Raw genomic sequence first — 56,620 nt, forward strand, 5'->3', positions numbered from 1 at the left:
GATCCTGATTACTGTAAACAAGCTGATTTAAATAATCCACAACGAGTTACCCGTGCATTGGAAGTCATTCGCACTACAGGAAAACCATTCAGTAGCTTTAGAACGGGAAAGAAGGTAGACAGACCTTTTCATGTCATTATGGTCGGTCTTGAAATGGAGCGAGAAAAACTGTATGAGCGCATTGATCTGAGGATGGATCAAATGATTGAAAATGGCCTATTTGAAGAAGCCCAAGCATTTCATAAGCATAAGCACTTGAATGCATTGCAAACAGTAGGCTACAAAGAAATCTTCGGTTACTTGGAAGGAGATTATGACAAGGAAGAAGCAATAAGATTGCTCAAAAGAAATTCACGCAGATATGCCAAGCGTCAGATGACTTGGTTTAAAAAGAATGAGCACGTCAAGTGGTTTAAACATGACGATCACAGTGGTGTACTGAAATACGTTTTGTCTGAAATAGAATCAAAAAGTCTTGAAGCCAAAAAGTGAGGCCACCATTTTATTTGATGGTGAAGCAATAAACCTATTATACTCACCCGAGGTGGTTTTTAAAGTCCGTAACAATTGCTTTTGTTGCTCATTCAATCGCTGAATTTGGGTGGATAATGATTTATCAGAAATTTGAGGAGCTGCTCTATTAATTTCATCAATCAACGTTTCTTCTTTATTGAAACTTTGAAATCTATCGGTTGAAGTCTTTCTAAGTTGGGTGGCTATATCCGCTAGTGGTGAAGCGTCATTGGCACTATCATAGCCTAAAATCAATTGTTTTCTTTCACGACTAACCTCCTCCATTTTATCAATGGTTTTGGTGATATTGGCTTTTCGAGGTTTTATTTGATTGTATATGTAAATCGAAAATAGGAGGATAAACCCTAATAATGCGACTATGATTGGCATGAAACCCATTGTTGTATGTTTTGTGTTTGACCTAATTTGTTCGAAGTAAATTTTTTTTGAGAACAAAAGCAAAGTTAACCCTTAATAGCACCTTATTACCCTATTGTTTTATGTCATTATAGGTTTTCTTATCATATTTGACCAATGACTGATTCTGTCAATAAAAAAGTATTGATCATTACCTACTATTGGCCGCCAAGCGCTGGAGGTGGGGTACAGCGTTGGCTCAAATTTTCTAAATACCTTCCAGAATATGGTTGGGAACCTGTGATTTTCACTCCTGAAAACCCTGATTTCGATTTGAAAGATGAGTCTTTAACTAAGGATGTCTCTCCACAAATTGAAGTCTTGAAATTCCCCATTTGGGAGCCTTATTCAATTTTTAAGAAGATTTCTGGTAGAAAAGAATTAAAGCAAGGGCAAGTATTAGAAGGAGGGAAGAAAGGACTACTTTCTAAGTTAGCCATATGGTTGAGGGGAAATGTTTTTATCCCCGATCCAAAGATCTTTTGGGCAAAACCTTCTGCCGATTACATTGCTACTATTTTAGAGAGTAACAATATACAAACCATTATTACTACTGGTCCGCCTCATTCGATGCATTTGATTGGGCTAAAACTCAAAATGAAGAATCCAGCCATCACTTGGGTGGCCGATTTTCGCGACCCTTGGTCGAAATGGGATATTCTTCAGAAATTCAATATGACGGCTTTGGTTTGGCGGAAACATAAGAATTTAGAGCAGCAGGTGATACGCGCAGCCGACTGTGTGTTGACTGTGAGTGAAAGTTGGAAGAAGGACTTTGAAGACCTAGGTGCCAGAAGAGCAAAAGTGATTACCAATGGTTTTGATGAAGAAGACTTTAAGGCTTCCGTTTCAGTTCCGAGCTCAGATAAATTTAGAATTAGTCATGTAGGCATGCTCAATGTTTTCAGAAATCCAGAATGGTTTTGGAAGGCATTGAATGAAATGGTTGCGGCAAACGAATTTGATAAGGATTTAGAGATTGAGTTTGTGGGGATTCTCAGCGATGATGTAATGGCTACATTTCGAGCTTATGCTGATCTCGTTCCACTTATTCAGAAGTATAATTATTTGCCTCATACAGAGGTGTTAGAGAAGTACAGGAAATCTTCTGTGCTGTTGTTACTTCAGAATAATTCCGAAAATGCCAAAGGCCATTTACCAGGGAAATTTTTTGAGTATTTAGGTGCCGATCGAAGGATCCTTTGTGTTGGAAATAAGGAAAGTGATTTGGCGGAAATTCTGAACAGAACAAAATCGGGAACAGTGTTTGAGCAGACAGATGCAGATCAGTTAAAAACCTTTTTGAGAGAAGCCTATCAAGATTGGAAGAATGGAAACTCAAATTCTAATGCTGAAGAGATAAGTGATTTTGGAAGACGAAGCCTTACCCAAAAGTTAAGCGAGCTACTGAATACTTTAGGTACTCGCTAAGTCTTCTTAAAACGATTCATAAAACCAAATACAAGGCTATTCACCTCTTCTGAAACCTTGAGCCCAATAGTGAGGCCTACAAGTAGAACAGTAATTACGGTGGAGCGGATAAGGATATCTACAAGCGTTAGTTCCATCTTGGGGACCCATTGATTTACCCAAAGTACCAAACCAATAATTGCTAGTAATTTGATGCTTCCTAGTGAAAACGGTTGAATTTTAAATTTCACCCAAACGAATAAAAACTTACTCAAGTTGAAAGTAAGCATGGCTAAAAACGAAGCTATGGCAGCCCCTTCAATTCCATACTTGGGAATCAATAATAAATTTAGCGTAATGGTAAGAATGGCCAAGATACCCACAGCAACTACATTGAATTTGTAGTGCTTCGACATCACGATGATTTCTCCATTGGTGCCGAAAATCATATCGCTTAGTTTTCCTAAGCCTATAAACAACACCACGTTAATGCCTTGAATGTAAATTTCTCCATTGGGAATAAATGAATAGAGGCTTTCAAGGTTTGCCCAAATACCAATAAGCAACAAGCTTCCGATAATCATTTGATTGATAGAGGTTTGCTTATAGAGTTTCTCTACAGCAGGCATGTCGTTCTTCTCGAAGGCTTGAGAAATAAGTGGGGCAGAAATTTGAGTGATAGAACGTTTAGGCATTTCAATCACCACCCCAATAAAGAAGGCAATGGTGTAAATTCCTGTCGCATCTAAGCCTAAAGCTCCGCTCACCATAATACTATCAATTTGTAGCACGATTTGCGTACCGCCTGCGCCAATCATCATATAAACCGCATAGGTCATGATTTGCTTCAGTAGCGCTGTATTGATGAATTTAAAGTTGGAGCTGAGTTGAAAAGCCTTAAGCTGACGTAGATAAAAAATAACGGTAATCACCATAAGCAGGTAGGCGCCAGATAACCATTGAATAAGCCCATTAAAAGTGATGATGTTTAAGGCATAAAGGGCAACAAGAACAGTTACGGAGAGCCTGAGTTGTATGTCTCGAATCAGTGTAGGTATAACAATTTTTAGTAGGCTACGGCAATAGGCCTCCAACAATTGAAATTGAATAAGTATAAAGCTAATGAGTAGGGTAATCCCGAAATACTCGATAAATAGCCCTGATTCTTTAGCGAAGTAAGCGGTTATTTCGGTTTTGAACAGAAAGGTAAATGCGGCAAATAGAACAAACCCCAAAACTCCTCCTAAAATAATAAAGCTGAGAAAGCCTTTTTGATCTTTTAGTTTTGGAAAGAATTTGACCAAAGCAGAGCCTAAACCGAATTGCCCAAAAGTAGCCATTAAAAACGCACTGCTCTGAATTAACCTGAACAGGCCAATCTGATCTGCCTCTAAAAAATAAGGGAAAAGCCAAAGTACATTGATATAGCCAATCAACACCCCAAGGTAAGCGATGATTGAAGAACGAATACTTTGTTTGATTACTATGCCCAAGAAGCTAGATTTAAGGTGAAAGTAATATATTTAACTTTTAATACTAAAGGCATGATGTTGATGCGAAACCTAGCTATTGCATTCTTGATTTTTCCACTACTGATTTTTCAGAATCATTCTGTTCATGCCCAAAACACTAATTTAAGAGATGGATTAATGTTAGATCTACACTTCAACAATAATATAACAGATGCTTCTGGTAATAACTTTAACAGCCAACCAAAAGGTACATTTTTTGGACTTGACCGGTTTGGCAATTGTGATTTCGCTTTAGGTTTTGATAATTATTTACAATTGGCAAATATAGAAAAAGAGAGCTTTGATAATTTGTTCGATTTTACGGTTTCAGTTTGGGTGAAGCATGAAGGAACTGGCTTTGGTACACTTTTGAGTGTAGCAAATAGTATTAGAGATAATGAATTTAACTTAAATATTAGCCAGAATGGTCTAATCACATCTAATATTCGAAATCTACCAAATATCCCCGGTATTGCTGTTGTTGGCACTGTAAATATTAGTGATGGTTTATGGCATCACGTTATCTTAACTAGAAATGGAACTACTGGTGAAGCAGCAATTTACATCGATGGGGTATTTGATATTAACAAGACCATGCCTTTGGGTAAGATAGAAGTGGGGCTGAACGGTTTTGTTTTAGGGAATGACCAAGATTGTTTGAGTGGTTGCTATGATTCCAATCAACAATTTTCAGGGCGTTTAGATGATTTGAGGGTGTATAATAGAGTAGTTAATGCTCAGGAGGTAACCGCACTTTTTAACTTGACTGATGGAGAGGTGAGCAATTCTGAGCGCGGCTCTTCAAAGGTATTGGGAACATGTGAAAGCTCATTAACAATTGAGATAGAGAGGAACTTTGATACTTTCAGTTGGAACAATGGAAGTCAAAACAGGTCGCTTGTTGTAAATTCTTCTGGTCAATATATTGTAAGCGGGTTCATTAAAGATTGTGAATACAAAGATACAGTGAATGTGAACTTTAATACATTACCACAAATGTTAGTGTCAATTCCTTCTACAAACCTTACATGTGATGAAGAAATAGAATTGCAAGCTACCGATGGGTTTGATGAATACAGATGGCAAGATGGTTCAACAGGAATCTCTTATAGAGTGACAGAACCAGGAGTCTATTTAGTTACAGGGAAAACGGTTTGTGGTGAATCTGTATCAAATGAAATAGAAATAACCAGAGAAGAAACAAACCCTTTAGAAATTCGCTCTAATAGTTTAGAAGTTGGCTGTCAACAAACATTGACTCTTAGTGCAACATATGGTTATACAAATTACATGTGGTCAACCGGAGATAATGCTCAAACAATTGAAATAAATAGCTCAGGTGAATACACGATAGAGGCTATTAATGAGTGCGGTGATAGAAAGGAGTATACAATAAAAATAGAGCCTAGAATAGCGGATGTAAGCTCTTTACCCAATGCATTTACGCCAAATGGAGATGGGGTGAATGAAGTTTTCGAAGTGAATGCGTCCTTTTTAGGAAGTAGGTTAGTTGTGTTTAATCGTTGGGGTAATCGGGTTTATATTAGTGAAAATTATCAAAATGAATGGGATGGTAAAGGCCTAATTGATGGGACTTATTATTATCAGTTTACCGGAGCATGTTTAGATCGAACTATAAGAAATTGGGTAAAAATATTACGCTAGAAAAGCCCCTTGTTTATCTGCTTCGACAATATAGTAACGCGGTGTAAACCTTCTTAATATTGGCCTGAATCCAAGCTTTCGCACAGGACTTACCCATTTTGCCCTATTAAGGATTTTCCACCCGGATTTCTCCACAAGCCAATCAAACTGCCAATCTTCAAATTCATGAAAATGCTGATCCCATTCGTCTGATTTATTGCGGTAGGCTTTTGCAAACCATAGGTTTAATGGTACTGATGCAAAAAGTTTAGGCGCTTTTACCTGAGTAAGAACTCCCATTGGGTTGATCAAATGTTCTAATACTTCAAACATGGTAACGGCATCATACCCCTCTTTTGCAATAATTTCGGGGTTTAGGTCGAAGTCCACGCCATAGGCATTATCTACTTGGTAACCATAGTCTGTCAAATATGCCGACATGTCATTTGGACTTCCCAAATCCAAGATTTTACTTCCTTTCGGAAGAGATGCTTTCATGAATTCAAGTGTTTGCTCGAATCTTCTGTACTTGGTAACCTGTTTGTTTTTATCAGTCATTGGATTCAAGTAATTGCTGGTATTCGTTAGTGAGTATTTCGCCTGTGGCTTCCCAGTTTTCGTTCTGATTTATGGTGGCTTCATAACCATTTTTGCCAAGCTGGTCATAAAGTACCTTATTCAAATATAGAGCTTCAACTTTATCCGCGAAATCTTTTGAGTTTCCACCTTCAAAAACCAACCCGCTATTGAGTTTTTCTACTACTCTTTTTAGGGGAGGAGCATCGCTTACCAAAACCGGTTTGCCTACCATCATGCCCTGATAAAGCTTATGGGGGATAGTGTTGTCGGTATGTCCATTTCTGTTGTGTGGAATCAAGTTTACGTCTGCAAAAGCCATGTATGAAAAGAATTTAGTAAAGGGCTGATAGCCATTGATTTTTACTTGATTCTCGATGCCATGTTTTTTAATCAAATCTTCTAACCAATTACGGGTGGCTGTTGAAAGTGTGCCCGTAAGTTCTAACCTGATTTTAGGGTGATGTTTTAGAAATCCCAAGCCTTCAATCGCTACATCCACCCCTCTGTGAGGACCGACACCTCCAGTGTAAGCAAGTATAAAGTGACCCTCGTTTTTTTTATAAATACCCTCAAACGACTCTTGATTTAAGAAGTCTTTTCCTTCGGAATTGGTGATTGTAATAATCTTGGAAAAAGGAATATCGTGAAGCTGATGAATTCTTTCTGCCATCTCTTCAACAACTACAATCACTTTGTCGGCCGACTGAGCCATTTTTTTTTCATATTTCAACCACTTATTAAAACCAAAGAATAAGTTGTTCTTAAAGCGAATAATTGGGTTCTTTTTCCACATAAACCACACCTTTAAAGCTTCTGGGTAGTTTTCATGAAAATCGAGAATGACCTTTAGTGATGGGTTTTTTTCTTTGAGTTGTAAGGCCGTTTTTGCCAAGGGCAAGTCGTGAACATGCAATGCATCAAAGCTCTCTTTTTGATTGAGCCAAAATAGTTTTTTATGAAATTTAGGTTGGAAGAAGCCAAAGGCAACCAAAAGGATGTCCCAAATGCCTCGCCAGAAAAAAGTTTGAGCAACAGGTATTCTGTGCACTTTTATGCCATTAACAGTTTCGAAATCTTGTTCGTTTTTTCGTTGTAAGCATATGAGGTGTATTTCAAAGCCTCCCTTGATAAGCGCACTTGCTTCTTTGGTTACTCGAATGTCATTCGGGTAAAATTCGTGTAGAAGCATGCAGATTTTTTTGCCCATAGCTTCAAATTTAGGATTGAATTTTTGATTATGCGGGATGAGGTCGTTTTTCACAAAACCATGTATTAAATGTTTTTGGTGATATTTTCAACCTTCAAGCTCCAGTAAACTGTTCCCAAAAACATCAATACCACCAAAATAGAGAAAATCCTCATCACGATTTTTCCTGTACTGTATATGGTAGGCTTAAATTCGAAAACTATTTCATGATTTCCGGCAGGAATTTCCAATGCACGAAGTACATAATTCGCACGAAGCATTTCTACGGGTTGACCATCAATGGTTACTTTAAACCCTTTTGGATAATAAATCTCCGAGAATACGGCAAAGCCATCTCCTGAATTCTGACTGTTGTACTTCCAGTAACCGGGGTGGTAGTCTATTAAATTAATCTGCCCTTCGCTGCTTGGGTCATCAATTTTTAAATTGAATTCGCTAGCATTGACAATGGCTTGCGTTTTTGTTTCAATATTTCCAATACCGTTAAAGGCTTCATCTGGGGAGTTGACTTTAATTAGATTATCAACAAACCAAGCGGCTCCATTCGCAGAATTATTGGTCAATGCTCCTTGGTCTGAATTGGGGTTAATAATCAAATAACGGGTGTTCAACATATTCAATACCTCGAAACCACGGAGGTTGCTGTCGCCATTCTTAATTCTTTCGGTCAATTCCTGCATTTCAGGAAAGATATTTTTGTCGATTAACTCTTGATATCTTCTCAAGCGCGCACCATGATAACCATTGATGGTATGGTGATGGTAAGCAGACTGGGCGCTGTAAAATGATGAAGTGAGGTTCAGTACACGGTCTCCTAAACTTTCGTTTTGTTTAATGTATCTGTCTGCATTGGTTTCGGTAAAAAACTGCGCTCTTGGCGACTTGGCAAAGTTGGCCTCTCCAATAAAACGTCCAGCAACGAGACTTACATCTAAAATTCCAAGCAAAATCATTAGTCCGAAAGCCATTGGTTTACCTAGTTTTTTGATGGAATACAAAAAATAAGTGCCTGCAAAAAGGGCGATAAAAACAAAAGCACGGAATGCGTCACTTCGAAATAAATCCTTGCGGTCTTCTTTCAGCGCGTTGGCGTACTCTACAGGTAACTGTCCATCGAAGGGTGAACCGAAACCTAGTACTCCAGGGATTATGGCCAATATCAAGGCTAAACCTCCAGTGGCGCCTAAGGCGATCCATAATTTCTTTTGTTGAGCCTTATTCAGTTTTTGATCTATCACCTTTTCTAAGCCCAACATGCCTAAGAAGATAATACCGAAAATGGGCATCATAATCGTGAAACTTACGGACCTGAATTTATTATAGCCTGGGAAGTAATCGAAAAGAAGGTAATTGAGGCTAGGAAGATTTCGACCATAACTCATGAGTATACCTAAAATGGAAACGGCTACTAACCAGATTACATAGCGCCTTTCAACAAAGAACATTCCCACCACACAAAGGAAAACCATGATTGCTCCTGCATAATAAGTAGTCGGAGATTCTTTGCCCCAATAGGTTCTAAGTTGTGGGAGCGTTTGTCTTACTTGAGCTTCATTAGCACCTGCTTTTCGCAAAACATCAGCGCTTTTAGAGTCGGTGCCTAGCTGATCATTTCCTCCTAAAGCATTTGGAATGAATAAGGTGAAAGGGTCGGCAAGGCCATTACTGTATTGAAAAGCGTAGGTTTTAGATAAGCCGTCTTCATTTAAGTCTTGGTCGGTTTGTTGGGTTAATTCAGACTGACCTCGGTTTGAATATTTTCCATACTCGTAGGTCGCGTAAAATTCACCAAAGAAAGTGCCCACGGCTAAAACGGCTGCCAATACGAGTAATCCCAAACGTTGAGCAAAAGGCTTTAACTCTCCTTGCTTTATGGCATGGATAAGTTGTAGTAAACCGTAAATGGCAACAATAAAGGCCAAATAGTAAGTGATTTGAAGGTGGTTTACCCGCATCTGCATGGCCAAAGCCAAGGCTGTAAGACTAAAACCCAACCATTTATTTCTTGTGAAGCAGAGGTGAATTCCGCCCATGACCAAAGGCATCAGTGAAACTGCTGAAATTCGAGCGTTGTGCCCAGCCGTTATGCCTATAATATTGTATGAAGAAAGAGCAAAAGTAACTGCGCCAATAATGGCTAAATAGGGCTTCACTTTAAAACAAAGCAACATGATATAGAAAGAAATCATTGAAACGAAGATGATTCTAACCGGGTGAGGCAGTCCAAAACTGATCACTGCATGCATGGTTTTGATCAACTCATTCCCCCATTTCACACTCACCATATAGGCGGGCATCCCGCTAAACATCGAATTGGTCCAAAGGCCTTCTTCGCTAGTTTCAGCCCTGTAATCTAAAATCTCCTTTGCGCCACCTTCCCATTGCAAAATATCGCCTTGGGTTAAACTTTTGCTTTCAAAAAAAATAGGTTTGAAAAGAATCAGCGTAAGTACTAGAAAAATGGCAATCGCTACAATATGAGGCAATATGTCTTTCTTAAAATCGACTTTGATCATGTTTGGGAATGTTATGAAGGCACCAATATCTTCATATCAAATGTATTTAAAAAGGTGAAATGTTTTTTTTGGGTTTTTCAATGCGAATTCATCCTTCGCGCTGACGATTATTTTTATATTTTTGCAGTCAATTACAATTGAGAATATGTTTGATAATTTAAGTGGCAAGCTGGATCAGGCGTTTAAAACGCTAAAGGGACAAGGAACAATAACTGAAATTAACGTTGCTTCTACGGTAAAGGAAATCAGAAGGGCTTTAATCTCCGCTGATGTTAACTTTAAGGTAGCCAAAGATGTAACGGATAGAATTAAGGAAGAAGCGCTTGGGCGTGACGTATTGATTTCTGTTAAACCGGGCCAACTTCTAGTTAAGATTGTAAGCGAAGAGCTTACCAAGATGATGGGGGGTGAAAAAGCCGACTTCAATGTAAAGGGCGACCCTGCTGTGATCTTGATTTCTGGACTTCAAGGTTCGGGTAAAACCACTTTCTCTGGTAAACTGGCCAATATGCTTAAAAAGCAAGGTCGTCAGGTATTACTAACCGCTTGTGATATTTACAGACCTGCTGCGATTGACCAATTGAAAGTGTTGGGAGAGCAAGTAGGAGTGGAGGTATATGCCGAGCCTGAAAATAAGAATGCCCTTCAAATTGCCAATAACGCGATCAAACACGCTAAGGCAACGGGTAAGAAAATTGTAATTGTGGATACTGCCGGACGTTTGGCGGTAGACGAACAAATGATGAATGAAATTGAGGAGCTTAAAAAAGCCCTTAATCCTACCGAAACCTTGTTTGTTGTCGATTCGATGACAGGACAGGATGCGGTAAATACAGCCAAAACCTTTAATGAGCGCCTCGATTTTGACGGTGTGGTTCTTACCAAGTTAGATGGTGATACCCGTGGTGGAGCTGCCCTTTCTATCAGAACTGTGGTGGAAAAACCGATCAAGTTTATGTCTACTGGAGAAAAGATGGATGCTATCGATCTTTTCTATCCTGACAGGATGGCCAGCAGAATTCTTGGTATGGGTGACGTGGTGTCTTTGGTTGAAAAGGCGCAAGAAAACTTTGACGAGGAAGAAACCCGTAAGCTGAACAAGAAGATTCGTCAGAATAAATTCGATTTTGAAGACTTCCTTTCACAGCTTGAGCAAATTAAGAAAATGGGTAACATCAAAGACCTTTTGGGTATGATTCCAGGTATGGGAAAAGCCATGAAAGGACTAGATATTGATGACGATTCATTCAAGCCTATTGAAGCCATTATCAAATCAATGACTAAGGCTGAAAGGGCCAATCCGGATTTAATTGACGGCAGTAGAAAGAAAAGAATTGCAAGCGGTAGTGGCAGAACTATTCAGGAAGTGAATAACCTAATGAAGCAGTTTGCGGACATGCGCAAAATGATGAAAACCATGAACAAGATGGGTGGAGGAAAAAGAGCCTTAGCCAACCTTGGAGGAATGAGAAGGTAATTTTATCTGATACGAATTACTACTTTAAGCCTGCTACTTTTGATTGGACTCCCATTCAATTAAAGCCTTTTGATATCTGAAATCGGTAGTCTGAAAAGTGAGCTTGTACTTGTAGCCGTTGGGATTGCTCATTGAAGAAAAGCGCGCTAAGTTTACACTAGTAGAGTCTGTATTAGGCTTTTCATTCAGTTCGTATTCAATATCTGCATCTTGTCGAATCCACTTTAACCTATACTGGTTTAAGTTTTCATTAATAGCATAGCCTTTCCGTGTTTTGGTTAGGGCCCTTTCTGTTTCAAGAATTTTTTTGTTTTGATAGTCGTTAATTAGGAGTTTGGCTCTACCATATTCGTTTAATAATTCATTGGTTTTATCAACCGTTAAGAAAGCTTGAATCTGTACTAACAAGCTGTCGATAAAAATGAGGTCAATATTATTGATGTAGTGAGATTCAACCAGGTAATCCATTTGATCTAAGCTATACACCGAAAAGTCTTTGGTGTAGAACTCTCCGTAATGCTTAAAAACCCGTTGATCAAGTTCTGAAATAGACATGCCTAATTCTAGTGAAGAAAAGGAAAACTTATATTTTGGGACTGAACTGTTTACTGAAGTAATTGGCACTCGAGGGACTTGTTCTACTTCCTCTACTTTTTTCTGAGGCACCTCCTTTTTAGGAGCACTACAACCTATTGCAAATAAAAGGATTGTAATCAACAGGAATGGTTGAACTATTTTCTTCAATACAGAACTAATTTTTACGTTAATGTAGAAGAAATTAATGAGTAAGCAAAATTTGGGATGTACATGTTACTATTTATAGGAATTCGTTACTTTCAGAAAAGAAAGCTTATGATAGGGATGCTCGAAGGAAGGAATCTCCCCACGGAAGAGTTGATAGTTTAAAAAGGGTTGGAGGCCTAGATGATGAAAACAGTAAATAGAGTATCATATGTTATTATAATTGCAGTAGTCGTACAAGGAATCTTTTTTCCCATCGATGATTACATATTTGGTATAGCAAGGATCATTTTACTGGTAGGTTCGATAGCCTTGACATTCTACACTGAGAGACTAATGAGGAAATCTAAATAATCGGAGGAATGATTAAGGGAGAAATTCAAGGGATGGTGTTAACCAATAATAAAGTTGGGGAAAGTATTTTGATGGAGGTGGTGGGTACGAATCAGAGCATAGTAGATCAAACTCCTACAAGGGATATTAGGTAAGTCAATTAGTAAAGATTGACAAGATGAAATTGGTGAAATCAATTAAAGAGAATGCTACGTTTTTGATTACATCCATTATTGGGCTTTTGCTCTTAGGTGTAATTTATGGGTTTCGTGAAATGTTGTACTGGAGCGCAGTTATGATGGCTATTTCACTTCCCGTCATAACGCTAGTGGTCGTTTATAGAACATTTGAGCGATTTGGAAAAAGAGAAGCATTGGTGGTTATTAAGAGAAGATCGCCATATTACTTAATTGTCATTACTGTATTTATTTTAGACTACACTTTCGTTCTAGACAATTACTTTAGGAAATACATTTTGGTTCTTGATTCTGTGATTATTGTTGGACTTTTGGTCTTAGCTTTATTGATCAAGGTGTTTAAAAACGTTTAACCCTAAGGTGTTTAATTTACCCCCTGTGATAATTGATGCTTGCCTGCACGGCAAGTATATCTTTGGTGAAACCTGTTTTGTGATGTTCTTTGAGTACATCATTAAGAGTAACAGAAAGGCCGGTCCATACTGAAGTTTTGAGGGTAGATTTCTATAATCGCAGAATAACAGCAACAAAAATTGTATAAAACGTTAACTTTGAGTATGGATTTACAGACGAGAAAACTACATTTTATAGAAGAGGTACTCGCGATAAATAGCGAGTCGATTATCGATAAATTGGAATCTGTTCTTAAAAAGGAGCGAAAAAGCTCTGACCCTGTCCTAAAGGAAAAACTTACCTCCAGAGCTTTAAACGCCAACGAAGACATTAAGGCAGGAAGGCTACATAGCCGACAAGAAGCAGAAGCCAAAATTAAGGGACGTCTGGGTATATGAGAGTAATCTATACAGATCAGTCTATTAATTGCCTTGAGGAAGCGCTTGAGTTCGTTGTTGAAAAACAAAAGCTCTCACCTGAACAAGCTTCCAGTTTAAAAGACAGTCTGTTTGACAGAGCCGATAGTTTAGCGATAAACCCATTAAAAGGTCAACAAGAAGAATATCTAAAAGACTTGAAAGAAGGACACAGAAGAATTATAGAGGGTCATTTTAAGATCATTTACAAGATTGAAAAAGAAACGGTCTATATCACGGATTTTTTCGATTCCCGACAGTCTCCTGAAAAAATGAAAGGGTAATAGAAAAGTAAAATCAATGCTCTTTTTTAACTACTGTCAAAACCTCAAGATATTGGTTAGTCGTGATGTCCTTAATTTGAATAGCCTTTAAATCATGAGGCGGGAGTCCATATTTTAAATGAGCGTCCCATACATATTCAATAAACCATTCTTGTTCTTTTCCCCAGCGTTTTTCCTTTAGCCTTCTTTTTAAGAAGTTTTCTTTATCAATATTTAGAAAAATGGGTTGGTCGATTAACGCATTGATATTGGTATTAGCGAACACCAGAATGCCCTCAATGATGACATAATCATAATGCTTTTTTGCTTGGGTGATGGCTTTGTGCCAAGCATCCCAATCAATAGACTCAGGGACTTCCCAATCGGGAATTCCTTTGATCTCCGGAAGTTGATCTTTTGGGAGCGTGTATTCGTCTTGATGAAGCACCGTGGCGTTCTTTAACTGAATCACCAGCCAATCTGCCAACGTAGATTTACCTGACCTTGAAACTCCTCCTATGGCGATTACGGTAGACATGTATAAAAATAAAAAATCCGAAGCTATAAGGCTCGGATTCTTAAATATCATTTTTAAAAAGACTACTTATACATTACAGAATGAACAGCATCTAGGGTTCTTTTTACATTCGGTAGAATAGCATCGATTAATGTTGGTGCATATGGCAATGGCAAGTCCATGCTGTTCACTCTTTTAATCGGAGCATCCAAATAATCAAAGGCATCCTTTTGTACATTGAAAGCAATATCAGTAGCTAATGAAGACAATGGCCATGCTTCCTCTACAATTACCAAGCGGTTCGTCTTCTTTACTGATTTAATAATAGTAGGGTAGTCCAAAGGTCTTACAGAACGAAGGTTGATTACCTCAGCACTAACTCCATCTTTAGCCAATTCATCAGCTGCTTCGTGGGCTATTTTCATCATTTTACCGAAAGAAACTAACGTTACATCACTTCCTTCGCGCTCAATGTGGGCCTTACCAATTTCTAAAATGTACTCTTCTTCAGGAACCTCTCCTTTATCGCCATACATTAATTCTGACTCCATAAAGATTACAGGATCGTTATCTCTAATGGCGGCTTTTAATAAGCCTTTGGCATCGTATGGAGTAGAAGGCACCACTACCTTCAAACCAGGGGTGTTAGCGTACCAGTTCTCAAAGTTTTGAGAGTGCTGAGAGCTCAACATTCCTGCGTTACCTGTAGGGCCTCTAAATACAATCGGAATAGGGAACTGACCACCTGACATCGACATCATTTTGGCAGCAGAGTTGATCACCTGATCAATGGCTACTAATGAGAAGTTAAAGGTCATGAATTCTATAATAGGCTTAAGACCGTTCATGGCAGCACCAACGCCAATTCCAGCGAACCCTAGTTCCGCAATAGGGGTGTCGATTACTCTTTCTGGGCCAAACTCGTCTAACATACCTTGGCTTACCTTATAAGCTCCATTGTATTCAGCCACTTCTTCGCCCATAAGAAAGATTTTTTCATCTATTCTCATTTCCTCAGACATGGCCTCTCTTAGGGCTTCACGAAACTGTATTTCTCTCATTAATCTAGGGTTTTAAAGGCCGTAAAAATAAACATTCAGTACTCAATTCACAAAGAAAGATTGACAAGAGTGAAGAGAATAAAAAAAGGCTCTGAATGTGAATTCAGAGCCTTTTTGAGAATGTTATTTTTTGATTACTTCAAAATATCAATGAAAGCTTGAGTTCCGCTGAACTCTCTGAACTCTAAATCAGATAAAGCTTTTGCTTTTAATGAAGCGTCAGCATTTACTGCATTTCTTAAGTTCTCGATTACTTTGTTCTCGTTGCTCTGACGAGCAGCAGCAACTGCAGCTAAGTAATGTGCCCAAACATATGCTCTGTCATTAGAAATTACAGTTTCGAAAGTAGACTGAGCACTTCTGAAATCTTTTTTCAGCAATTGAGCCATACCTTTGTTGTACTGGTCAACTGAACGGTTTGTAGCATTACCTAATGAGCTCAACGCTGCATCATAATTAGCCATTTTAATTTCAATTGCACCTTTAGCACCGTTTACACCTTGTCTAACATCGTTGCCAGGGTTCATTGTTAATGCTTTGTTTAAAGCATCAAGAGCAGCTTGGTTGTTGTTTTGCATTGCTTGAGCCATGCCCAAGTTAGCTTGTGCTTGAACGTTAGCATTCTTTTGGTTAGAAATTTCGAAATGGTTGATAGCATCTCTCAACATGTTGGTTCTTTCTCTTCCAGAGGCAGCCATTGCCATTTCCATTGTTACAGCACCAAGATTGTTGTGAACAGACCAAGTATCGTTCTTTTTAGCAGCAGCTTCGTAGATTGATTTTTTCTCTTCTAAAGAAGGAGTGAAAGAAGCAGCATAAGCCAATTCTTCACCAGAAAGTTGATCAGCAGAGCCTCTTCCTTGTGCAATAGACTTTGCTAAAGAGATAATTTCTTCTCTCGATTTCTTAGGCTTAATAGTTAAAACTTCAGTTTTAGCTGTTCTCAATTGAGGATAAATATCTTTAAATACTTGCTTGTAAGTACTTAGTTTTTGAAGCTCTTTTTCTTTTTGTTCGAAAGAACCTGAACCGTTGATAATGTTTGTCCATTCAGTTTTTTGAGCTGAAGAGATACCGTTATAGCTAGAAAGCATTGCTTTTAAGTTATTCCAATCATCAATAACTGGCTTAGTAATGAATCTAATTTGGCTAGCCAATCCTTGGTAGTCATATTTGTCCATTTGCTCTCTGTACCATGTTTCTATGGCTACAGCTCTTTCTTTCGCTAAGTCAGCGTTAATTCTGTCTTTACCTTCTGGTGAGTGAGTACCAGTAATAGTTACCGTTTTTGTAGCATTCTTTTCTGCAATGAAGGCAGCGAATCTTGAACCTCTATCAGAGTTTTTCTCTACTGGTCTTAAAACTGATCTTCCTTGCTCGAAAAAGAATTCAACGTTAGTAGGAATCAACTCCTCTTTGTCGTTGTAGCCATGATCTGAGTAAGAAGCAAAATAAGATGGCTGAACTAAAGTAGAAGTAGTGATCAAACCTTCAGCAATGATAAGTTTTTCAGATTCTACAAAATTTCCAGTTTTAGGGTTTGAAGCAACACCTTGAACCAAAAGATTTCCACGAGACATTGCAGGGTCATATGCAAAAGAGTATTCTTTAGTTACTTTTGGTTGTTCAGTTCCAGAGTTAGGGTAATCCTTTGCGTTGAATACAACAGGAGCCAATTGTTTTTCTTGAGTACCATATTGGTAATAAGAATTCAACGTGTAAACCTTTTTAGGTTTTAACATTTTTACAGGCAGATTTGCCGACATTGTGAAGTTAACTTCGTTTCCGTGAACTTCCAATGGAGTTGGCTCAACCGTAAGCCCTTGGTCTTTAGACATTCTTGCCATTTTGCTTAGCGCGCAACCGGACATTGATAGTACACCAAGTATCAAGAATGGAAAAAATAGTTTAGCTGTTTGGGTTTTCATATTATTTTGATTGATTTAGAACAGTATAGCCTTAATTTTAGGACTGCAAGTTTAATAAAATTTTAATGGATTCCGATTTTAACCTTTAATAAATTGTTTTGTAAATTTGTTGTAATATTTGTTCAATGGAAAGAATTCAGCGTTTTTTTGAAAGTCAGGCTTACGGTGTTTGTACCAAATTAGGAGAGAAGCTTAATTTGTCGGCTTCATCTATTCGTTTGTTCTTTATATATGCCTCCTTTATTACGTTCGGTTCGCCACTGCTTGTTTATTTAGGACTCGCTTACATCATCAATTTTCGCAAGCATTTACGTAGAAGACAGAATCCTGTTTGGTATAACTAAGGATTTATTTTTCCGTAAGTTTTTTTCTGGCGAATAAAGTAATCCCAAATTACTAGGCCTTTATATCTAGGGTTGTTTTTTGATGTCCTAGGAGCTGATTTTCGCTTTCTCATTTGGCAAGGAATAGATCTCATGAAATGGAAATGCGCTTTAATAATGGCTATTCCATGAGGTAAACCACTCAGTATTGAGAACTGAGCAATGGCTAACCAATCTAAAGCCAATCTGATTGGGAATTTCCAGAAGAGATCCGCAGTTTTTTCGTTTTTCAGAAGAATGTTTAAGCCGTTTCTGAAGTTTAAATACGTCTTTTTAGGGCTCGACTTGTCTAGTGTGCCTCCTCCCAAATGATAAATCACACTTTCAGGGCAGACTTTAACTGCATAGCCTAAGTTCCAAAAACGCCAGCAAAGATCTATTTCTTCCATATGGGCAAAGAAATCTTCATCTAAGCCACCGGCTTCTAAATAGGCCGATCGTCTAACAAAAAGAGAAGCTCCTGAAGCCCAAAACACGTCTTGCGTTTTTTGATACTGATTTTGATCTTCTTCTATGGTATGGAAAACCCTACCCCTGCAAAATGGATAACCCAGTATGTCGAGGTAACCGCCAGAGGCTCCAGCATATTCAAAATGAGTCTTTTTCTTGAGGTCTAAAATTTTAGGTTGAACTGCGGCTAGGTTAGTATCCGATTCCATTAATTTGAGAATCGGTTCTATCCATCCTTCTGATACCTGAACATCGGTATTGAGCAAAACCACAAATTCAGAGGTTATCTCTTTTAGTGCTTTATTATAACCACCACAAAAACCATAATTTTCTGAATAGGTGATTATTCTAACTGAAGGGAAGTCGCTTTTTAGAAGTTCAACCGAGCCGTCAGTTGAACCATTGTCAATAACAATGATTTCGTGATCGTTGCTAAACTGAACAACGGAAGGCAAGTAGTTCTTTAAATGGGTTTTGCCATTATAATTAAGTAAGGCAACGGCTATTTTTGACATTAGAACATATTACCCAAGTCCATACCGGGAATGTTGGGCATAATGCCCTCTGTACTTTTTTTGATTTCTTCTTTTGCGCTCACGTCTGCTTTTTCAAGAGCATTGTTTATGGCGGCAACAGTAAGGTCTTGTACTGTTTCTTTATCTTCTTTACTCATTAAGGCTTCATCAATTTCAATTGAGATGACCTGTTTTTTGCCATTAACAGTGGCTTTAACCATTCCGGCACCAGCCTCACCTGTTTCATGAATGTATTCTAGCTTGTCCTGGGCTTCCTTCATTTTGGACTGCATCTCCTTCACCTTGCCCATCATTTTCATCATATCGAACATAAGCTTGTAATTTTTTACCCAAAACTATCGAATTAATACTAAAGTTCCGGTCTGTTGAATGGTGGTATTTCCTGCATCTTGAAACGAAATTCGATAAGCATATCCGCCTATGCTTGCTGGCGCACCATTATAGTTGCCATCCCAGCCAATACTTGGGTTGGTTGAATTGAATATTAAACTACCCCAACGATCAAAAATTTGCATCTTGAAATTAATGAAAACTCCATCACCAACTGTAAACGTATCGTTTACTCCATCGCCATTTGGCGTGAAGGCGTTTGGTAAACGAATTGTTCCAACGGAAAGCGGGAAGCAGAATTCTGAACTCATTTCTGAAATATTGCCACATTCATCTTCATAGGCTACAGTATAGCAAAGCTCTAATTGCCCTGATCTTAAGTTTGAATCTATAAAGTCTGGAGTTGTAGATGTTCCTATAGAGCTGAAAGTATTATCGGGGTTCTTTTTAAAAATAGTATAACTGGTGGCGTTTACTGGGGCTTGGTCAAAATCAAGTTCGAAAGTAGCATTTACTAATTCACCGTCCATATTTTGTATGGCTGGTGGGCTAAGTGTCCCATTTAAATCAGGGTTGATTGGAGCGCTAATTGAGATTGCTGCACCAAAGCTTGCTTGGAAATAGTAACTATCAACCAATGTGCAGTTGCTTAGTGTTCTTTGAACTGACCCAGTGTTTATTGAAAACGTTTCTTGAGAACTACCGCCTTCATAAAACTGAATTTGGTCTAAACCGCTGGCGCTGGTGTTAAAATCAAAATCAACTTGAATATCGCTACTTACATAGGCAGCCGTGTATTCTGAGGCAATGGAGTAAATGGTTTCTGAAGAAATTGCATTGGCATTACAAAGGTCTGCACTTTCAATCTTAACTGAGTAAACCATGTTTACGAAATCAAAATTACTGTTCGTATATGTATAGTTTGTGGCATTAGTAGCAGGGTTTAAGGTAATGACGTCAAGCTGACTTCCATCTTCTGATTCAATCATTAAAGTGTGTACAATTCTACTGTCTAAGCTTTCATAGTTAACTTCAAACATGGTGGCGTCCATTACTTCCAAACTATTGATCACAGGAGTGGGGGAGCTGTCGAGCGTGCTTATTGTCTTTGTGCTGGTTGAACAGTTAGTGGGGTTACCAGAAGCAAGGCCTTGTACGGTAATGTCATAATCCCCAGCTATAGCATAAGTATAAGCCAGTTCGTTTGAATCAGTGGCTTTATCAATGGTTTGGATAGAACTGCCATCGCCAAAATCTATAGAGTAACTGTCATAGCTGTCTTGGGTGAAATCAATATCTAGAAAAACCTCATTGTTAGCACAGGCAAAAACATCGTATGCGGGCTCAATGGCTTCGATTACTGTAATTTTGATATAGCTTACTTTGTTTCCATCTGGGGCATTGCCATTGAGTTGAACTAAATAATAATCTCCAGGAGTAGTGTAAGTAAAATCTAGAGCATTTGTATATGAGCCATTAGTGCAACTAAAAGGGTCTGCCTGATAATTCCCAGTACAATCATCTAGGTTTAATGTGTTGTCATAATTGTATTGAATGGAACCTCCACCACCTAGTAAGTTTGTGGGGGTCACAGTAAAAGGGGCGCAACCAACTACTTCATTGACCTCAAAGTTACCGTTTGGAGTACTGGCAGTTTGTGCATTAGTCTGATTCGAAAACATACAAAGCAATAAAATCAGAACACCGAAAGGCGTAATGAATTTTGAAAGCGCTTTAGAGTTAATCTTCAAATCGGTTTTAATTTGATTTCACTTATTGGTTAACGGTTGGTTTTCGCGAAACTTATTTATGAAAGTAGGCTTTGTGAGTTGAGTGCTTAATGCTCTTTTAAAAAGTCGATTAACTCTAACAAAGTTTGCTTATGTTGTTCACCATCTTTCATGTTTTTCATCGTGTAAATGTTGGTGTCTATCTCTTCTTGCCCAACCATAACTACGTAAGGTATGTTTTTCTTATTGGCATACCCCAATTGTTTTTTCATCTTGGCTGATTCTGGATATACCTCGCAGTTGATATTGTTGTTTCTCAAGCGAGTAGAAAGGCCTAATGCATGGGCTAAGCAATCTTCATCAAAATTGGTGATCATCACTTTTGTATTGCCCAATTGATTGGAAGGAAATAGGTTTAGCTCATCCAATACGTCATAAATTCTGTCTACCCCAAAGGAAATACCAACTCCCGAAACACCTTCTAGGCCAAATACACCAGTAAGGTTATCATATCGGCCACCGGCCGTTATAGTGCCCATTTTTACAGATGTAGGTTTTACTTCGTATATGATGCCTGTATAATAAGAAAGGCCTCTGGCCAAAGTAAGGTCGAAGTGTGTTTTGTCATGAGGCACACCTAAGCTTGTCATGTGCTTTAAAGTAGTTTCAACTTCATTCAAACCCTCAATACCTACGGCAGAACCTATGAATACTTTTCTCAAAGTTTCAATTTTGTTTTCGTTGCTCTCTTCAATTTCAAGAATTGCAGTTAGTCTATCTAAGCCAGATTGAGCAATTCCCAATTGAGCCATTTCATCCAGCATTTTTTCTAAACCGATTTTATCTAGTTTATCTAAAATAACACAGAAGGCCGAAAACTTGTCAGTAGCGCCAATTACATCGGCCAAACCTTCTAATACTTTTCGGCTGCTAATGGAGACTTGATAATCTTTTAACTGCAAGGCGCAGAAAATTTCATCTACCATTGCCATTAATTCCGCTTCGCAAACCAATGAGTTGGTTCCAATAATATCTGCATCGCACTGATAAAACTCTCTGTATCTGCCTTTTTGAGGTCTGTCCGCTCTCCAAACGGGTTGTATTTGATAGCGTTTAAACGGGAAAGCTATGTCATTTTGATTCATTACCACGTATCGGGCAAAGGGAACCGTAAGGTCGTATTTCAGGCCTTTCTCAGTAATCTTTTTGCTTAATTCTTTAGCGCCAGCTTCAAAGTCAGCCGAATCAGTTTTTGAAAGAAAGTCACCTGAATTTAAAATTTTGAACAAGAGCTGGTCGCCTTCATCACCATACTTACCCGTTAAGGTTGTTAGGTTTTCTATAGCAGGAGTTTCCAATGGCATAAAGCCGTATTTCTTAAAAACACTTTTTATTGTGTCTAGAAGGTGATTTCTACGGAACATTTGTTCCGGCCCGAAATCACGAACACCTTTGGGTAATGAGGGTTTTTGAGCCATTCTTGTTGGTTTTAATCATACAAAACTACTAAACGCAGGGCTAATCTGATTGTTCTTAAAGAGAATATTGAAAACTTATGTGAATTTTATTTCGCTAGGGGTTTATAAATTGTATTCAAACTCTTATCTTTGCACCTCATTTCGAACAAGTACTATCATGGGGATAACGAGATTAAAAAGAAAAGCGAGAAGAAATAAGCAGAGATCTGCTGATAGGGTTAATAAAATCAAGCAATTGACAAGTACCCCTGTAATTGCTAACGTTGATAAAGAAGAGCTTAAAGCTTCATTTGGAAAAACTTCTAAAACGGAAGCAAAGCCAAAGGCTGCAAAAGAGAAGGTTGAGGAGCCTGCTACTGAAGAAGCTCCTAAAGCAAAAAAGCCAGCAGCAAAGAAAGCGCCTAAGGCAGAAGAGAAGACTGAAGAGTAATAAACTCTTGAAAATATACCTTGAAGGGGCTGTTGAAAAAACTGTCCCTTTTTTTGTTGGGGTAGAGTGAAAACCAATTTAACATTGGCACACAATAGACCGCTATAGTATATAGGAAGGAATTGCTTATTTTGGTTGTCAAACCTTAACAACCATGATGAATCGCGATAGCCCTAAAGGTAAAGATGAAAGTAAATTAAGGCGGTGGGTAGCCAATCTTCAGCTTGAAAGTTGGCAATTAGAACTTCTCATTACTGGGTTCTCTATTTTTTTGCTTGCTACAGGAATTGGCGAGTACAATGAGATAAATCGTAATATTCAAGAGAACAAACTGAATCCCGGGGCCAATGGGCTCAACCCTCTACTCAGTATTTCGATCAACTTTATTTTAGATACCATTCCAATAGGAATGAAGTTCTTTTTAATTAATCTGTTGATTCACCTTTTGCTTAGAGGCTTCTGGATTGGTATTGTGGGCTTAAGCTCTGTTTCAAATTTTATTGACTACGATAAACTTGGGTTCAAAGGGAAGTTTAGAAAGTTTATGCCAGAAAACGTTCGGTCGTTAGACGAACTGATTGTGTACTTAGATAAAATATCTAGTGTAATCTTTGCCTATACCTTCTTATTGGTTTTTTCTATTGTTTCTGTGGTAATAGTTTTTGCCATTGGAATGAGCTTAATGAGTGTGACTGTAATTCTCAGTACTTCTCAGGAGCTAACAGTATGGGTGGGAATTCTCAATTTACTAGCCATTTTTGTGGTTTTATTCTACTTTATATTGGCTGTCATTTTCTTCCTCGATACCCTGTTTTTTAGCGCTTTTAAGAAGTCTAAATGGTTTTCAGTATTATATTATCCGATTTATCGAGTCTTCTCTGTAATCAGCTTATCTATTCTTTATCGGTCTATTTATTATCACCTTATTACTACCTATAAAAGAAAACAGATTGTAGGTATTTCTTTTGTGTTGGTTATAGTACTCATTGTAACCCTTAAGGCTGATGCGTTAGATGTAAATGTTTTCTATCCGGAGCGAACCAATATTTCTGAACAGTATATGGTAGATGAAGTTTATGATAACTTAAGAGCGGATGATCATTTTATTCACCGTTTGAGTTTGCCCTCTAAATATGTTGAGAATGGCTTTCTTGAGCTATTCTTACGCTACAACCCCAAGGATAATGGAATTCTTGAGTTGCTTTGCCCAGATAGTTACAAACTGAGCCCTGAGGAAGGAGTGATGCAAGGTTTTAAAGCGGGTATGAAAGCCCAAATGGATACAACTTTAAATGTTGACGAGCTTATAAGAGACAAAAATTATGAAGTCAAGCTGATAGAGTCTTTAGTTTGCCAGACCCAAATATTTGAAATTTATATTGATGGGGAATTGTATCCAAACCCTGAATACGCATTCAAGACTCATCCTTCCAATGGCGAAAGAGGTTATTTAACAATAATTGATGTTGCCGAACTGGGAAGGGGAAAGCATCTTTTAGAAGTGAAGAAGCTTAAGGCTGGCGGTACTGCGCGGTTAAGAGGAGTACAGGCAGGTGATTTAAAAATGGAGCCTATGTCTAAACTCAATTTTTGGATACAGTAAAAGTCCAGATGCAATGCTCAGTTTACATTACATAAGGACTTTTTTCGGTAGAATATGTGCTTCCTTTAGGTGAAAAGGAGATCTGCTCAATAATGATATTTCTTCCAGTGGCTTCTTATTTTTATTACTATGAAAGTGATGATTCCAGAGTAGAAAAGGCCTAGAGAAAGAAGTGTGCTATCAGTATTCATTGTGTTCTTTTGCTCGTTATTATGAATCAAAAGTAAGGGGTTGTTCAGGTGAATATCTAAGCGATTCTCTTATTTGAATCTATAGGTGAAAATTATCTCCATTTCACCTTGATGAATTTTTTTCCCTTCTGAAAATGATCAGGAATGTTCGATAGGATTTCTCCTCGTAGCTTTTCTATTAGTGATTCTTTAGTAAAGCTTTTGTGTACCACTAAGCTTATTTCCCTTACTGGTTCGGGGTGTTCTAAACGCTTTACCCTAGGGTCGTTCAGCTCATCTATCACCGACAGCTCTGGTACTAACGTATAACCCATATTAGAGCGCACCATGTTTTTTAAAGTTTCAATCGAGCCGCTTTCATATGAAAATCCTGGATTGTCCGACTGCTTCTTTTTATCACAGATATTGAGTACTTGGTTTCTGAAACAATGTCCCTGATTTAATAACCATAGACCATACAAGGGTAAACTGTCTGGTTTAAGGTTACTTTTCCCATATAATGAATGGTTTTCGGAACTGTATACTAAAAAGGGTTCATTGTATAATGGGATTTCACGGATGGAAGACTCCTCTAGTGGGGTGGCTAAAATACCAATATCTACATAGTCATTTTTGAGTGCCTGGATAATTTCTTCAGATTCCATTTCTCTAATTTGTAGATGGGTATTCGGATATTTTTCAGAAAATCCCTTTAAAAATCTGGGCATTAAATAGGGAGCAACTGTAGGAATAACTGCAACCCTAAAGTTTCCAGTAATCGTGTCTTTTTCTAAGTTAACCAATTCCTTCAATTGGTGTGCTTCTCGTAAAATCTGCCTTGCCTTACTAATGATTAACTCACCAGTGGGGGTTGGGACAATGGGGTGCCTAGATCGATCGAAGATGAGCGTGTTCATTTCATCTTCTAACTTTTTTACCTGAAGCGTAAGTGTGGGCTGGGTTACAAAGCAATGTGTTGCCGCAGTTACAAAGTGACGATGGGTATCTAGAGCAACGATATATTCAAGTTGTTGTAAGGTCATTCTATAGTTTTAATCTATACTAATATAGATACCATTAATTTGATTAATAGTTCCGAAAGGCGGAAATTTGTGCCCACAATAAAAAAATAGGTAAGGTTAAAAACTCTAAAACAAGAATTATGAATTTTCACACAAGAAAATGGGTAAGGCCCGGAGATTTAAATCCTAACTCTACGCTTTTTGGAGGTAGGTTGCTCGAATGGATTGATGAAGAGGCAGCGCTTTACACAATTGTTCAGCTCGAAAATAGGCATATCGTTACCAAGTTTATCTCAGAGATCAATTTCATTAATGCACCTTGTCAGGGTGATATTATCGAGATAGGAATTGAGGCAGTGGCCTTTGGCCGTACTTCGATTACGTTAAGGTGCGAAGTTCGGAATAAGCTTACCAGAGAAGATATTTTGAGTATTGATAAAATAATTATGGTAAACCTAGGAGAGGACGGAAAGCCTGCTGAACACGGCAAAACCAAAATTGAATTCGTAAGAGATAGATTGAGTCTGTAATAGAGCGCTTAAATTCAACAGGAGGGTAACAATTTGTTATACTCCTGTTTTCTTCAAATTTTACTTTTTAAGGTGCATTGCCATTTTATTTCCCCATTCAGTTCTTTCTTCTCCCACACCTTCATAAGTGTCTAAACGCATTACTTTTAATTTAGCTAATGCCTCATCTGAACCAAAGTTGATAAACCGCAAAAATGCATAACTGATCATTCCCGTTCTATGAATCCCAGCAGAGCAATGGAGGTAAATTTTGCCGCCTTTCTCTAGAATTTCTTCCATGCTAGAAAATAATGTGCTTAGTTCTTCAGCTCTTTCTTCAGAAATGGGTTTGGCGTTTTCCATTGGAAACCATAACCAACCTAACTCTGCTTTGCTGGTCAATATCTTTATTTGCTCGGCCCCCTCACTCTTTGAAAGCAATGTTAAAATGTGTGTTGCATGCTGAAGTTTTAGGTCTTCTGTCAGTTTGGTGCTAGGCCTGTGCCCAATTGCTAGGTATCCATTCCCAATGTTTACCCAATTCACTAGTTCCAAGTTTGAAAGACGCTTTTGCATGGTCTTTACTCTCCCCAATAATGGACCAATGGTTCGTTTCAAATTTCGATTTTTCTCTATTATTGATTGTAGATCACTGAGGAGTTGATTTGAGTATTGTATAGCATCTTCCGTGTTGGAACTGATAGGGTTTGAAAGCCAGAGGGAGGCGCTTTCAATAATCTTACTTGTAATCATATGGGTATGAGCTATATTCTTGTGAATATAGTATGGAAATTTGAAGTTTGTATTCGCACTTCCTTTACTTAATAGTGAAATATATAAAGAAACCTACCTTCTGTTATCGGAGTCCTCTAACATACTTAAATAGCTCATATAGCGAGAATCGGCAATTTCACCATTTACAAAAGCCTCCAATACAGCACAGCCAGGCTCATTTACGTGTAAGCAGTTGTTGAATTTACACTGTCCCAAAAAGGCTCTCATTTCAGGAAAGTAATCGCTGATTTCTTCTTGTTCCATTTCCACCAAACCCAGCTCTTTAATTCCAGGGGTGTCTATAATTCGAGCATCACCTTCCGTTTCAAACATTTCGGCAAAAGTAGTGGTGTGCGTTCCTTTGTTAGCAAAGGTAGAAACTTCGCCAATTCGTAAACCTAGTTCAGGCACTAAGGCATTTAGTAATGACGATTTTCCAACGCCAGAATGACCAGAGATTAATGAGGTTTTACCTCTTAGTGCTGCCCTGATTTCATCAAGACCATGTTCTTTTAAGACTGAAATGAGTAGGGTTCTATATCCAATACTTTCATAGAGTTCCTTCAACTGGTCTACAATCTCCAAGCCCTCTTGGTCGAGTAAATCACTTTTGTTAATTACTAAAATACAGGGGATTCTGAACGATTCCGCACTCACCAAAAAACGATCGATAAACCCCAAAGATGTACGGGGAAAGGATAGCGTAGCGACCAAAATAGCTTGATCTAAATTGGAAGCAATAATGTGCGAAAAGTTAGACTTACGGGTAGACTTTCTAATAATATAGTTAGAGCGAGGCTCAATTGTTTTAATTACGGCTGAACCTTCTTCACCTTCTTGATCGAGGATTACCCAATCGCCCACCGCTATAGGGTTGTTTACTTTTAGCTTGTCTTGCTTGAATTTGCCACGCAATCGAGCTTTGAAAACTTCACCACTTTCGATTTTTACTTCATACCAAGACCCCGTAGATCGAATGACTCTTCCTCTCATTTGTTCCATTGGGTTAAACAGTTCATGATTTTAGCCGTGGCTCCAGTGTTTTCTCTAATGTATGCTTTACAATGTTCAGAAGCCTCGTTTCTGAAATCAATATTGGTTGTAAGTCTTTTGAAGTACTCGTCAATCTCAGCTTGTTGAGTGAATGAGAATGCACCTCCTTTTTCAATCAGGGCTAATGATTCTGGGAATTTTTCCAGATTGTTGTTCCCGAAAATCACGGGTAATCCAAAAGTTACTGCTTCCAATATGTTATGCAATCCATCTCCAAAAGCGCCTCCAATGTACGAAAATTGGCCATATTGATAGAGCGAAGAAAGCATGCCTATGGTATTGATAATTATGATGCGAGATTGCTCAATACTTTCTGTTGTTGCCTCTGTAATTCGGCAATAAGAGAGTTGAAGCCCCTTTTCTAACTGCTTGATGCTGTTTTCGCTCACATCGTGCGGAGCAATGATGAACTTAACGTTTTTGGAACGATTGATAATAGGGTAGAGGAAAGCCATATCTGCAGGCCAGCAGCTTCCAATCACCATGACAAGCTCGTTATGACTGAATTGTGCTACCAATGAGAAATGCTTTGGATTGCTTACTGTATCTACAACTCTATCAAAGCGGGTATCACCCGTAACGGAAACCTGATTGATATTAATTTGCTTTAGCAGGTTCTCAGACTTTTCGTTCTGAACAAAAATATGATCAAAGAATGTAAGCGTTTTTCTGAAAAAGCTACCACTAGGCTTAAAGAACCTTTGTTTTTCGTTGAATAATGCTGAAATACAGTAGAGTGGAATTTTACGTTCACTGGTCTGTTTGAGGTAATGATACCAAAATTCATATTTCACAAAAATTACCAATGCGGGGTTTACGATATTTAGAAGGCGTTTGGCGTTCCTTTTTGTATCGATTGGTAAATAATATACAAAGTCAGCTTCGGTATAATTTTTCCTAAGCTCATAGCCTGATGGAGAGAAAAAAGTAACGAGTATTTTATGGTTGAGGCTTGATTTGCGAAAAGCTTCAATTACTGGGCGACCTTGTTCAAACTCTCCGAGTGATGCACAATGAAACCAAACTACAGGGCTATCGATTTCGGAGAAATCCTTTTCCAATCGCTCAAATATGTTTTTCCTTCCTATAATAAATTTCTTCGCCTTTTCATTGAATGGGGCTACCAAACCAATAATTAGGCGATACAAAAGGATGGATATATTATAGAGAACAACTGCCATTCAGAGCAAAAATAAAAAACCCTCCATTACGGAGGGCTTTTACACTTAATATTTAATTCAGCTTAGTTTTTAGAAAGGTAATCAGCAACACCATCTTTAGTGGCTTTCATTGCTTCTTTTCCTTCTTCCCAGTTTGCTGGGCAAACCTCACCGTATTTTTCAACGTGGTGAAGGGCATCTACCAAACGGATCATTTCATCAATATTTCTACCCAAAGGTAAATCGTTGATGGTTTCTTGTCTTACCGTTCCTTCTTTATCGATTAAGAATGTACCTCTGTATGCAATTGGAGCACCCTCGAAAGTAAGATTACCCTCTTCGTTGTAATTCCAATCACCAGCCAATACACCGTAGTTATGTGCAATTGTTTTTGCAGTATCGGCTACTACTGGATAAGTAACACCCTCGATACCACCTTGATTTTTTGGAGTCATCAACCAAGCCAAATGGCTTTCTTCCGTATCACAAGAAGCTGCAACAACTGCTACATTTCTTTTTTCAAACTCTGCTAATTTCTCCTGAAAAGCCAATATTTCAGTTGGGCACACGAAAGTGAAATCCTTTGGGTAGAAGAAGAATACTACGTCTTTTTTTCCGATGTATTGGTCAAGAGAAAAACCCTCAACTATCTCTTCCCCGTTAATTACTGCCGGTGCGCTGAATAATGGCGCTTTTTTTCCAACTAATGACATTTGTTTTTTTATTTGAATTGAATAATTGATTTCTTTTACTAATCTTTACATTAAGAGACCACTCAGGCTATTTAAATCCCTCCTTTGCTTTAAAGCTAGAACAGTATCTCCGTATTTGCGGGTGCAAAGATAATGGTCTATAGAACCGATATCAAATGCTTAAAGTTTTCTTTTTTGAGAAAGAATGAGTTACACTTTGAACGAGAGAATCGTTGAATACAGGCTTCGAATTTATTGTTAACTTTACGTAACCTGTTAATGCTATCATAATGAAGAAAATTTATTTGTTGTTAGTACTCTTGATTACACTTTCGGCCTGTGATGAAGGTGGAGTTTTAATTACTGTGCCTTCGGTGGGAAGTTATGAATTCACTATTCTTAGTGCAGATGCGAACGGTAGTGCAAATAATAGCTTTACTGCTGAACGAGTGGTTGATCCATCCGCCCTTTTTACTGAAGATGCCGAGCTAATTAAAAATATCACACTTAATCAGCTTACCTATGAAGTTTCTGATTATTCTGGTACAGCTGGGAATGATGTACTTATGAACATTAGCCTTTCAACAGAATTAAATGGTACAACTACAGAGATATTATCAATTTCTGGAATATCCCTGACCAATGGCCTTTTTACAGCTTTTGAACATGGAAACGCTTCATCTCAACTTTCGGCAGCCCAAGTAGCGAGCCTTGAAGCTATTATAGATAACCAAGAACCTTTTAATTTAATAATGACTGCAGGTTTCGATAAGAATATTGAAAGTGACTTTAATATTGAAGTAGTATGGGATATTACCGCTTCTATCTCGCAGAGCACCAATTGAGTGAATTTTAAACCAACCTTTATATTTATTTTAGCATCCTTTTTAAAACCTTAACAATGAAAAAAAACTTACTGTTAATTTTACTAATGGCGACTATTATTAGCGCCTGCGGAGAAGCTGGTATCCAATCAGACATCTCTCAAGCTGTGGAAACTGATCCTGTTACTGTTACTATTGATGTTCCTGCCCAGTTTGTAGGGCAATTTATTGATGTGGCGCCAAACCCAGTAACTGTTAGAACTGAGGAGATAAACATTACATCTGATGAGTTTGATGAGTATTCTGGTGATGAGCTTAAGCGTTTTACTATTAATAAAATTTGGTATAAGATTGAAGACTTTGATCAAGGAAACGAAGCTGATTTGGATGTTACTTTAAACATTATCAGCGGAGGGAGTTCTACTGAGTTGTTAGAAACTACTATTGTAGACGCTCATCTTAAAACAGAGGATGTACAACTTTTTGACAAGGCTGCTCCTGGAGATGTTAACCCTGCGGCTATATCAGTTATTGAAAGTTCATTATTGAACGGTACATCTTTTGTAATTGAGATGGTACTTACAGGAAAGAATATGACTTTTCAGTCAACCAGTGACACCTTCAATTTCCGATTCAAGTTTGATGTAACCGCAAGAGTTCAGTTAGATTAATTTTTTAAAAGCATTTTGACATGAAAATTTATACAAGAATATTATTGATCGCTGGACTAATGGTGTCAATGGCGAATGTTTCTAAAGCGCAATTTGATTTTGACTCTTTTCTTGAAGCTGGTTTGACTGACGCTAATAAACTATTAGAAGCCTACATGGCGCCAGCCTTCCAAGGTATTGGTTATGGTGTAAATGCGGGTTGGTACAATACTGCCAGACCTCATAAGACTTTAGGTTTTGACCTTAATATTTCAGTTAATGCTGCAATTGTGCCTACTAGTGGTGAATTCTTCACCTTTAAAAATTCTGATTATTCCAATGTGAAATTATCAAATGGTACTTCGGCACAATTACCTACTTTGTTTGGGCCTAATTTGGGAGCTGATGACCTTCCGGAATTGACATTTATGGATAACAATGGTAATGAAACCATTCGTATTTCAGCACCAACAGGTTTAGGTTTAGAGGAAGAGTTTCCTGCAAACGCAGTACCTTCTCCTATGGTTCAGTTAGGGATTGGCTTAATAAAAGGAACTGATCTTAAGATTAGATACACTCCAGATATATCACTTGGAGATGAAGATGAAGTCAATGTAAAATTGTTTGGTATAGGTGTAATGCATGATATAAAGCAATATTTACCTGTGGTAAATAAACTACCTTTCGACCTGTCTATGTTTGTTGGGTATACTAACTTGAAAACGGGGTTTGTTATAGATTCAGACTTGAATCAGACTGCGGAATTCGAAACTAAAGGAACCGTAGTTCAGGCATTGGTTTCTAAAAAACTGGCGCTTCTTACGGTTTATGGAGGCTTAGGCTATGCAAAATCTAAAACAACTTTTGGATTGAAGGGTGTTTATACTACTGAAACCAGTAGCTACACTGACCCAATTGATTTGGCTTATGAAAATGGTGGAGTTAAGGCAAATGTTGGTTTAAGAATTAGATTGTTGTTCTTAAACATTTTTGGAGAGTATTCTTTCCAAGAATACAATACCGCCACAGTGGGGATTGGCCTTAGCTTTAGAGAAGGCGCGAGTAACACAAACATTCCAATTGTACCAGGTATCTAAAAAATACGGCATTGTGATATAATAAAAAAGGGGCTCAAGCCCCTTTTTTATTATTACTTTCCCTTAAAGTCAGGCTTTCGTTTTTCCACAAATGCGTTCATTCCTTCTTTCTGATCTTCGGAAGAAAATAACATGTAGAAGTTTTTCCTTTCAAAGTGAAGGCCTTCTTCTAATGGCACTTCAAAAGATCTTTTTACGGCTTCCTTAGCCATTTGAACAGCAATAGGAGACATTGCTGCAATTTCACTAGCAAGCACCATAGCCTCTTTTAAATACACTTCAGTGGGCACTACTTTATTTACAAGGCCATAACCTAAGGCTTCTTCTGCGGAAATAAACTTTCCGGTTAAGACTAACTCCATGGCTTTTGCCTTTCCTAAGGCTTTAGTAAGCCGTTGGGTTCCTCCAGCTCCTGGCATAACTCCAATTTTGATCTCTGGTTGGCCAAATTGAGCAGTTTCAGACGCTACTATCATATCGCAGGTCATAGCCAACTCGCAACCACCGCCTAAAGCAAAGCCAGATACGGCTGCTATAATGGGTTTTCGAGTTTTGTTAATTTGATCCCAAGTACTAAACTGATCTACTTTCCACATATCAATGGTTGACTTACCAGCCATTTGCTTAATGTCTGCACCAGCAGCAAAGGCTCTTTCATCTCCAGTGATAATAATTACCCTGACTTCATCATCTTGATCCAGATCTTTTAAACTATCCCTGATTTCACCCATCAGTTGTAAGTTCAATGCATTTAGTTCTTTGGGTCTGTTAAGTTGAATTAGAGCAATGTGTTTGGCGTATGCTTTATTTACTTTGATAAATTCCATAGGTTAGGTTTGTTATTTAGAACTCTAAACAAAAATAGTAAGAAATGGGAATGTCTAAGGTGAAGGTGCTATTTGTTTGCTTGGGTAATATCTGTCGATCCCCTTTGGCGGAAGGTATATTTAAGAAGAAGGTAGAAGAGAAGGGACTGGCCGACCGTTTTGTTATTGATTCTTGTGGTACTTCAAATTACCACATTGGTGAGCAACCCGATAGGCGGACGATTAAAAATGCATTAGCCAATGGGGTTCGGCTGAACCATCAAGGAAGACAGTTTACAGTTCAGGATTTTAATGATTTCGATTATATTGTTGCAATGGATTCAAGTAATGTTCAGAATATCGAGAAACTTCGGCCTGTAGGTAGTGACAAGCAAATTATGCTCATGCGTAGCTTTGATGAAGCAGGTTTAAATAAAGATGTTCCAGACCCATATTATGGAGTAGAGAATGGCTTTCAAGAGGTATTCGATATTCTAGATCGGTCTATTGAAGGACTAGTTAATCATGTAGTATTAGAGAAAGGACTTTGAAGAAATAAAAAAAGCCGATTCCAATTGGAACCGGCCTTCTAAGCAAAATATACTAACTACTAACTAACTAAAATCAAATAGTATATTTCAATTTTAATTCAATAGGAATTAATTATCCCACCAAACTGGTGACTGATCATTATCACCGCTTGCTAACCTAGCAACTGCTGCTTCATAATTCTCACTATTCAAATCAGATTCATTTGAAGGATAAGGATCTCTGATAGGGATTTCGCCACTCTCATTTGTTGCATTTGGGGTTGGCGTTAAAACTGGATACCCTGTTCTTCTCCAATCGCTGTACATTTCGCTACCATTAGGGAATAATGAAAGCCATTTTTGATCTCCAATTTGCTCAAGCATGTTACCTGCATAAGCATTTTGCGGATCAGCCATATATGTAGCAAATGCAGCAGCATCAAACACATCATATTGCTCCCAAGAATCCTGAATACCTTTAGTATACAAAGTAGCAGCAACTTCTGATGTCCAACCCAATTGAGCAGCTTCAGCTCTAGTTAAGGAAATATATGAAGATGTCAAGAAATAACTTGGTGACTGTAGTTGTCTTAGGTCATCTCCCATCAAAGAATACTGGTTGGTTGCAGTCCAAGTAATCAATTGAGGCCTAGTGAAACCATAAGGCAAACCTTTATAGTCACCGCCTTCAGTTTTGTTGATGTAAACTGGCAACCTTGGATCATTTCTCGCAATCAAATCGTCAACTAACACATTACTAGGTGAGAAATCCGCTCTTGTTTGAAATAAGCGGAACCAACCATTTGCATAAGTAGTCAGTGTAGTATGAGGAAATTCAATATTATCATCGTTAGAATCAATATATCCATCGGCATCATTCAAGGCTGCGTTGAATTGAGTAGCTGCATAATCACCAGCTCCAGGGTAACGCTTCGATAGACGAAGGGATAGCACCATTCTTAGTGAGTTAGCTAACCTCTTCCAATCAGCTTTATTACCATTCAGCAAAATATCCCCTGAAGGCATAGCGCCCGCATCAAAACCATTTTCAGCTTCGGTTAACTCTTTTAAGATATCCTTGTAAATACTTTCCTGGCTGTCATAAACAGGGAAGGTATTTCCATTCAAAGATTCAGAATATGGGATGTCTCCAAACCTATCTGATACTTTTGAGAATATATATGCTTTCAAAATACGAGCTACAGCGATTTGGTTTGCATTTGAACCATGGTCAGCTGCTGCTTCTTTTGTTTCTGCATCCGAGTTATAATTTATGATTGTATTTAAATTCTGCAAACCACCAGTTGTAGATCCTGTACCTGTGTACTCACCCCAGCCTCCAGGGCCTATAGAATACAAAGAAGTTTCTGGGTATTGTGTCTCGGATAAATACTGAACATACAATGACTGCCTTGTTGAAACTTCATATGAAGTAACAGCCCATATTGCCTTTGTAAGCAGAGCTGGTGGTAATGGTGTTACCGTTTGTCCTGGATTGATGTTAATGTCTCCAAAATCATACTCTTCGCATGAGTTGGCCAAAAATAATACAGACACCAATAGTGATGCTATAATACTTTTCGTTTTTATTGTTGATTTCATTTTTCTCATCTTAGTAAGTTTTAAAATCCAAATTTAATGCTCAAACCGTAGCTTCTAGTACTTGGAAGCTGTCCGTTTTCACCGTAAGATTGAGACTGATCAGAAGGATCAATATTGTCTTGACCTTTAGCTGTAGCGATCAACCAAGGGTTTCTAGCAATGAAGGATACATTAATACTATTGAATGGAGAGTTTCCAAACAACTGTGTTACAGGGACTCTGTAGTTTACAGAAAGTTCACGAAGTTTAATGTAGCTCGCATCATAGATATAAGGTTCTGCCATTCTATTTCTAGAAAAGAATTGTTGGAAATACAATTGAGCAGGAACATATTTGTCTACAACGGCTCCATTAGCATCAACTCCTACAACATGAACGCCCCCACCATCGGCAACATCATCTCTAATATTCTTTCCATTATCATTAATAGCAGCACTTTCTGCCGAAAGACCTGAATAACTAGCCCAGTGATTTGACAGTGAGAAGAATTTACCTCCCTTTTGGTAGTCTAATGACATGTTAAATGTCAAATCTTTCCAAGATAATGATGAAACTATACCCCCGTTAAAGTCTGGTAATACAGACCCGAAATAATGATTTTGATCGGCTGTATAGTATCCATTTGCATCAAGTATTGGAGTACCGTTAGCATCTCTCAAATATGCGGTACCTCTTAATTGCCCCCATTCTTGACCTTCTTGGTGAACCACTCTAGCAAATTGGAAAGTACCAGTACTTGCAATCAGACTCTCTAAGTTATCGGCAATACTAATAATTTCTGATTTATTCTGAGCCCAGTTAAAGGTTAAATTCCATTCAAAATCACCAGTACGAATAGGTGTTCCTGAAAGTACAAGCTCTATACCTGATCTTAGGGTCTCTCCTCCGTTTTGAAGAACACTGCTGTAGCCAGAAGTATTTGACACTGATGCTGAAATAATGTCATCTCTGTGTCTCTCATTGTAATACGTAAAGCTAAGTCCAGCTCTTCTTTCAAAGAATTTTAAATCAGTTCCAATTTCAAAAGATGAATTAGTTATTGGAGTAATATTAGGGTCTACTAATTGGCCAGGTACGCTCATTAATAGATTACCGTCTAATTGAGCAGTCTGTAGCGGGTAAGTGGTATTTATTCTATATGGAGATAACTCATTTCCTACTTCTGCATAACCTGCTCTGATTTTCCCGTAACTTAAAGCAGGAAGAATATCAGCCATTAGTTCTGAGAATACGAAAGAGCCACCCACTGAAGGGTAGATATATCCATTATTACCAACTGGTAAGGTAGAGCTTAAGTCATTTCTAACAGTAGCTTCTAAGAATAGCATTTCTTTATAGCCCAGTGTAGTTCTTGCAAAAATACTTCTTGTTTGTTGTCTTGAGTATGTTGAACTAGGGGGAACAAGGTTGACACTATTGGACAGGCTCCAAAGATCAGGGACTACTAGGCCGTTTGAAGAACTACCACTTACACCATTACTAAAGTTGTCTCTGATGTTGCCTCCAAGATTGAAGTCGACAGATAGATCATCGAAAGTTTCAGAATAAGTAGCCAGAAACTCATAGTTTTCTTCTGTATAGCGAGATTGACTGGTTGAATAGGTGTTGAAATAACCCGCTTGAGCAGCTGAGTTAGCCAATAGCGCTGGTAGTTTATTCTCATTTCTACCAAAAACCTCGTATCTTCTCGCTGTACCACTAATAGAGAATTTATCATTTAACTTGTAGGTTAAAGTAACATCTCCAAACACTCTGTTACTCGCAGATACGTTATTGCTTAATTCGTAATAAGTATAAGGATTATACCAGTAATTTCCTCTGTTGAAGTTTGTGGTGGTAAAATCTGTGCCCGCTGTTACGTTACTATGGTTCCAAGAGGCAATATTACCTGTTGGAGTTTTGAATCCAGATAGTTCTCTTAGAATATCCATGTCCAAATCTCTATGGAACCAAGCACTGAAACTACCAGTAGCATTATTTGAATAACCATCACCAAAATCTCCTCTAGTTTCTTGATCCTGATAATTTACATTAGTACTGATTGAAAAACGCTCTGAAACATCAAAGTCTAACTTGGCAGAAATATAGTTCTTGTCCAATTTTGTATTAGGAAGTAAGCCAGTTTGATTCTCACTGGTGTAGGATACTCTCATGGAATAACCTTCACCACCTTTTGAAAGGCTGATATTATTTCTTAAGGTTTTACCAGTTTCCCAGTAATCTCTAACGTTATTGGGCTGTGGGTCAAAGGTAGTAGTCTTAAAAGAGTACTGAGATCCAGGATACCAAGCATACCAAGGAATGTATTCCGATCCGTCCATTTTAGGTCCCCAACTCGCATCATCAGTGTAGTCATGGTATTTTTTACCATCAAACACTTGCCATTCAGCAGGATGAACACCAGGGTTGTAGTTATATGTAATCCAGTCTGACGATCCACCACCGCCATATACATTTTGGTACTTAGGTTGACGGCCTGCTTCTTCAAATGTGATGCCTGTGGTGAAATCAATAGATACTTCACCTTTAGCTGCACGTTTAGTAGTAATCATTACTACACCGTTTTCTGCTCTGTTTCCGTAAAGTGCAGAGGCATTAGGCCCTTTCAATATGTTGACACTTTCTACGTCATCCATGTTAATACTTTGCGGGTTGATACCTGGAGTACCATCTACAACCCAAAGAGCGTCTCCGTCATTTGTTAAGCTGATGTTACCTCTAATTCTAATAGAAGCACTAGAACCTAGTCTGGCACCAGAAACAGTTGTGATTTGAACCCCTGCCACTTTACCTGCAAGCGCATTAGTTACGTTTTGTTGCTGAGCCATGTTCAAATCCTTAGCATTCACTTGTTGCGCTGTATAAGGAAGAGTTTTTGCGTCTCTAGGAATGTTTAAGGCAGTTACAATAACTTCACCGAAATCTACTACCTCAGGTTGCATAACAACATTGATAGAGTTTCTGCCATTTATTTCAACTTCTTGAGTAACGAAGCCTAGGTATCGGAAAACAAGTGTTGTAGCGGATTGTGGAACGGTTATGCTGTAAGAACCATCACTTTCAGTTGCAACGCCACTTGTTGTACCTTTAATGTATACAGATAGGCTTACTAATGGAAGCCCATCCTCAGCACTAGTTACTTTACCAGTAATAGTTCTGTCTTGTACATTGTTAGCTTCAATTGTTTCGTTGTTTCCTCCTTCTTTATTAGTTATTGGAGCAACCGAGATGTTTTTGTTTATTTGCTTGAAATTTAATTTTGCATCTTTGGAAATAAACTCTAGCACTTTTGCAACAGTATATTCTCCATAGGTGATATTGATTTTCGTCTCCAAATTGATGTCTTTTTTCTTGTAAAAAATCTTAAATGGAGAGTTTAATTCAATAGCCTTAAACGTTTCTAGTATTGAAGCGTTATCTAGTTCGAGTTTTACTTTGTATTCTCGAATACTTTGACCGTTCATGCCATTTGCAGCCAATAGTGATGACATTAAAAATATCTGTATCACAATGCTAAATAGAGAGTATTTTGCACCTCGAGAGAGGGCATTTATACATTTCTTTTTCATAGATAAAGTTGTGTTTTTAGTTAAACATAGTTTGTAAGTCCAAGGCGCTCTACTGCAATAGCGCGTCTTGGCATTTTTTAGTAATAGGTTTTTGTCATAGGCACTTTTAGTTATCAGTTAGTTTAATTAATATTTGCTTTTGATTAATTTCTGTTGAAAAACCCATAGTATAGCCCAGTGTATTTAATACTGACTCAAGGCTTTGGCGAGAAAACTCTCCAGTGCCTTCTAGGTTAAGCTTGTCAGGGTTACTACCCTCAAGTATAATATTTACATCATACCATCTTTCTAAAGTTTTAATAATGTCGCTCAACTTGGTGTCGTTGAAGTGAATCACTTCATCTTTCCATAACAATAGTTTTTTAGGGTCAAAATTGCCCTTTACAAGAATCATATCATTTTTGTTGACCGTTATTTGTTCAGTAGGAGCTAGTATGAAAGGCTCTTGTTTTTCAGTATTGGGTATTTGGTTTGTTCCATTCACTTTTACCTTTCCTTTGGCTAAGGCAATAGAGGCATCATCTTCATCTGAATAATCACGAACATTAAAGGCTGTGCCTAAGGCTACTGTAGTTAGGTTTTTAGAAATAACTTTGAATGGTCTAGTGGTGTCTTCGGCTACCTCAAAAAATGCCTCTCCCTCTAAGTGTACGATTCTCTGATCAAAACCATAGCTTTCATCATAAACTAACTTGGACTCGGAGTTTAGTGTTACTTTGGTTCCATCCTTTAAAGTGAAAAAACTTCTGTAACCTCTCTCAGTTTGTTTTGTTATTTGAACCAACTCTTGTTGCGTGTTTATAGGTTCTGCAGGGATGGACATGAAGTAACCTATTGTTAAGGCTATTATCAAGTTTAGCCCAATGGTAAAAGCAGGTAATACTCCTCTTTTTTTGTATTGGTGAAGTGCTCGATTCTTAATCGTGGGGGCAGCCTCTTCTTCTAGGTTAACTTCTTTTAAAACTTTATTGAAAATTGAAGTTTTGTCTATGTTGTGAATATCTTTTTTATAAGTATTAATCCATGCAGATTCAAAGAACTCATCAGTTAACTCACTGTTTTCATTTTCAATGAGCCAATCATGAAGTGCTTTTTTTTGTTCATCGGTACTGTTGCCGCTGAGAAATGAGGAGATGGATTTTTTGTCTTTCACACTTTATGCGATATAATATTAACTACCTACATTATTATATACACAGAAAATTTGGGTAGCCGTTACTCTGGGACAATTTAATTATGGAGAGTGCTTTCGGTTCAATCGAAAAGTGAGGTGGTGTAGCTGTGTAGCTGTTTTATTGCTTTTCTAATTTGACCTTCAACGGTATTAACGGAGATGTTCATTCGTTCTCCAATTTCTTTATTAGAGAGGCCTTCGAATCTACTTAACTCAAAAATCATTTTCCTTCTATCCGGAAGGTCATCTATACCTTTTTTGAGGGTGAGCTCCATTTCTCTATAAAGAACTTCTTCCATAGTCGTATTTCCAGTTTGCATAGTGCTACTGATTTCATACATGTCTGAAAATTTCTTGATATCACGAATTCTATTGAGCGTAAGATTCTTGGCAACCTTAAATAAAAGCCCGTTAAGAGAGAGCTCTACGTTTATTTGTTCTCTGCTTTTCCATATTTTAATAAAGACATCCTGAGTTACTTCCTCAGCTTCTTCTTTAGACCTGAGAAAAGAAAAACAAAAATTATAGACTTTAATATAATTCTCATCAAAGAATTGAGCTAAAGCTTTGATGCTTCCTTTTTTTAATTCTGTCGCAAGCTTATCCATTTTTAAACATTTATAAAATGAGATAATTACTTGTCTTGGACCAGTAAAAAAGAAGAGAATCGAAAGCAGGAAAAATATGTCTCCCTTTGAAGTTCATTTAGTCTAGTTAGTTTAGTAGTCTCCGTAATCAGTGTAAAACTGGTATTACGTTTTGCTTTAGGTTACTAAAATAATAATAAAAAATTAAAGTTCATCTCTTGCTGTAATGAAATAGCTGACACCTCAATAGTTTTTGATGAGTAGCCTTATTCGTTGCTGTATGGCTATAAAGTATATAATTACCTTTATGTCCTGCGTACAAATTAAGCATGTGTAGATATTTTAGTGATGTAGCTGAGTGACGTGCCTCATGCTGAGTGATTAGTTATAATCCCTTTTTAATGCCAAGCTCTTATTTTCTGTAGCACCACCTCTATACTTTTTCTTACCTTGTCAGTGGAATGTTTGTAATGATTAATAATAAAACTAAATATTAACATTTCACCTTTTCTAGTTTTAAGGTAGCCGCTTAATGCATAGTTGTTCCGCAGTGAGCCAGATTTGGCATAAACATAGGTTTCGTTCTCTCCGGCATACCAGTCTTTTAGGGTTCCAGAAATACCTCCTGCTGGAAGTAGCTCAAACAGCCTATCCTCGCCAAGTTCTTTATGAAGGTTTAAGAGTAAGTCGGTAATGGTTCTTGGGGTAAACATGTTGTAACGAGATAACCCAGATCCATCTTCCCAAACCAATTCATCTTGTTGATTTTTAAATAAAGATGTCTTCGTCTTTTGAATGATATCCTCGGTACTTAGTGTGTCTTTTTCCAGTCCGCTGGCCATTAACAATATCTGCTCCGCAAATAGGTTGTCGCTTTCCTGAAGCATATACTTATATAGTGTGTCGGAAATAGAGATATATAAGGTTTGAGCTAATTCAAAGTTTTCTGGTTTTCCAACTAGAGTGATTTCCTTATTGAGAGTGTCTGAAAGTAGTGCGGTGAATAAATCGGTTGAATAATGAAATGGCCTAGTTAAAGTATCGACTGCTGAATAGTCTACGATGTCAAAGTCGTGATTGCTTGGGAAGGCATATTCGTATTGGTTTTCAAACTCTTCTCTTTGCGTGTAACTTCTCAGACGAAAAATAGAGTCTTTCTTAAGTTTAAAATTAGGCTTGAAATAGGATGGTGATACATCAATTGTTTTCTTCTCCTTATTAAGGTATACAGTTACACTATTCCCATAAATCGGAAAAACAGATTTTTCAGCTGAGTAATAACCATTAAAGTCATCCCAACCCCAACCCGGACCAAACCTATCATCTTCCATTGCGCGCGGCCAATAGTAGAGCTTTTCTGTTCTTGATTTTAGAAAGTGAAGCGCTGTTGTGTCATTGTACTCAGGGTGAAGGAAGAGCGGGTTGCCTGTTCCCCAGAAAATCAATGAGTCATCTTTAATAATATACTGTAGGGCTGGAACATTATTTCCAAGAAAATGTATGCCCGCATATAAGGTGAAAAGCTTGGTGTTAGAAGCAGGAGTCATGTACTTATCCTCGAACTGACTCGCAATGGTTTTTCTACTTTCCGCATCAACCAGCATAAAACCAACAAATGCTTGTTCAAAGCCGGGCAACTCCTTCAAGTCTTTAAGAATTCTTTTTTTAGAATACTTTTGAGCCTGAATACCTTGAATGCTAGAAATAAAGCATAAGAATATAAGGAGGAGTTTTTTACTCATAGAAAACAGCTATCTCTTCTAAGGTTTTTCTCCTGTTGTTGGGTACATATACTTCATCGGCTTCGTAGCCCACTGGCAAAAGCAAAAATGCTCTTTCGTTTTCTGGTCGGTTTAAAATTTTCGCCAAAAAGTTCATTGGGCTGGGGGTGTGAGTTAAAGTAACCAAGCCAGCGTCATGAATGGCAGTAATTAAAAAACCAGCTGCCAAGCCTACCGATTCTGTTACATAATAGTTTTGGTGTTTTTTTCCTTCAGGGTCAAACTCAAACGGACGCTTAAATACTATTATTAGATAAGGAGCAGTTTCTAAAAAAGGTTTTTCCCAATTTGTGCCCATTGGTTTTAAATCATCCAGCCACTCTTCGCTCATGCGTTTGGTATAGCTTTCGTATTCTTCTTTCTCTGCGGCTTCTCGAATCTGCTTTTTGATTTCAGGGTTGCTCACTACACAAAAAGTCCATGGTTGCTTATGCGCACCTGAGGGGGCTGTAGAAGCCGACATGATTACATTCTCGATTACTTCCTTAGGAACAGATTTGTTAGAAAAATCACGTACAGATCTGCGCGTTTCCATCCAGTCGTAGAATTTCTGGCTTCTTTCAATCATTTCAGAATGTTCATAATGAACATGTGAATATTTAATAAATGGATGATCGTTGATCCGTTTTACTTCCGTTACCATAAGTATTGATTAATTCTTCGAAAATAGGAAAGTTAGCTCGAAAAATGAAGTGAATATAACAGAGTGCTTAGTCTATGATCTTTGGTTGTATCATTAGCAGAAACGTTTTGGTTACTTTCTCCAGTAAGTCTTTCCTTCTACTTTGGTCACATTGAGTATCTTTGAACATCGAACGATTTGATCAGATATATACTCACCTTCCAATACAATTCTAACTTTGTTGTTGTCTCTTATTAGTTGTGACCTATCGAAATTCTTAATGCTTTCAAACTCAGTTTCATCTAAATAGACTTGGATATTGGTGACTGAGTCTACTTTCAAGCTGAAGTTAGGAAGATTGATAAGGTCGTTAGATTTTAATAGTTGGTGGGCCTTCAAAAACTGTTCAACATCTTCATTTAAGTTTTCTAAAGAAGCCATGCTATCTATATAATATTCAAATTTATTTATCAACGAATCAGGGGTGCCGTAAAAACCATCAAATTCGATTAGTTTAAAATAAAGGTCTCCAGAGATAACTTCCATCCCATCGTTAGTTGAGCGAGAACAAGCCCCAATTGTCATAAATAGAAGGGCTATGGCTGAAAAAAGGATGGTCTTTATCTTTTGCATTTGTTGTCTATAGTAGAACAAAGGGTTTAAATGTACTTCTTTTGGAATATTTTTTTAGAATTTAATTTTAGTACTCATTACATAAAAAAACCCCGACTGATAATCAGCCAGGGCACGATTTGGATGTAAAATAACCCTACCCGAGGGTTGTCTGTAAGACGATTGAAAATCGTCAATGTTTCTTTAATCTGATTTTTTGTTTTCTGGCAATGATCTGGTTTACAACTAAACCCAAAACGGCTCCTGCACAAATAATCCAAGCTAGTGTAAGGTTTAGATACGAAATGGGAATTGTGAGTAGAATGATAACGCTCAAGATTATCCATCCTCGATCAGCTTTTCTAGAAGTCCGTTTAAAGGGAATGTGCTTGACCGATTCCGTATGATCTGAAAAAATAAATCTCAGTTTTGGCCAGTCGTAAAGCAAAAGCCAAATATTGAGTAGTATCAGTGCTCCATTCACATAAGGCGTGCCTTGCCACTCTAATGATACAGTGACCATCAATATATTCAGCAGAATAGGGAAGAGGAGCAGAGCCCCTAAAGTGGCAAAGCGTTGAGAAAATAAAAGTAGACCTGTGATTACTTGAGCGCAAGCAATAAATCTAGCGTACATTCCCAAGCCGTATTGAGTCAGTTCATCTTCGAGCCAAACTGGCCCAATAATACCTGGGAATTTATGTTCGAAATATAGCTTACTCATTCCGGCCCCAAAAAAGATTAAGCCCAAAAATACCCTGATGAGAATAATAACAGTAGGGTAAGGAATCCAAAGTATCCTTTTCATAGGAGTGAAATTTATTACTTGGTTTTGTTTGCGCTAGTGGAACTCCCATTTGCGTGTACTATAAGCTTAACAATCTTATTTTGATCATTCCTTACAAATTCTACTTGACCAGGTAGGAGAATGGGGTAAAACTTATCTTTTGATTCAGGGTATATTTCGAAGGCTGGCCTTCCCGGAAGCGTCAACATTAGAACCTTATCACCAGTGGCGATATTGATTTTTATTTGCTCATTGATGGAATACTCGCCAATATACTCTTTTAACTGGTCATCACTAATGGGGTATAGTTCTTTGATTTCGGGTAAATCATAACCTTCCCAATTATATACTGAGGCCACACTTGTAACGATTTCATAGAGTATCTGAGGATTGTCTGAGTTGGTCATAATTACCACCCCTTTGCCATTCTCAATTCCACCAATGTAAATACAATTGAATCCCCAGTTTGCTCCGGAATGGGTAAAGTATAATTCTTCTCCATGCTTTTCGATGAATGTACCCATACTGACATTGCTAGATTCGATGAAAGTGCTGAGCATAAGCTTCGTGAAGTCTTGATTGAGCACCTTATTAGATTGGTTTTTGGCAGAAAGTTGGGTTTCTATAATGAATTTGGCAAGGTCGGTGGGGGTAGTCCATAAACCTGCGGGGGCTAATTCAGGGTAGATGTGAAACTTGCCTTCTACTTCTGTTCCATCGGATTCGTAGGCAGTGGCAAATACGAACCCTTTCTTTGGGTCAGCCGCTCCAAAAAAGCTATTGGTCATTTGAAGAGGTTTTAGTACAGTTTCCTTTAAAAAGTTGCTGTATTTCTCATGAGTAACATCTTCAATAATTAGCTGGCTTATTAAGGTTCCCCCTCCTGAATATTGGTACCTAATACCGGGTTCGAAAAGGGGGTTAATGGCCTCGGTATTCGAGGGGCTTTCTCCATTCAATATCTGAGTTACCGAAGGTTTAGGTTCATCAAACCTATAACCCGGAAAACCATGTACGTTCAGACCTGCTGTATGGCTAAGCAGATGGGCTGTGGAAATGGGTTTACTGCCAGCTTCATATGGAAATTTCCAAGTGGTTAAATAATCGTTAATGTCAGAATCAAGATTGATTTTTTGATCCTGTGCTAGTTTAAGTATAGCCATGGCATTAAGTGACTTGCTTATGGATGCCGCTTGAAACAAGGTATTTGGTTCTACTTTTGTATTGGAGGTCACATCGGCAAAACCATAACCTTTGGCCCACTGGATTTCACCTCCATCAATAACGGCTATGCTCAGCCCTTGCACATTGTAGGCTTCCATTCGCTCTTGCAATGTCCAAGTAGGCTGCTCTTTGGTCATTATACTTGCGGCTAAATTGCTTTCTACAGCTTCAATCTTTTGCTGGGTTTCTTTCGAGAATTTAGATTGAGCCAAACTGAAGTTCTGCGCTAAAGTCAGTAAACCAAGCACTAATATGCCAGAAATTTTAAATGCTTTCATAGGTATTAAATTTAGAAGAGTCTCTTGTTTAAATAATTCGTTTTCTCAGTTGAGTCACTCCTGCGAGGGTGAAAATTGCAACAGCAACGATTAGGCTTTTATATACAGAAGCCATATCTGCCCAGATTTGATATCCCTCTTGTCTTATTCCGCCAGTGGAGAGAATAGCATAACCGTAGGGGTGATAAGGGGCGTATTCCCAGCCTCTGACAACAATCATAAATGAAATGAGCCCAGCAATGCCAATACCCAGCGGTAAAATCAAGTTTTTGGATTGTTGACTAATGAAGAATTGGATAGAAGCCATGCCTAAAGTGGCCAAGAAGATTTTAACCATTAGTGCATATTCAAAACCGAAACTGAAGCTTTCTTCGAAACCTAAACCCGGCTGTACAATGCGCATGGACAAACCAACAAGAATTGTAAAGGTGCCAAAAAGCATTAGGCTGATGAAGATCATAACAATGAACACCTTCATTTTTGACAAGTAGAGCGCCAAACGTGAGAGTGGTTGTGCATAAATCAGTTTCCAAGTATTCGAACTGTACTCAATATTGTTCACTAAAAGGGCAACCATCATGACAAAAAATGGAAAGAGAAAATTAGCAGGGTCAATACTATAGCCAAGTAATGTTGACCAAGCGTCCATCCCTTCATTAATAATTTGTGGACCTTTTCGCCAGAAAATAATAAAGTTAATAATGGGCACAAAGGCAGGTGCTAAAATGAGCAACCAGAGGATAAAGGTCTTTTTGTATTTGAATATTTCTGCTGAAATCCCTCTTTTGAGTTGTATTGCTATATTCATTGGTCTAATTTTTTAGTAAGGTTTAAGAAGATGGCTTCGAGGGTTTCTTCAGTAGATTTTAGCTGATAGACTTCAATATCGTTTTGCACCAAAGCTTTATTGATTCTTGAAATATCAGTTTTGTCAGTAATCGGCAGCGTTATCGTTTTACTGTCATGCTCAGAAATTGTATAATTCAACTCCTTGATTACTTCGATTGCTTTTTGAGCGTTGTCTAGCTTAATTTCTAAAAACTGATTAGAGTCGTTGTTATGAAGCCCATCGAGCTTGCCTTCATACATGATTTTACCTTGGTCGATAATGGCTACATCGGTGGCCATTTTTTCGATTTCAGTAAGAATATGGCTCGAAAGAAAAATAGTTTTGCCGTGTTCTTTGTTCAAGCGCATAATCAATTCGCGCATTTCGATAATGCCACTCGGGTCAAGCCCGTTGGTGGGTTCATCTAAAATAAGCAGATCAGGGTCGCTGAGTAGGGCGGAAGCAAGTCCAAGCCTTTGGCACATACCTAAGGAATAGTTTTTGGCTTTTTTATTCGCGTTATCCGTCAGCCGAACGATTTTAAGTACTTCATCAATTCTAGATTTAGGAGCACCAATCATTCGTCTTACTACCTCAAGGTTTTGTCGACCAGTAAGGTGTTTATAGATAGAAGGGTTTTCAATCAGTGCGCCTACCTTACCTAAGAGTTCTACCTTGTTGGGAAGAAGTTCTTTGTCGAACAATTTTACTTGCCCCGGTTCGGAATGGAAAAGATCGAGTAGAATTCTTATCGTGGTGGTTTTACCTGCTCCATTTGGCCCCAAGAAACCATAAATGCTGCCTTCGGGCACATTTAGGTTCACCTGATCCAATGCTTTAAAGCTACCGAAATGGAAGGTTAAGTTGTTGGTTTGAATAATTGACTTTGGCATTTTTTAGTATTTGGTTGAAAGACGATGGGCTTTCTCTTTTTGTGTAACTAAGCATTGAACTACTCGACCAACTGGGAGATTTTGTCTATGAAATGCCCGCTCTAGACCTATAAGGTTTTCAAAACCTTATAGGTATGGTTTATTAATTTGTTTTTAGTATTCCCATTCTCCCAGTAATTCAGCGGTGTGGTCACTATGGAATGAAATATACTCTTTGTTATTGCCGAACCATCCTACGACTTCGTTTCTGGAGAGCAATGTTGGTTTGTTAGATAAAATTGATTGGTAAGAGCTGTAAGCCCAATTATCTACACTTCTAGTAAAACCATGTTTTATGGGATTTTGATGAATGTAATTAATAGCTCTGGTTAAGTAGTGATCCGAATTGATCTGAAACCTTTTAGTATAATCAATCCATAAAGCTCCTCTGCGATTGTATTTCTTGTTATAAGCTTTGGTGTACGAGTTTAGTAAATTGCTTAGCTGTTGCATAATGAGTTTATGGAAATCATTTTGATACTTAGGATGCTTTAAAAGGATTTCCTCATTGTGGGTTTTAATTAAAAAGTGGATGTGATTGGGCATTAAGCAATAAGCTAAGGTACCACAGACGGAAGGCATATAATTAGCATAACGCCTTAGGAAGTAGCGATAGTTGTCATCGGTGCGAAATAGGTTCTCGTTACCTACCGCATGGTTTACGATATGATAGTACGTTTCGGGTTCAAATTTCTCTAGGCCTTTCATTTCCATCAAACCTATGGGGTTTTAAAAATACTATAGGTTTATACTCATTAATCTAATGGTTTTTGTCTTTTAAAACCATTATCTCTAAAACTATATAGTGTTAATGTGTTAAATATTAATGTTGAATATTGCCGCGTGACCTTTCTCCTTTTTAATCGTCCTCTAGGAGAATGAAGAATTTTAAGACTTGGCTTGAACAGCACCAGGAGGATTTGATCATAGTCGTTCTGCATATTGTTGCTTGGGGCCTTTATTTCTCTTTTATCAACTTAGCTTTTTTAGGAAATCGCTTAAGCACCGAGTTTAGTGTTTGGTACCTTATTTCAGTGGCCATTGTAGATGTGAGTGTATTCTACTACCTCTATAGCATTGGTATTCCTAAGTTACTGATGAACCAAAAAGTAAGATTGCTAATTGGTTTGATTATACTGATTTTGGCCATATATCCGTTTCTGGTGTTTTTAACCAATGCGGCTTTAGTACACTTTTTTCCAGAGGACATTACTCCCATAGCGGCTTTGGAAAAGGCTCGTTTTTGGACTGCCTATGGGCTGCGGGTTTTGTCCTGCTTGTTTGTGGTAATGATGGCGGGCATTGGCAAGTTTACCTTCGATTGGTTCAAGAATTTGCGAATCAGAAGAGAGCTTGAAAATCAAAACCTCGCAAGTGAACTGGCTTTCTTAAAGTCACAAATTAACCCTCATTTCCTTTTCAATACGCTTAATAACATTCATACACTGGCCTATAAAAAGGCAGATGGAGCGCCAGAGGCTATTATGAAACTTTCGGAACTGATGCGCTATATGATTTATGATTCGAATACTGATTTGGTGCCTTTGAAGAAAGAACTTCAATACCTCCAAAGCTTTATCGACCTTCAAGAACTTAGGTTTAAAGCCAAGGGTATTGTGAGTTTTAAGGTAGAAGGTGATGTTTCTGAAAAGCATATTGCACCATTGATCTTGTTTCCTTTTGTTGAAAATGCCTTTAAACATGGTGCCCAACTTAATCGCCCTGATGCCATTCAAATTCAATTGAGAGTTAAAGACGATTTGGTGTATGAGGTAAATAATGGAATTGTAGGCAGGAATGGAAATCAACAAAAAGATAATGTAGGAGGAATTGGGCTGGGGAATATTAGAAGGAGATTAGAGCTTATTTACCCTTCAGACTTTGCCCTAGAAGTAGAGCAAACTGAATTGCATTTCAACATAAAACTAACCATTAGAAATCATGGATAAAATTAGGTGCTTGGTGGTCGATGACGAACCGTTGGCCATAGAGATTTTAGAAGAGTATATAAACAAAGTGCCGTGGTTAAGTTTTGTCGGAAGCTTTGATAAAGGCGTAGAGGCCATTGAACATATTAATAACAATGCGATTGATTTACTTTTTTTGGACATTCAAATGCCAGACTTGTCAGGCATACAAGTGGCTCAATTGATTGGGAAGAAATGTGATGTGATTTTCACTACGGCTTATAATCATTATGCGGTAGAGGGCTTTGAGCTTGAAGCCAAGGATTATTTGCTCAAACCAATTTCATTTGATCGTTTTCTTAAATCTGTTCAGCGCATCAAAGGATCGCAAGAACCATTAGAAAAGGATGCGAATGATTTTGTGTTTGTGAAGACAGAATACAAAACGAAGAAAATACGCCTGTCCGATATCCTATACATAGAAGGCATGAAGGATTATTTGCGCATAGTTACCCCGAACGAGAAGATTATGATTCTGCAAAGCTTCTCTAAGCTTTTGCCCACTCTGCCTTCAAACCGATTTTCACGCGTACACAAATCCTTCGTGATTGCGATTGACGCCATCGATATTATTGAAAAGAGTAAAGTGAAAATTAAGGAACAATGGATTCCAATCGGGGAGTCTTATAAAGAAGGTTTTCTAGGTGAAATTCAACGCAGAACAGTTTAGTGTTTGTGATAAAGTTTTTAAAAAATAATACCCTTCTACAATAACCTTTTGCCTATAACTTAGGTTAACCGAATCATGGAAAAGAAGACTACAACTAAATCTTCTAAAGCGAAGGTAAACGATTCAGAAAAACTCAAGAAGGCCTACATCGAGCACATTCTTGAACACGGAAACAGACCTGCTTCTATCTTTAAGTTTGTGAAAGAATTGAAGATTAAGGAAGAGGCTTTTTACGAAAACTTCAACTCTTTTGATACCCTAGAAAAGGAGCTTTGGCGAGATTGGCTCAGAGAAACCATTACTGCAATTCAAGCCGAAGAGGTTTATGCTGAATATTCAGCACGAGAAAAACTTCTGGCCTTCTATTTCACCTTCATAGAAGTGCTGAAAAGTAACAGAAGTTTCATTCTTCTCACTGTTAAGAAAACAATCAAACCAGAGTTTACTCCTTCACATCTTAAAGAATTCAGAAAGGATTTTAAAGATTTTGTGAATGAAGTTTTGGCCGAAGCCAAAGAAACCGAAGAGGTACAAAATAGGCCTTACATTAGCGATAAGTACGATGAAGGAATTTGGCTTCAGTTTTTATTCGTGTTCAATTTCTGGATGAAAGACGACTCCAAAGCATTTGAAAAAACAGACGAAGCCATTGAAAAAGCCGTCAACTTATCTTTTGATTTAATGGGGAGAGGCCCATTGGATGCCATGATTGACTTCGGAAAATTCCTTTTTCAAAATAGATAAATAAACTCCTGATTCTCCATGGTTATTTAAAGCTATGGAGCACTTGATTTAGACTATGAAAGAACAATCAAAAATACCTACAGGGAAAGTGCAGAGGGCGGCCAAGTTTGTAACAACGGGTGCCAAAGTGGGAGGTAATTACATGAAACATTACGCCAAAAAAGTAGTGAATCCGTCTCTTTCAAAAGATCAACTGCACGAAGACAATGCTCGGGATATTTATAATTCTTTGAGCGAGTTAAAAGGCAGTGCACTAAAGGTGGCGCAGATGATGAGTATGGATAAAAACATGCTTCCAACTGCCTACCAAGATAAATTCTCTATGGCGCAGTATAGCGCGCCACCGCTATCTTACCCTTTGGTGGTAAAAACCTTTCAGCAATACTTTAAAAAATCGCCCACTCAAATTTTTGAGACCTTCACTAAAAATGCAGTAAACGCAGCTTCTATAGGGCAGGTGCACAAAGCTACTTTAGACGGAAAGGAATATGCAGTTAAAATTCAATATCCAGGAGTAGCGTCCAGTGTGCGCTCCGACCTTAAATTGGTGCGTCCGTTTGCGGTTCGGTTAATGAATTTAAATGAAAAGGATCTCGACCATTACATGGAAGAGGTAGAAACAAAACTGATTGAAGAAACCGATTATTTGCTGGAAGTACAGCGGTCGGTAGAAATCTCAGAAGCCTGTGCTCACATTGAAAATATTCGATTCCCGAAGTATTACCCTAAGTTGTCAGATGAGCGCATCATTACCATGGACTGGATGGATGGCAAAGTGCTTAAGGAGTTTATAAAGTCGAATCCATCGCAAGCAGACCGAAACAAAGTAGGGCAAGCGCTTTGGGATTTTTACGATTTTCAAATCCATACTTTAAGGCAAGTACATGCCGATCCACACCCTGGTAATTTCATTATTAGCGATGATGCCGTTTTGGGAGTAATCGATTTTGGCTGTGTTAAGGTAATTCCTGACCAGTTTTATGATCCGTATTTTAAGTTGATTAGAAAAGAAATGCTTGATGAGGGCCAAGAGTTAGAGCAGCTTTTCATTCAGCTTCAATTCATTTATCCCGATGATAAAGCGGACGATAAAGCCTATTTCTCTGCCGTAATTAAAGATATGATGGGGATTTTAGGTCAGCCATTTCATCAAAATGAATTCGATTTTGGTGATGATAGTTACTTTAAAAAGATTTATCAGATGGGTGAAGTAATATCTCAGTCGCCTAAATTCAGAGAAAGCGAAAAGGCCAGAGGAGCAAGAGACGGTCTCTATATTAACCGGACTTACTTCGGGTTATTTAACATTCTAAATGAGTTAAAAGCAAAGGTAAGAACCACCAAGCCAGAATGGGAAGTGAAACTAGCCGTTTAGTCCTATAAGTCTAAATCAGCAGTTGTTTCAATTACGAATTTGCCCTCAATCTTCACTGGTTTAATATTCATATGACATGGGTCGAATTTTTTGATAAAGCAATTTGAGAAATCTGAGGAATTGTTCAGTACTTCGATAAGCGCTCCTTCAATATTGTAGACTTCAAATATGAAGAGACCAGACTGAATAATTGACTGCATGTCTTCAAGCAACTCGGAGCCATCCTTATTTAAATTTCTATGAATTCTGCTTTCAATGCTTAGGTTTTTTTGCGTGTTGTCATGATCATCAAGAGATCTACATCCGCTTAAGAAAACAATAATAAATATGAGGGTAAAAGTGTATTTCATTGACTGCAACTACTACCGATTGAGTGATTAATACCCCACCTCATATTCATAAATTTGATTGAAATAGGTGAAATACCTAGAAGGTTGCATTTAATCAGTTTTCATTATTGTACCGCTCCATTACTTCTTCTTTAATCCGTTGTCTTAAAATCTTCTGATTTTTCACAAACAGCCTTAATAATAGAAAAGCTACAGCCAAGTGTAACCCAATATAAGCCCAGCGATTAAAGTCAAACCCAAGGTAGTCATAAACCTCTCTAGGTTTAATTAAAGAACTTATTCCGTTTACTAAATAGAATATTCCACCCACTAAATAAAGCCATCGCCACTTTGTTCCAAAACGTTCAGAACGAGTCCTTCTATCATCCATATTTGTTGGTCATGTAATCGTAAGAATCTTTGATTAAGTTCTTCAATATTTCAGTATCTACGTCCTCAATCTTTTTAATATACAGGCATGATTTCCCTGTTTTGTATTTGCCCAATTTTGCCATGTAGTCTTCATACCTCTCGAAGCCAGGCATAATATAAAGTGTTAAGTTCTGGGCTCTTGGCGAAAACCCAACTTTCAGGAAGTCACCTTCTCGGCCACTGTCATACTTATAATGGTATGTACCGAAGCCAACAATTGAAGTGCCCCACATTTTTGCAGGTTCACCCGTGATTTTCTCCATTAATTCCTTTACCGTAATACAGTCGTCTTTTTTCTTTTTCTCCGCCAAACTGTTTAAAAAATTGGTAACACTTGCATCGGTTTCGACTGTTTTGTTCTGATTCTTTGCCATGAGTTAAAAAAAATAAGGGTAAAAAATAAGTACTCCAATTATTGCAGCGGCAATAGCTGTAATTAATACAGCAGCGGCAGCAATGTCTTTTATTATTCCCGCTTTAGGATTAAACTCTGGTGAAACCATGTCCACTAACTTTTCAATAGAAGAATTAAAAAGTTCGGCCACCAACACCATGGCAATTGCCGCAATAATCCAAAGCCATTCAGACTGCGAGAGGTTAAAATAAAGGCCCAATAAAATAATCGATAAGGAGGCAAACAAATGAACTCTAAAATTATGCTCATGCTGCATTGCCTGCCTAAGCCCTCGGAAAGCAAATTTGAAGCTTCTTAACCTCGCTAAAACAGAGAATTTATTAGACATTCGTTAAAAGTAAGAAGATTTATAACGCAATGAAAAGTAGGTTCGTAAAACCACGGAGACTAATTTTGGGCGTCATGCAAAAAAACAAATACTTCTTCCTAGTACTGGTGCTTTTATGTACAATCTTGAGCTGCGATAACGACAAAGCAAAAGCTGGGAGATTCCTGTTGATGGGAAACAATGAGTTGGCTGACTTAAACTATAAAGAAGCCATTAGATTATACACTGAGGCCATTGGCAAAGACCCACAGTTTAAAGAAGCTTATAATAATAGAGGAGTGGCTCTTTTTAAAAGTGGTCATTATGCCGAAGCGCTCAACGATTATACTTTTGCCATTTTACAAATAGATCCTACCTATACCGATGCCTATAAAAATAGGTTCGAAGTCAACTTGGTTTCTGGGAATTTTAATCGTGCACTAGAAGATGCTGAATATTTAAGCAAGACATACCCCGACAGCGCATATACTTACCTCTATCAAGGATTGGCCCTCACCGATCTCAAGAGGTATGATGAAGCCATTGTGAAATTTGATATGGCTTACCAAAAGAACCCAGAGAATGTAGAAGCGGTTGTAAATCAGGCCAATGCCTATTATATGTCCGATCGATATAAAGAAGCTCGTGAATTACTTCAAAAGGCAATAAGCATTGACGCAACAGAAGCTAATATTTATAACACTTTGGCCTTAATCGCCACACAAGAAGGTGATTTCCAAGAAGCACTAAAGCAAGTAAATCAAGCCATAGAGATTGATGGCAGAAATGGTTACTTCAGTAATAATAGAGGTTTTATATACCTGAATTTGGAAGAACTTGAAAAGGCAGAGGCAGATATAAATATGGGGATTAGACTTGATCCTAGAAACCCTTGGGCCTACCGAAACAAGGCTATTTTTTATTATAAGAATAAGAGTTTTGAAGCTGCTTTAAGGAATATTGAACTAGCAGCCCAGTATGACGATTCTATACCATTGTTGAATCATTACTGGGGTTTAGTATTGGTAGAATTGAACAGAACAGATGAGGCCTGCACTAAATTTTCGTCATTAGAATCTTCAGATAAAGAGATGCTTATAAAAAAATATTGTAAGTAGAGTATAAAGCCTTTGTCTCGAAAGTACCTGCCGCCTTTTATATCTGAAAGGCGGTTTTTTTGTTTCTTAGAATAAATTTTATCACCAATGTTAACAAGTCTTAACACCATGCCGTCTACCCTTTGATTATGGATGTAGCACAGTTCAAAACGGACGTTCTGCCTTTAAAGAACAAACTTTACCGCTTTGCCTTCAACATTGTAAAAGATGAAGAACTGGCAAAAGATGTGGTACAAGAATGTATGATTAAGGTGTGGGAAAAAAGGGATGAAGTAAAACACATTAATAACCTGGAAGCTTGGTGTATGCAAGTAACCAGAAACAAGGCCCTAGATAAGCTGAGGTCTAAACATGTTAAGAAAACGGATCTTTTTGAAGTCGAGTTTGACACTAGAAAAGAAAAAGACACGCCAGTTGTGCTTACCGAACGAAACGAGATCATGAACCGCATTCAGTTTTTAATTGATGCGCTTCCGAACCGACAACGCGAGGTAATGCAGCTGAGAGATATTGAAGGCTATAGCTATAAAGAAATAGCAGATATGCTTGAGATTGACATCAATTTGGTGAAAACGAATTTGTTTAGAGCACGCAGAAAGTTGAAGGAAAGCCTTATTAAAGAAAATGCTTATGGACTCTAGAATAGAGCAATTATTAGAAAAATACTGGGCTTCAGAATCAAGTATTGAAGAAGAAAGAGAGCTGAAGGAGTTGGTGGCAAAAGCCGACAATTCAGAGGAGATGGAAGAACTGAAAGCCTTATTTGGGCACTTTCAGTCGGAGCAGGAGCTCAGCTTAGGTGATGATTTTGATCAAGAAATTTTATCTATGATCGAAGCAAAACCTGAAACGAAAGTAATCAACATGTCTGATTATTTTAAACGATACGCAGGAGTGGCAGCAGCAATGCTGGTATTAATTACAAGCTCGTACTTCTTTATGCAACAGCAAAAAACATATGAGCAAGAAGATACATTTGACTCTCCTGAATTGGCACTTCAAGAGCTTAAAAAACAACTTGTAATGGTTTCAAACTATATGAATTCAGGCTCAAGTAATCTTGATAAACTTGGTAGCATGAGCAAAATGGATGCAGGAATGGAAAGTCTTAAGTACATGGGAGATGCGGCCAGAGGAATGGAGCCAATTAGTGAAATGGATATTTTAGAAGAGAAATTTTAAAAACTTAAAATAGAGAACAATGAAAAAGTTAGTAATGATTATGGTAATGGCCGTGATGGCCTTTGGAGCACAAGCTCAAAATGATGCGATTTCAAAGTATTTCGCGAAGTATGAAAAGGATACTGAAAAATTTAGTGCGGTATCATTCAGTGGTAAAATGTTTGCCATGATCAATTCTATTCAAGTAGAAGATGATGAAGATAGGGCTTTGGTTGAATCCTTAGGTAAAATCAAAGGAGTAAAGGTTCTCTTTGCTCAGAAAAATGTTGATGGAGCCGCTATGTATAAAGAAGTAATGGGCGCTATCAAAGGCAAAGACTTTGAAGAGCTAATGTCGGTAAGAGATGAAGACAAAGACATCAAATTCTACATCAAAGAGAAAGGCAATAAAATTGACGAACTCTTTATGGTAATGGGTGGAACTAATGAGTTTGGAATGATTAGCATTGTTGGTGACGGTATCGATATCAACCAATTGTATAGACTTTCTAAAAATCTAGGAATGGACGAATTCAAACACTTAGGGGGTAAATAAACCCCTTATCCTTTTTGAAATTCAAAAGCTCAATAGCTTTTTATATTTGAATTATGCGCAAAACAACACTGATATTAACACTGGTCTTATTCTCCACTCTTGCTTTTGGTCAAAGCAAGAGTGTTGAGAAATTTAGGAATGATAACGAGCCAACGCTAAAGCTCTTTTTTTATAAGAGTACGCTTAAAATGTTTGCCAA

60 protein-coding genes (2 of these 60 only partly in view) are annotated in these 56,620 nt (G+C 37.9%); 25 read left to right on the forward strand and 35 right to left on the reverse strand.

Annotated features, from left to right (window positions below; genetic code table 11):
- Positions 1 to 492 carry the 3' portion of a tRNA (adenosine(37)-N6)-dimethylallyltransferase MiaA gene (gene miaA, locus AAC026_RS06580; RefSeq protein ID WP_339696132.1) on the forward strand. 462 nt of this gene lie to the left of the window's left edge, so the window shows 492 of its 954 coding nt (coding positions 463-954); its start codon lies off the left edge, out of view; the stop codon is at positions 490 to 492.
- Here the strand turns inward: miaA and AAC026_RS06585 are convergent.
- Positions 466 to 903, reverse strand: coding sequence for a hypothetical protein (locus AAC026_RS06585; RefSeq protein ID WP_339696135.1), 438 nt, complete (start codon positions 901 to 903; stop codon positions 466 to 468). The two genes, miaA and AAC026_RS06585, sit on opposite strands and share 27 nt — an antisense overlap.
- Positions 904 to 1,047: 144 nt before the next feature.
- Between AAC026_RS06585 and AAC026_RS06590 the strand changes: the two genes are divergently transcribed.
- On the forward strand, positions 1,048 to 2,361 hold the full coding sequence (locus AAC026_RS06590; RefSeq protein ID WP_339696138.1) for a glycosyl transferase: 1,314 nt from the start codon (positions 1,048 to 1,050) through the stop codon (positions 2,359 to 2,361).
- On the opposite strand, the gene AAC026_RS06595 is transcribed toward AAC026_RS06590, so the two are convergent.
- Positions 2,358 to 3,833, reverse strand: coding sequence for a lipopolysaccharide biosynthesis protein (locus tag AAC026_RS06595; RefSeq protein ID WP_339696141.1), 1,476 nt, complete (start codon positions 3,831 to 3,833; stop codon positions 2,358 to 2,360). The two genes, AAC026_RS06590 and AAC026_RS06595, sit on opposite strands and share 4 nt — an antisense overlap.
- Here AAC026_RS06595 and AAC026_RS06600 point away from each other — a divergent pair.
- Positions 3,813 to 5,516 carry a LamG-like jellyroll fold domain-containing protein gene (locus AAC026_RS06600; RefSeq protein WP_339696144.1) on the forward strand — a complete coding sequence of 568 codons (1,704 nt, stop codon included), beginning with the start codon at positions 3,813 to 3,815 and terminating at the stop codon, positions 5,514 to 5,516. The two genes, AAC026_RS06595 and AAC026_RS06600, sit on opposite strands and share 21 nt — an antisense overlap.
- Here the strand turns inward: AAC026_RS06600 and AAC026_RS06605 are convergent.
- From AAC026_RS06605 to AAC026_RS06615, 3 genes are all read right to left on the reverse strand, one after another.
- Complete coding sequence (locus AAC026_RS06605; protein WP_339696147.1) at positions 5,508 to 6,053, reverse strand: methyltransferase domain-containing protein; 546 nt, start codon at positions 6,051 to 6,053, stop codon at positions 5,508 to 5,510. The two genes, AAC026_RS06600 and AAC026_RS06605, sit on opposite strands and share 9 nt — an antisense overlap.
- Positions 6,046 to 7,281, reverse strand: coding sequence for a glycosyltransferase family 4 protein (locus tag AAC026_RS06610; protein ID WP_339696150.1), 1,236 nt, complete (start codon positions 7,279 to 7,281; stop codon positions 6,046 to 6,048). The genes AAC026_RS06605 and AAC026_RS06610 overlap by 8 nt, the downstream gene beginning before the upstream one ends.
- A gap of 65 nt (positions 7,282 to 7,346) precedes the next feature.
- Entirely contained in the window at positions 7,347 to 9,797 is a 2,451-nt protein-coding gene (locus AAC026_RS06615; RefSeq protein ID WP_339696153.1) for a YfhO family protein, read from the reverse strand.
- Positions 9,798 to 9,942: 145 nt separating this feature from the next.
- On the opposite strand from AAC026_RS06615, the gene ffh reads away from it, so the two are divergent.
- Positions 9,943 to 11,274, forward strand: a complete 1,332-nt coding sequence (gene ffh / locus AAC026_RS06620; RefSeq protein ID WP_339696156.1) for a signal recognition particle protein — start codon at positions 9,943 to 9,945, stop codon at positions 11,272 to 11,274.
- A gap of 33 nt (positions 11,275 to 11,307) precedes the next feature.
- On the opposite strand, the gene AAC026_RS06625 is transcribed toward ffh, so the two are convergent.
- Positions 11,308 to 12,018, reverse strand: coding sequence for a hypothetical protein (locus tag AAC026_RS06625; protein ID WP_339606069.1), 711 nt, complete (start codon positions 12,016 to 12,018; stop codon positions 11,308 to 11,310).
- Positions 12,019 to 12,377: 359 nt separating this feature from the next.
- On the opposite strand from AAC026_RS06625, the gene AAC026_RS06630 reads away from it, so the two are divergent.
- The 4 genes from AAC026_RS06630 (at position 12,378) to AAC026_RS06645 (ending at position 13,638) form a co-directional block, all read left to right on the forward strand.
- Positions 12,378 to 12,503 carry a hypothetical protein gene (locus tag AAC026_RS06630; RefSeq protein ID WP_339606070.1) on the forward strand — a complete coding sequence of 42 codons (126 nt, stop codon included), beginning with the start codon at positions 12,378 to 12,380 and terminating at the stop codon, positions 12,501 to 12,503.
- Between the two features lie 32 nt (positions 12,504 to 12,535).
- A complete protein-coding gene (locus AAC026_RS06635) occupies positions 12,536 to 12,898 on the forward strand; it encodes a hypothetical protein (protein ID WP_339696159.1) in 363 nt (120 codons plus the stop codon).
- Between the two features lie 204 nt (positions 12,899 to 13,102).
- On the forward strand, positions 13,103 to 13,336 hold the full coding sequence (locus tag AAC026_RS06640; RefSeq protein ID WP_339606072.1) for a hypothetical protein: 234 nt from the start codon (positions 13,103 to 13,105) through the stop codon (positions 13,334 to 13,336).
- Positions 13,333 to 13,638: a type II toxin-antitoxin system RelE/ParE family toxin gene (locus AAC026_RS06645; RefSeq protein WP_339696162.1), complete on the forward strand. Its 306-nt coding sequence runs from the start codon at positions 13,333 to 13,335 to the stop codon at positions 13,636 to 13,638. Before AAC026_RS06640 ends, AAC026_RS06645 begins: the two co-directional genes overlap by 4 nt.
- 13 nt (positions 13,639 to 13,651) lie before the next feature.
- On the opposite strand, the gene AAC026_RS06650 is transcribed toward AAC026_RS06645, so the two are convergent.
- From AAC026_RS06650 to AAC026_RS06660, 3 genes are all read right to left on the reverse strand, one after another.
- The gene (locus tag AAC026_RS06650) at positions 13,652 to 14,155 is read right to left on the reverse strand and encodes a hypothetical protein (protein WP_339696164.1); all 504 of its coding nucleotides are present in this window, start codon (positions 14,153 to 14,155) and stop codon (positions 13,652 to 13,654) included.
- Positions 14,156 to 14,217: 62 nt separating this feature from the next.
- On the reverse strand, positions 14,218 to 15,195 hold the full coding sequence (locus AAC026_RS06655) for a pyruvate dehydrogenase complex E1 component subunit beta (RefSeq protein ID WP_339696167.1): 978 nt from the start codon (positions 15,193 to 15,195) through the stop codon (positions 14,218 to 14,220).
- Positions 15,196 to 15,329: 134 nt separating this feature from the next.
- The gene (locus AAC026_RS06660) at positions 15,330 to 17,033 is read right to left on the reverse strand and encodes a hypothetical protein (protein ID WP_339696170.1); all 1,704 of its coding nucleotides are present in this window, start codon (positions 17,031 to 17,033) and stop codon (positions 15,330 to 15,332) included.
- A gap of 215 nt (positions 17,034 to 17,248) precedes the next feature.
- Between AAC026_RS06660 and AAC026_RS06665 the strand changes: the two genes are divergently transcribed.
- Positions 17,249 to 17,467 (forward strand): PspC domain-containing protein, encoded by a 219-nt coding sequence (locus AAC026_RS06665; protein WP_339606077.1) that lies wholly within the window; start codon positions 17,249 to 17,251, stop codon positions 17,465 to 17,467.
- Here AAC026_RS06665 and AAC026_RS06670 read toward each other — a convergent pair.
- The 4 genes from AAC026_RS06670 to hisS form a co-directional block, all read right to left on the reverse strand.
- Positions 17,464 to 18,471: a glycosyltransferase family 2 protein gene (locus AAC026_RS06670; RefSeq protein ID WP_339696173.1), complete on the reverse strand. Its 1,008-nt coding sequence runs from the start codon at positions 18,469 to 18,471 to the stop codon at positions 17,464 to 17,466. The genes AAC026_RS06665 and AAC026_RS06670 overlap by 4 nt on opposite strands.
- On the reverse strand, positions 18,471 to 18,803 hold the full coding sequence (locus AAC026_RS06675) for a YbaB/EbfC family nucleoid-associated protein (protein WP_339608865.1): 333 nt from the start codon (positions 18,801 to 18,803) through the stop codon (positions 18,471 to 18,473). The genes AAC026_RS06670 and AAC026_RS06675 overlap by 1 nt, the downstream gene beginning before the upstream one ends.
- Positions 18,804 to 18,827: 24 nt before the next feature.
- Positions 18,828 to 20,573 (reverse strand): gliding motility-associated C-terminal domain-containing protein, encoded by a 1,746-nt coding sequence (locus AAC026_RS06680; protein WP_339696176.1) that lies wholly within the window; start codon positions 20,571 to 20,573, stop codon positions 18,828 to 18,830.
- A gap of 86 nt (positions 20,574 to 20,659) precedes the next feature.
- A complete protein-coding gene (hisS, locus tag AAC026_RS06685; protein ID WP_339696179.1) occupies positions 20,660 to 22,030 on the reverse strand; it encodes a histidine--tRNA ligase in 1,371 nt (456 codons plus the stop codon).
- Between the two features lie 67 nt (positions 22,031 to 22,097).
- Here hisS and AAC026_RS06690 point away from each other — a divergent pair, with 67 nt between their 5' ends.
- On the forward strand, positions 22,098 to 22,460 hold the full coding sequence (locus tag AAC026_RS06690; RefSeq protein WP_339608862.1) for a hypothetical protein: 363 nt from the start codon (positions 22,098 to 22,100) through the stop codon (positions 22,458 to 22,460).
- 154 nt (positions 22,461 to 22,614) lie between these two features.
- Positions 22,615 to 24,063 (forward strand): hypothetical protein, encoded by a 1,449-nt coding sequence (locus tag AAC026_RS06695; protein WP_339696182.1) that lies wholly within the window; start codon positions 22,615 to 22,617, stop codon positions 24,061 to 24,063.
- 283 nt (positions 24,064 to 24,346) lie between these two features.
- On the opposite strand, the gene AAC026_RS06700 is transcribed toward AAC026_RS06695, so the two are convergent.
- Positions 24,347 to 25,276: a LysR substrate-binding domain-containing protein gene (locus tag AAC026_RS06700; protein ID WP_339608860.1), complete on the reverse strand. Its 930-nt coding sequence runs from the start codon at positions 25,274 to 25,276 to the stop codon at positions 24,347 to 24,349.
- Positions 25,277 to 25,395: 119 nt separating this feature from the next.
- Here AAC026_RS06700 and AAC026_RS06705 point away from each other — a divergent pair, with 119 nt between their 5' ends.
- Positions 25,396 to 25,785, forward strand: a complete 390-nt coding sequence (locus tag AAC026_RS06705; RefSeq protein ID WP_339696185.1) for a hotdog domain-containing protein — start codon at positions 25,396 to 25,398, stop codon at positions 25,783 to 25,785.
- 60 nt (positions 25,786 to 25,845) lie between these two features.
- On the opposite strand, the gene AAC026_RS06710 is transcribed toward AAC026_RS06705, so the two are convergent.
- The 4 genes from AAC026_RS06710 to AAC026_RS06725 form a co-directional block, all read right to left on the reverse strand.
- Positions 25,846 to 26,517, reverse strand: a complete 672-nt coding sequence (locus AAC026_RS06710) for a hypothetical protein (protein WP_339696188.1) — start codon at positions 26,515 to 26,517, stop codon at positions 25,846 to 25,848.
- A gap of 93 nt (positions 26,518 to 26,610) precedes the next feature.
- Positions 26,611 to 27,531 (reverse strand): ribosome small subunit-dependent GTPase A, encoded by a 921-nt coding sequence (gene rsgA, locus AAC026_RS06715; RefSeq protein ID WP_339608857.1) that lies wholly within the window; start codon positions 27,529 to 27,531, stop codon positions 26,611 to 26,613.
- Positions 27,528 to 28,772 (reverse strand): glycosyltransferase N-terminal domain-containing protein, encoded by a 1,245-nt coding sequence (locus tag AAC026_RS06720; RefSeq protein WP_339696191.1) that lies wholly within the window; start codon positions 28,770 to 28,772, stop codon positions 27,528 to 27,530. The genes rsgA and AAC026_RS06720 overlap by 4 nt, the downstream gene beginning before the upstream one ends.
- A gap of 62 nt (positions 28,773 to 28,834) precedes the next feature.
- Entirely contained in the window at positions 28,835 to 29,464 is a 630-nt protein-coding gene (locus AAC026_RS06725; RefSeq protein WP_339696194.1) for a peroxiredoxin, read from the reverse strand.
- Between the two features lie 269 nt (positions 29,465 to 29,733).
- Between AAC026_RS06725 and AAC026_RS06730 the strand changes: the two genes are divergently transcribed.
- Genes AAC026_RS06730 through AAC026_RS06740 form a run of 3 tightly spaced genes read left to right on the forward strand, consistent with a single transcriptional unit; the run spans position 29,734 to position 32,014 of the window.
- Entirely contained in the window at positions 29,734 to 30,288 is a 555-nt protein-coding gene (locus AAC026_RS06730; protein ID WP_339696197.1) for a hypothetical protein, read from the forward strand.
- 56 nt (positions 30,289 to 30,344) lie between these two features.
- Positions 30,345 to 30,938, forward strand: a complete 594-nt coding sequence (locus tag AAC026_RS06735) for a hypothetical protein (RefSeq protein WP_339696200.1) — start codon at positions 30,345 to 30,347, stop codon at positions 30,936 to 30,938.
- A gap of 20 nt (positions 30,939 to 30,958) precedes the next feature.
- Positions 30,959 to 32,014, forward strand: a complete 1,056-nt coding sequence (locus tag AAC026_RS06740) for a DUF6588 family protein (RefSeq protein ID WP_339696203.1) — start codon at positions 30,959 to 30,961, stop codon at positions 32,012 to 32,014.
- A gap of 53 nt (positions 32,015 to 32,067) precedes the next feature.
- On the opposite strand, the gene AAC026_RS06745 is transcribed toward AAC026_RS06740, so the two are convergent.
- Positions 32,068 to 32,841 (reverse strand): enoyl-CoA hydratase-related protein, encoded by a 774-nt coding sequence (locus AAC026_RS06745; protein ID WP_339696206.1) that lies wholly within the window; start codon positions 32,839 to 32,841, stop codon positions 32,068 to 32,070.
- 44 nt (positions 32,842 to 32,885) lie between these two features.
- On the opposite strand from AAC026_RS06745, the gene AAC026_RS06750 reads away from it, so the two are divergent.
- Positions 32,886 to 33,371 carry a low molecular weight protein-tyrosine-phosphatase gene (locus AAC026_RS06750; protein WP_339696209.1) on the forward strand — a complete coding sequence of 162 codons (486 nt, stop codon included), beginning with the start codon at positions 32,886 to 32,888 and terminating at the stop codon, positions 33,369 to 33,371.
- A gap of 108 nt (positions 33,372 to 33,479) precedes the next feature.
- Here AAC026_RS06750 and AAC026_RS06755 read toward each other — a convergent pair whose 3' ends face one another.
- From AAC026_RS06755 to AAC026_RS06810, 12 genes are all read right to left on the reverse strand, one after another.
- A complete protein-coding gene (locus tag AAC026_RS06755) occupies positions 33,480 to 34,952 on the reverse strand; it encodes a SusD/RagB family nutrient-binding outer membrane lipoprotein (RefSeq protein WP_339609619.1) in 1,473 nt (490 codons plus the stop codon).
- 20 nt (positions 34,953 to 34,972) lie between these two features.
- Positions 34,973 to 38,443 carry a SusC/RagA family TonB-linked outer membrane protein gene (locus AAC026_RS06760; RefSeq protein ID WP_339696212.1) on the reverse strand — a complete coding sequence of 1,157 codons (3,471 nt, stop codon included), beginning with the start codon at positions 38,441 to 38,443 and terminating at the stop codon, positions 34,973 to 34,975.
- A 184-nt stretch (positions 38,444 to 38,627) separates the two neighbouring features.
- A complete protein-coding gene (locus AAC026_RS06765) occupies positions 38,628 to 39,674 on the reverse strand; it encodes a FecR domain-containing protein (RefSeq protein WP_339608448.1) in 1,047 nt (348 codons plus the stop codon).
- A gap of 101 nt (positions 39,675 to 39,775) precedes the next feature.
- Positions 39,776 to 40,303, reverse strand: coding sequence for an RNA polymerase sigma-70 factor (locus AAC026_RS06770; protein WP_339608446.1), 528 nt, complete (start codon positions 40,301 to 40,303; stop codon positions 39,776 to 39,778).
- Positions 40,304 to 40,680: 377 nt separating this feature from the next.
- Positions 40,681 to 42,024 (reverse strand): D-alanyl-D-alanine carboxypeptidase, encoded by a 1,344-nt coding sequence (locus AAC026_RS06775; protein WP_339696215.1) that lies wholly within the window; start codon positions 42,022 to 42,024, stop codon positions 40,681 to 40,683.
- Positions 42,017 to 42,706: a nitroreductase family protein gene (locus tag AAC026_RS06780; RefSeq protein ID WP_339696218.1), complete on the reverse strand. Its 690-nt coding sequence runs from the start codon at positions 42,704 to 42,706 to the stop codon at positions 42,017 to 42,019. The genes AAC026_RS06775 and AAC026_RS06780 overlap by 8 nt, the downstream gene beginning before the upstream one ends.
- Positions 42,707 to 42,817: 111 nt before the next feature.
- Positions 42,818 to 43,318 carry a hypothetical protein gene (locus tag AAC026_RS06785; RefSeq protein ID WP_339696221.1) on the reverse strand — a complete coding sequence of 167 codons (501 nt, stop codon included), beginning with the start codon at positions 43,316 to 43,318 and terminating at the stop codon, positions 42,818 to 42,820.
- A gap of 172 nt (positions 43,319 to 43,490) precedes the next feature.
- Positions 43,491 to 44,105: a hypothetical protein gene (locus tag AAC026_RS06790; RefSeq protein WP_339696224.1), complete on the reverse strand. Its 615-nt coding sequence runs from the start codon at positions 44,103 to 44,105 to the stop codon at positions 43,491 to 43,493.
- A gap of 14 nt (positions 44,106 to 44,119) precedes the next feature.
- Positions 44,120 to 45,586 carry a serine hydrolase domain-containing protein gene (locus AAC026_RS06795; RefSeq protein WP_339696227.1) on the reverse strand — a complete coding sequence of 489 codons (1,467 nt, stop codon included), beginning with the start codon at positions 45,584 to 45,586 and terminating at the stop codon, positions 44,120 to 44,122.
- A gap of 28 nt (positions 45,587 to 45,614) precedes the next feature.
- Positions 45,615 to 46,394 (reverse strand): ABC transporter permease, encoded by a 780-nt coding sequence (locus AAC026_RS06800; protein WP_339696229.1) that lies wholly within the window; start codon positions 46,392 to 46,394, stop codon positions 45,615 to 45,617.
- The gene (locus AAC026_RS06805) at positions 46,391 to 47,308 is read right to left on the reverse strand and encodes an ATP-binding cassette domain-containing protein (RefSeq protein WP_339696232.1); all 918 of its coding nucleotides are present in this window, start codon (positions 47,306 to 47,308) and stop codon (positions 46,391 to 46,393) included. Before AAC026_RS06805 ends, AAC026_RS06800 begins: the two co-directional genes overlap by 4 nt.
- A 153-nt stretch (positions 47,309 to 47,461) precedes the next feature.
- Positions 47,462 to 48,061 carry a hypothetical protein gene (locus AAC026_RS06810; RefSeq protein WP_339696235.1) on the reverse strand — a complete coding sequence of 200 codons (600 nt, stop codon included), beginning with the start codon at positions 48,059 to 48,061 and terminating at the stop codon, positions 47,462 to 47,464.
- Between the two features lie 164 nt (positions 48,062 to 48,225).
- On the opposite strand from AAC026_RS06810, the gene AAC026_RS06815 reads away from it, so the two are divergent.
- The 4 genes from AAC026_RS06815 (at position 48,226) to AAC026_RS06830 (ending at position 52,103) form a co-directional block, all read left to right on the forward strand.
- Positions 48,226 to 49,296: a histidine kinase gene (locus tag AAC026_RS06815; RefSeq protein WP_339696238.1), complete on the forward strand. Its 1,071-nt coding sequence runs from the start codon at positions 48,226 to 48,228 to the stop codon at positions 49,294 to 49,296.
- Entirely contained in the window at positions 49,289 to 49,984 is a 696-nt protein-coding gene (locus AAC026_RS06820; RefSeq protein ID WP_339696241.1) for a response regulator transcription factor, read from the forward strand. Before AAC026_RS06815 ends, AAC026_RS06820 begins: the two co-directional genes overlap by 8 nt.
- 75 nt (positions 49,985 to 50,059) lie before the next feature.
- Positions 50,060 to 50,728: a TetR family transcriptional regulator C-terminal domain-containing protein gene (locus tag AAC026_RS06825; RefSeq protein WP_339696244.1), complete on the forward strand. Its 669-nt coding sequence runs from the start codon at positions 50,060 to 50,062 to the stop codon at positions 50,726 to 50,728.
- A gap of 55 nt (positions 50,729 to 50,783) precedes the next feature.
- Complete coding sequence (locus AAC026_RS06830) at positions 50,784 to 52,103, forward strand: AarF/ABC1/UbiB kinase family protein (RefSeq protein ID WP_339696247.1); 1,320 nt, start codon at positions 50,784 to 50,786, stop codon at positions 52,101 to 52,103.
- A 2-nt stretch (positions 52,104 to 52,105) separates the two neighbouring features.
- Here the strand turns inward: AAC026_RS06830 and AAC026_RS06835 are convergent, their stop codons facing one another.
- From AAC026_RS06835 to AAC026_RS06850, 4 genes are all read right to left on the reverse strand, one after another.
- Entirely contained in the window at positions 52,106 to 52,453 is a 348-nt protein-coding gene (locus tag AAC026_RS06835; protein ID WP_339696250.1) for a hypothetical protein, read from the reverse strand.
- Between the two features lie 94 nt (positions 52,454 to 52,547).
- Positions 52,548 to 52,823: a hypothetical protein gene (locus AAC026_RS06840; protein WP_339608425.1), complete on the reverse strand. Its 276-nt coding sequence runs from the start codon at positions 52,821 to 52,823 to the stop codon at positions 52,548 to 52,550.
- Positions 52,816 to 53,238, reverse strand: a complete 423-nt coding sequence (locus tag AAC026_RS06845) for a DUF1801 domain-containing protein (protein ID WP_339608423.1) — start codon at positions 53,236 to 53,238, stop codon at positions 52,816 to 52,818. The genes AAC026_RS06840 and AAC026_RS06845 overlap by 8 nt, the downstream gene beginning before the upstream one ends.
- A 3-nt stretch (positions 53,239 to 53,241) precedes the next feature.
- Positions 53,242 to 53,607 (reverse strand): diacylglycerol kinase family protein, encoded by a 366-nt coding sequence (locus AAC026_RS06850; protein ID WP_339696253.1) that lies wholly within the window; start codon positions 53,605 to 53,607, stop codon positions 53,242 to 53,244.
- Positions 53,608 to 53,681: 74 nt separating this feature from the next.
- On the opposite strand from AAC026_RS06850, the gene AAC026_RS06855 reads away from it, so the two are divergent.
- The 5 genes from AAC026_RS06855 to AAC026_RS06875 form a co-directional block, all read left to right on the forward strand.
- The gene (locus AAC026_RS06855) at positions 53,682 to 54,704 is read left to right on the forward strand and encodes a tetratricopeptide repeat protein (RefSeq protein ID WP_339696256.1); all 1,023 of its coding nucleotides are present in this window, start codon (positions 53,682 to 53,684) and stop codon (positions 54,702 to 54,704) included.
- A 128-nt stretch (positions 54,705 to 54,832) separates the two neighbouring features.
- Complete coding sequence (locus AAC026_RS06860; protein ID WP_339696259.1) at positions 54,833 to 55,345, forward strand: RNA polymerase sigma factor; 513 nt, start codon at positions 54,833 to 54,835, stop codon at positions 55,343 to 55,345.
- A complete protein-coding gene (locus tag AAC026_RS06865; protein WP_339696262.1) occupies positions 55,335 to 55,886 on the forward strand; it encodes a hypothetical protein in 552 nt (183 codons plus the stop codon). Before AAC026_RS06860 ends, AAC026_RS06865 begins: the two co-directional genes overlap by 11 nt.
- Before the next feature lie 19 nt (positions 55,887 to 55,905).
- Positions 55,906 to 56,421 carry a DUF4252 domain-containing protein gene (locus AAC026_RS06870; RefSeq protein WP_339696265.1) on the forward strand — a complete coding sequence of 172 codons (516 nt, stop codon included), beginning with the start codon at positions 55,906 to 55,908 and terminating at the stop codon, positions 56,419 to 56,421.
- 53 nt (positions 56,422 to 56,474) lie between these two features.
- Positions 56,475 to 56,620 carry the beginning of a DUF4252 domain-containing protein gene (locus AAC026_RS06875; protein ID WP_339696267.1) on the forward strand. It continues 385 nt past the right edge of the window, so only the first 146 of its 531 coding nucleotides appear in the window; the start codon lies at positions 56,475 to 56,477; its stop codon lies beyond the right edge, outside the window.

It is taken from the genome of uncultured Roseivirga sp., assembly GCF_963973945.1.
Lineage (GTDB): Bacteria > Bacteroidota > Bacteroidia > Cytophagales > Cyclobacteriaceae > Roseivirga.

Bases quoted from the DNA above. Each gene is read 5' to 3' on its own strand.
- AAC026_RS06585 (WP_339696135.1), bottom strand. From the start codon at position 903: ATGCCAATCATAGTCGCATTATTAGGGTTTATCCTCCTATTTTCGATT.
- AAC026_RS06590 (WP_339696138.1), top strand. From the start codon at position 1,048: ATGACTGATTCTGTCAATAAAAAAGTATTGATCATTACCTACTATTGG.
- AAC026_RS06605 (WP_339696147.1), bottom strand. From the start codon at position 6,053: ATGACTGATAAAAACAAACAGGTTACCAAGTACAGAAGATTCGAGCAA.
- AAC026_RS06610 (WP_339696150.1), bottom strand. From the start codon at position 7,281: ATGGGCAAAAAAATCTGCATGCTTCTACACGAATTTTACCCGAATGAC.
- AAC026_RS06615 (WP_339696153.1), bottom strand. From the start codon at position 9,797: ATGATCAAAGTCGATTTTAAGAAAGACATATTGCCTCATATTGTAGCG.
- ffh (WP_339696156.1), top strand. From the start codon at position 9,943: ATGTTTGATAATTTAAGTGGCAAGCTGGATCAGGCGTTTAAAACGCTA.
- AAC026_RS06630 (WP_339606070.1), top strand. From the start codon at position 12,378: ATGATTAAGGGAGAAATTCAAGGGATGGTGTTAACCAATAATAAAGTT.
- AAC026_RS06640 (WP_339606072.1), top strand. From the start codon at position 13,103: ATGGATTTACAGACGAGAAAACTACATTTTATAGAAGAGGTACTCGCG.
- AAC026_RS06645 (WP_339696162.1), top strand. From the start codon at position 13,333: ATGAGAGTAATCTATACAGATCAGTCTATTAATTGCCTTGAGGAAGCG.
- AAC026_RS06650 (WP_339696164.1), bottom strand. From the start codon at position 14,155: ATGTCTACCGTAATCGCCATAGGAGGAGTTTCAAGGTCAGGTAAATCT.
- AAC026_RS06655 (WP_339696167.1), bottom strand. From the start codon at position 15,195: ATGAGAGAAATACAGTTTCGTGAAGCCCTAAGAGAGGCCATGTCTGAG.
- AAC026_RS06660 (WP_339696170.1), bottom strand. From the start codon at position 17,033: ATGTCTAAAGACCAAGGGCTTACGGTTGAGCCAACTCCATTGGAAGTT.
- AAC026_RS06665 (WP_339606077.1), top strand. From the start codon at position 17,249: ATGGAAAGAATTCAGCGTTTTTTTGAAAGTCAGGCTTACGGTGTTTGT.
- AAC026_RS06670 (WP_339696173.1), bottom strand. From the start codon at position 18,471: ATGTCAAAAATAGCCGTTGCCTTACTTAATTATAATGGCAAAACCCAT.
- AAC026_RS06675 (WP_339608865.1), bottom strand. From the start codon at position 18,803: ATGTTCGATATGATGAAAATGATGGGCAAGGTGAAGGAGATGCAGTCC.
- hisS (WP_339696179.1), bottom strand. From the start codon at position 22,030: ATGGCTCAAAAACCCTCATTACCCAAAGGTGTTCGTGATTTCGGGCCG.
- AAC026_RS06695 (WP_339696182.1), top strand. From the start codon at position 22,615: ATGATGAATCGCGATAGCCCTAAAGGTAAAGATGAAAGTAAATTAAGG.
- AAC026_RS06700 (WP_339608860.1), bottom strand. From the start codon at position 25,276: ATGACCTTACAACAACTTGAATATATCGTTGCTCTAGATACCCATCGT.
- AAC026_RS06705 (WP_339696185.1), top strand. From the start codon at position 25,396: ATGAATTTTCACACAAGAAAATGGGTAAGGCCCGGAGATTTAAATCCT.
- AAC026_RS06710 (WP_339696188.1), bottom strand. From the start codon at position 26,517: ATGATTACAAGTAAGATTATTGAAAGCGCCTCCCTCTGGCTTTCAAAC.
- rsgA (WP_339608857.1), bottom strand. From the start codon at position 27,531: ATGAGAGGAAGAGTCATTCGATCTACGGGGTCTTGGTATGAAGTAAAA.
- AAC026_RS06720 (WP_339696191.1), bottom strand. From the start codon at position 28,772: ATGGCAGTTGTTCTCTATAATATATCCATCCTTTTGTATCGCCTAATT.
- AAC026_RS06725 (WP_339696194.1), bottom strand. From the start codon at position 29,464: ATGTCATTAGTTGGAAAAAAAGCGCCATTATTCAGCGCACCGGCAGTA.
- AAC026_RS06730 (WP_339696197.1), top strand. From the start codon at position 29,734: ATGAAGAAAATTTATTTGTTGTTAGTACTCTTGATTACACTTTCGGCC.
- AAC026_RS06735 (WP_339696200.1), top strand. From the start codon at position 30,345: ATGAAAAAAAACTTACTGTTAATTTTACTAATGGCGACTATTATTAGC.
- AAC026_RS06740 (WP_339696203.1), top strand. From the start codon at position 30,959: ATGAAAATTTATACAAGAATATTATTGATCGCTGGACTAATGGTGTCA.
- AAC026_RS06745 (WP_339696206.1), bottom strand. From the start codon at position 32,841: ATGGAATTTATCAAAGTAAATAAAGCATACGCCAAACACATTGCTCTA.
- AAC026_RS06750 (WP_339696209.1), top strand. From the start codon at position 32,886: ATGGGAATGTCTAAGGTGAAGGTGCTATTTGTTTGCTTGGGTAATATC.
- AAC026_RS06755 (WP_339609619.1), bottom strand. From the start codon at position 34,952: ATGAAATCAACAATAAAAACGAAAAGTATTATAGCATCACTATTGGTG.
- AAC026_RS06760 (WP_339696212.1), bottom strand. From the start codon at position 38,443: ATGTCATCACTATTGGCTGCAAATGGCATGAACGGTCAAAGTATTCGA.
- AAC026_RS06770 (WP_339608446.1), bottom strand. From the start codon at position 40,303: ATGGATAAGCTTGCGACAGAATTAAAAAAAGGAAGCATCAAAGCTTTA.
- AAC026_RS06775 (WP_339696215.1), bottom strand. From the start codon at position 42,024: ATGAGTAAAAAACTCCTCCTTATATTCTTATGCTTTATTTCTAGCATT.
- AAC026_RS06780 (WP_339696218.1), bottom strand. From the start codon at position 42,706: ATGGTAACGGAAGTAAAACGGATCAACGATCATCCATTTATTAAATAT.
- AAC026_RS06785 (WP_339696221.1), bottom strand. From the start codon at position 43,318: ATGCAAAAGATAAAGACCATCCTTTTTTCAGCCATAGCCCTTCTATTT.
- AAC026_RS06790 (WP_339696224.1), bottom strand. From the start codon at position 44,105: ATGAAAAGGATACTTTGGATTCCTTACCCTACTGTTATTATTCTCATC.
- AAC026_RS06795 (WP_339696227.1), bottom strand. From the start codon at position 45,586: ATGAAAGCATTTAAAATTTCTGGCATATTAGTGCTTGGTTTACTGACT.
- AAC026_RS06800 (WP_339696229.1), bottom strand. From the start codon at position 46,394: ATGAATATAGCAATACAACTCAAAAGAGGGATTTCAGCAGAAATATTC.
- AAC026_RS06805 (WP_339696232.1), bottom strand. From the start codon at position 47,308: ATGCCAAAGTCAATTATTCAAACCAACAACTTAACCTTCCATTTCGGT.
- AAC026_RS06810 (WP_339696235.1), bottom strand. From the start codon at position 48,061: ATGGAAATGAAAGGCCTAGAGAAATTTGAACCCGAAACGTACTATCAT.
- AAC026_RS06815 (WP_339696238.1), top strand. From the start codon at position 48,226: ATGAAGAATTTTAAGACTTGGCTTGAACAGCACCAGGAGGATTTGATC.
- AAC026_RS06820 (WP_339696241.1), top strand. From the start codon at position 49,289: ATGGATAAAATTAGGTGCTTGGTGGTCGATGACGAACCGTTGGCCATA.
- AAC026_RS06825 (WP_339696244.1), top strand. From the start codon at position 50,060: ATGGAAAAGAAGACTACAACTAAATCTTCTAAAGCGAAGGTAAACGAT.
- AAC026_RS06830 (WP_339696247.1), top strand. From the start codon at position 50,784: ATGAAAGAACAATCAAAAATACCTACAGGGAAAGTGCAGAGGGCGGCC.
- AAC026_RS06835 (WP_339696250.1), bottom strand. From the start codon at position 52,453: ATGAAATACACTTTTACCCTCATATTTATTATTGTTTTCTTAAGCGGA.
- AAC026_RS06840 (WP_339608425.1), bottom strand. From the start codon at position 52,823: ATGGATGATAGAAGGACTCGTTCTGAACGTTTTGGAACAAAGTGGCGA.
- AAC026_RS06845 (WP_339608423.1), bottom strand. From the start codon at position 53,238: ATGGCAAAGAATCAGAACAAAACAGTCGAAACCGATGCAAGTGTTACC.
- AAC026_RS06850 (WP_339696253.1), bottom strand. From the start codon at position 53,607: ATGTCTAATAAATTCTCTGTTTTAGCGAGGTTAAGAAGCTTCAAATTT.
- AAC026_RS06855 (WP_339696256.1), top strand. From the start codon at position 53,682: ATGCAAAAAAACAAATACTTCTTCCTAGTACTGGTGCTTTTATGTACA.
- AAC026_RS06860 (WP_339696259.1), top strand. From the start codon at position 54,833: ATGGATGTAGCACAGTTCAAAACGGACGTTCTGCCTTTAAAGAACAAA.
- AAC026_RS06865 (WP_339696262.1), top strand. From the start codon at position 55,335: ATGGACTCTAGAATAGAGCAATTATTAGAAAAATACTGGGCTTCAGAA.
- AAC026_RS06870 (WP_339696265.1), top strand. From the start codon at position 55,906: ATGAAAAAGTTAGTAATGATTATGGTAATGGCCGTGATGGCCTTTGGA.